Here is a 57671-nt window from a genome sequence, read left to right as displayed (position 1 = left end):
TAGATGACTTAGGATGCCATGCTACAAGGTACTTTCCTTTATGATATTTTGAATAACTCACAACACCTCCAATAGGATAGCGATTGACATGGACATTCAAAGGGTTCATAAATACAGAAATCTGTTTTCGTTGATCTTTAAAATATTCTCCTTCAAAAGTCTCTTCAATCACAACTACTTTCCCGTCAGCAGGGGCATAAACAAGCGCATTGTTTTTTACTTTAATAATCCGTTCAGGGTTTCTGAAGAAATTGACAATAAGTAAAAATAAAATCCCAAATACAATGGCTACCGGCCACAACAAAATACTGGAAAAATAATTGAGGCAAAAGATTAATACAATATAAAAAATGAGTGTGCCAATAATCCAATTAAATCCTTCCTTATGAATGTACATGATATTTATTTTAAATGAGTAAGCAAACCTACAAGAAATATCCCAGTTGGAATGATGAAAAAGAAACTGTCAAAGCGATCCATAAATCCACCATGCCCTGGTAAAATATTGCCGCTGTCTTTTATTCCTACAGCGCGTTTAAGTGAAGACTCGAATAAGTCTCCAAAAGAACCCGTTACGCAAATCAAAACACCCAATAATATGATTTTCCAAAATTCAAAACCTGAATGAAACAGGAAATGATTGCATAAAAATGCAGCCAGTACACAACCAATCAATCCACCGGCAGATCCTTCCCAGGTTTTATTTGGTGAAATGGAAGGCGCTAAAGGTGTTTTGCCAAAAATCTTTCCCGTGAAATAAGCAAAAGTATCATTACTCCAGTTCATAATGATGAATCCAAGAATCCAATATTTAGAATTGTTATAATCCTTACTTAAATACAACATTGCAGCAATTAAGGGTAATACCACATACATAAAACCACTTGAGGGTGTTGTCCAAGATAAGGATGATTCTTTTTTCCAGAAGACCAAATAAAGAATTAGGAAAATATAGAAAATTGAAATTCCGGAAATCCAAAAAGCAAAATATCCTAATTCCGGAATCATGGTTAAAAAAAATGCAATTCCACAAAATATAGACAATGAGAAAATTAGCAAGCTTGTTTTTATAGGATTTGAACTTTTATTAAAGTGGAGGTTCCATTCACGTAAGCTAAAAAAAAGTATTATCAGCAGTAAAATAGCTGCACTCCAAAAGTTATATAGCAAAGAGGAAATAACTAAAACTCCAAATATTAATCCGGTAATACTTCTTTTAAGCATAGGTGTTTTGGTTTTGTGATTGGATCATTCGAGATCCAATAAATGTTGCAAGAATAGCTGAACCAATACCATAGATCCAAATCATAATTCCCGAACCTGAAGGCTTGTCCAATTGGTCTATTGCCTCCGGCCCAAGAAAATAGACCGTCATAACCTGGCTTGAATTAAATATAAAGTGTAGGAGCATTGGGTATAATAAATGACCGGTAATCCGATAAACGAAGCCAAGAATTGCTCCCAATAAGAATCGGGGTAAAAATCCTTCAAATTGTAAGTGAATGGCTGAAAAAATCAATGCGCTGAGTAAAATATGTACCCAGGAACTAGGGAATATTCTTCTAAGCTGGGATTGGATAATTCCTCTGAAGATCCACTCCTCTCCAATTGCCGGAACAACACCAATTACAATGATTGCTACCAGTAGATCAGACATTGAATTCATTGAAAGCATTCTTTTTATCAAATCACTTAATTTGTCTTCTGTCTGGCTCATCCAATCCGGTAATGGAATAAGTTGATTTAGATGCGCTGATAAGGTTACTAATGGAATGCAAGCAAAGAAAAAAAATAAACTCAACCATAGATTTGCAATCGTTGGAGAAGATGGGCTGAGTGAATGGCCTACCTCTCTTTTCCATAAACTTAAGGCAAGTGCTGGTAGTATAAGAGCAAATACATGACTCAGCATTTGGAGAATTAGCAGATCTTTCCCCTGATAACTGTCAATTATAATTTGAGGATTTTCAGTCAAAGTCTCGTAAGATTGCCCTTTTATAAGTTCAAGTACCAGTAATAAGAATTGAAATAACATGAATCCCAGAAAAACAAGGACCAAAAGGCTAAGAAGATTTTTAAATGTATTTTTATGCAAAGAATCCATTTTTTATGATTAGATTGAGCGTAAATATCAACAAAATTGCCCTCATTAGAAATTCAAGAGGGGCGAATTTACCAGATTTATGCCAAGTTACAAAAGACTTGGAACGTTTTGGGGCACAAGGTATTACTGTCCATCCAAGACCTGATGAAAGGCATATCCGGTTTTCTGATTTACCGCTTTTGAGGGAGGTAGTTAAGACAGAATTTAACATTGAAGGCTATCCATCACCTTATTTTATTGATCAGGTATTGGGTTGTTCACCTGACCAGGTTACTTTGGTGCCAGATCCTCCTGATGCTCTTACTTCGAATAGTGGTTGGGATACTAGAAATCAGTTAGAATTCCTGAAACCAATTGTCCGAAAATTTAAGGATAGGGGAATAAGGGTGTCATTGTTTTTAAACCCCGAACCTGAGCTGGTACATTTTGCAGCAAAAACTGGAACTGACAGGATTGAGCTGTACACAGGTTTGTATTCTGCTCATTATTCTAATAATCCCCAAGCAGCCGTTTCCCCTCATGTATTAACCGCTTTTGAAGCGGAGAAATTTAAACTTGGACTCAATGCGGGTCATGACTTGAATCTATCAAATTTAAGCTATTACAAAGATCAAGTTGCCGGACTAATGGAAGTTTCAATAGGACATGCCTTGGTTTGTGATGCATTGTATTTTGGCCTGCAAAATACAGTGCAGATGTACCTTTTGCGTCTATCTAATTAAAATTAATCGTTTTACATATAACTTATAATATATATATATATATTATGTTTAACTTGGCTTAAAATAAAGTTAATAATTTCCTTTTTTAATTGAAAGAAGCATATAAATTTGCGAGTTAATCATTTTTAACCCATTTTATAAATCTACTTAACATGAAGAAACTTTTGTTCATGTCAGTGTTTTTCCTGATGGCTATAGGTATTGTGTCTGCACAACGCTTGGTGAAAGGAACAGTTACTGACAAAGAAGGTGTTGCCGTTATTGGTGCAAATGTGGTGGCCAAGGGCACCAATATTGGAACCATAACAAATGAAAACGGGGCTTATGCCCTAAGTGTCCCAGAAGGCGTTACTACTTTGGTATTTACATACACCGGGTATGTTTCTCAGGAAATTGCCTTAGGGGCAAGCAACATGGTGGATGTTTCCTTAGCCGAAGGTGTTTTACTTAATGAAACAGTTGTAACAGCTTTAGGTATTTCTAGGGAGAAAAAAACCCTGGGTTATGCAGCTTCTGAAGTTGATAATTCTGTTTTAGGTCAGACAAGAAATGCCAACGTATTGGATGCCTTGTCATCAAGAGTACCCGGATTATCAATCCAAACCAATTCTGGTTCTCCTGGGGCATCATCTTCCATCAACATCAGAGGTTTTGCCTCGGTGACAGGGAGGACTGAGCCATTATTTGTGATCGATGGAGTTCCGGTTAATAACAGAACTATTAACGGAATTACAAACCTGAACAATCCAAATGATGATTTTAATCGGTCTGCGGACTATGGAAATCAGTTTTCAGATTTGAATGTGGCTGATGTGGAAACAGCAACTGTGTTAAGAGGAAGTGCTGCTACTGCACTTTATGGTAGTAGAGGAGCTGCTGGGGTCATATTGATCACTACAAAATCCGGAAAGAGATCCAAGGATAAACTTGGTGTGGAATACACCGGTAATATTGGAGTTTCCCAAGTTCTTAGGGTTCCTCATTTACAAAACACTTATGGTCAGGGATGGAGTGGATTGTTTGCTTACGAAGAAAATGGGTCCTGGGGCCCAAGAGCAGATGGTGTTGACAGACTTTGGGGGAATGTTGTGGATAACTCCCAGTTGTTAAAACCATTTAAAGTGTTGGATGATAACCTAAAAGATTTCTTTGAGTTAGGGCGTGAGACTTCGCATTCTGTTGGTATAAGCGGTTCAAATGGAAATTCTCATTTCCGACTTGGTTATACCTATTTGAACAATGATGGAGTTGTTCCATTGGATGGCGATAAATTGGTAAGAAATTCACTTTCGTTTAATGGGGGAACCTCATTCGGTAAGCTCACAGTGAATACAGGTGTAATATTCAGCGTGAAAGATTTAGATGCAGTAGCAACTGGTCAGGGCGATGACGCCGGAGCAGGAAAAGTCATTTGGCAAGAAATTATTCAAGTTCCAAGAGATCATTCAATTGTAGATTACGCGGATTACAAGAACAAATTCTACAATGTTGACAATTTCCATACTCTGTATGCCCAAAATCCATATTTCATCTTGAATGAAACGGGTAATAATTACAATGAAAATAAAACCATTGGAAATATTGGCTTGGAATATGAATTATTGAAAGGTCTTAAGGCCAAATGGAATGTTGGGGGTGATTTTGCCAATGGATCAATCTTCGAATATGGCAACGTTTCTAAAATCACAGCAGGAGCGCCAAACGATCCTGCAAATGATGTAGTAGGAAAAGTTGCGGAGGCGACTATCACGAACAGACAAATCAATTCCGATCTTACCCTTGCTTATAAATTTGACCTTACAGAAGATCTTGATTTAGATCTATTAGTAGGTCAAAATGCGAATGAAACTACTTTTAAAAGTTTCTCTACAGAGATTACCAATCTATCCATTCCTGGATATTACAATCTGTCAAACACAACAACACAGCCAGTTACGGCAACAGCTCGTACCAAAAGAAGGTTGGTTGGAGTCTTTGGAATGGCCACGTTAGGCTTTAGAGATTGGTTGTACTTGGGATTGCAAGGAAGAAACGACTGGTCCAGTACACTTCCAAAGGATAATAACTCTTTCTTTTATCCGGGGGTTACTGTTAGTGCTGTACTTTCTGATGCATTTGAAATGTCCAATTATTTTGACTTCCTTAAGTTAAGAGCAGGGTATGCCTTTACAGGAAATGATGCTCAACCTTACCGTATCAACAGTGTGTATGGTGCCGCTCAAGCAAGAGCAGGCGGATTTGGATTTATCAATTTCCCAATAGGTGGATTTAATTCATTTGAAATTGGAGACAGAATTGGAAATAAAAGTTTGAAGCCAGAGCTCACCTCTGAATTGGAGTTTGGAGTTGAAGCACAAATGTTTAAAAGAAGAATAGGTCTTGATCTTTCTGTTTATGATAAAAGAACTAAAGATCAAATAATTGAAATCGATGTAGATCCAACAAGTGGATATCGTTCACAGGTTATTAATTTGGGAGAAATTAAGAATGCAGGTTTTGAAGCAATGATTGATTTGGTTCCTGTTAGGACTACAAATTTTGAATGGGGTGTTAATTTTAATTACAGCAGAAACAGAAATGAAGTTTTGTCTTTAGGTGATTCAGAAGGTACTTCCATTTTGCTAAATGATGCTTACAATGTTGAGTTGAGAGCAGAAGTTGGCAAACCCGTTGGAACCATTTATACACCGGATGTTCAAAGAACTGCAGATGGAAAGATTGTGGTAAATCCTGCTACAGGTCTTCCGCTTCAATCTGCTGCAAAAGTATTAAGAGGGTCTATAAATCCTGATTTTTCAACTGGTTTCGGAACCTATTTAAAATTCAAAAATTGGACTTTAAATGCCAATGCAGACTATCGTAAAGGTGGATTATTTTATTCTTACACAGCAAGGTTGAATTATTTTGTTGGTAATGCCTGGAATTCTCAATATAATGACAGACAACCTTGGATAGTTCCTAATTCTGTGGTCGATAATGGAGATGGTACTTTTTCCGAAAATACTACTCCAATTTCACGTTCTGATGTTTTTACCTATTATGGTGCAACTCCATCCTATGAGTACAACCACATTTTGGATAAAACCTTTTTTAAGCTAAGAAACGTGTCTTTGACTTACGCCCTTCCAACAGGATGGTTTAAAGGTTCGATAAATAATGTTTCCGTAACTGCATGGGGTAGAAACCTGTTGTTGTGGACTCCATCAGATAATCACTTTGTAGATCCTGAATCAAATACTTTTGGTACTTCTTTGGCTAGCCAGTTGGGTGAATTTTCAACCGGGCCTTCTACAAGTAGCTATGGTATTACTTTAAACATTAAATATTAAAAGAAGAAAACATGAAAAAGTTTTTAATATTATTCGCTTTTGTATTATTGGCCGGATCCTCATGTAATGAGTGGTTGGATGTCAATACAGATCCAAATAACCCAACTGAAGTTCCTGCAGATTTAGTGTTGCCAAATGCGCAAATGCAAATTGCCGGATCTGTTGGAGGAGACTATGCTATTTTAGGTGGGATATGGTCCCAACATTGGACTCAAAGTCATATTGCTTCACAGTATAAGGATATTGATTCATATGATTTGACCGATAAGGATTTTGAAATTGATTGGTCTGAGTTGTACAGCGATGCTTTGGTTGATTTGGCAGAAATTAAAACCAAATCTTCAGCTGCTGGTGAATGGAATTCATATTTGCAGGCGACTTGTTTGGAAGCTTATACCTATCAGATACTTGCTGACTTGTATGATAAGGTGCCATGTAAGGAAGCTGTGCAGGGTTCTGCCAATCTAACTCCAAAGTTTGATGATGGTGAAGCAATTTATGATGAATTGTTTACCAGAATTAATGCCGCTTTGGCCAAGGACTTTAATGCTGCTACGGTAGTGAAAGTTACTTCAGATCTTATTTTTGGCTCTCAGGATAAATCTGGTCAAATTGACAGTTGGAAAAGATTTGCCAATACGCTCAAATTAAAAATGCTGTTAAGACAAACAGAAAGTTCCAGAGCAGCAGATGCTACTCAGAAGATCAATAACATGTTAAGTTCAGGAACTGCATTTCTAACTGGTCATGCTGCAATTTCTATTTTTATTGATGAGGCCAACAGGTCCAATCCTTTGTACGAGAATAACGTACGGCAGCTAAATGTTGCAACCAATATCAGAGCTTCATATACTTTGATGTCCTTACTGCAAGCTAACAATGATCCAAGGTTGGATGCTTATTTTGTTCCAGGAAGTGCAGGGCATTTTGCTCTGGCTCAAGGTGATTTCAATGAATTGACTTCTGTCACTCCAGGGGCAAGACCTTCTTCAGCCAAGTTTTCAGCTACAACTCCATTCTATTTCTTTTCAGCTGATGAAGTTGACTTCATGCTTGCTGAAGCTTCCCTTAGAACAGGAGCAAGTGTTGAAAATCATTATTACAATGGAATAAAAGATGCTTTTGCCAAGTTTGGTTTGACAGCTCCTCAGAATTTGTTGGACAACGCATATAAGTTTCCAACCTCTGGAACAACTGCTGAAAAACTGGAAGCCATTATAACTCAGAAGTGGATGGCTTCAGTTAACCAGGGCTATGAAAGTTACTTCGATCAAAACAGAACAGGTTATCCAAGAATTTCGAATGTACCTGCAAGTGATGCATCTTACGTTCCAGGTAGATATACCTATTCAATTGAAGGAGTAACTAGCGGCAAGTTTCCTAAGAGGTTAATTTTTCCGGATTTATCCAGAAGGGTAAACCCAAATACACCTGCTTTTGTAGCAATCACAGAAAAAGTTTGGTGGGCAAAATAATTCACAATTAAAAAGTTTAAAAAATGAAAAATTATTTAGCAAGCATATTAATGGTTCTGGCACTGTTTGTTGTCTCCCTTTCTTCGTGTGAATTAGAGGACACCACAGCTGATGTGTCAAGAATTACTTATTATCCAACAATTACTCTAAAAGGAGCACAATGGAATACTGTGGATCAAGGCGGATCATTTAAAGATGAGGGAGTAATTGCCAAGGAAGGTGATTCTGAAATTCAAGTTAAGGTTGGAGGGGATGTTGTGGATACTCAAAAACCAGGAGTGTACACTATCACTTATACCGCCTTAAATAAAGACGGATATTCAGCAACTGAATATCGATATGTCGGAGTGATTGCCCCAAATGTTAAAGGAATTGACATGTCTGGTAAATATAAAAGAAATGCAGGAGCACAAGGGGTTAGTACGGTGACCAAAATTTCAGACAACTTTTATAAATCGGATAATGTTGGAGGTGTCGCGAGCCCGGGTCCTGCAACAACAGTTTATTTTTATCATTATGATGGGGATAAATTAGGCGTGCCTGAGCAATTAGTTGCAGGAGCTACGTTCTCTTGTATTAATTCAACAGTTCAACTTAATACAAGTTATAAATGGGTTGTAATCAACTCTGGTTATGGTACTGCATTAAGGACATTTGTTAAACAATAAAAGTAATGACGATGAAAAATATCAAAATAGTTTTATTTAGCCTCCTACTAACCTCTCTTTTTAGTTCGTGTGATTTGACTGATAATCCAGCGATAGAAGGGTCAAATACAGAGGCAATGGCAGGGGAGTGGTACCTTCAGTTAATGGATGCTGTGGATAGTACACTCTATGTGGATTATAGTTTGGCGACCACCTCAAATACTGCAGCAAATATTGGGGATAAAATGTGGATTAATTGGTTGCATATTGATCCTACAATAGATTTTCAATCTATAATTAACACCAATCAAACTTCGCTTACCTTTAGCTCAATTAATGCTAATAATTTGCTTTTCAGTGAAACTCCCCCTGCTGGCAAGCCTGTTGTGGCAATTGGCACAACAGATACTATATCTCCGAAAATTCCTGCTTTGGTGACCATTGAAGGAGGAGCTATTACAAAAAATAGCTATACACCTCCATCTAAAACAAAAACAGATTTTTTACAATGTCGAATAACATGGTTGTATAAATCCTTTAATTATGTCGCAGATTCTTACACAGTTAATGGGGTAGATACTACCGTTGTTTGGAAACTTGCCGGAACTTCAGAAAGTGCGGATGGACCTTATATAATGGCCGGATATAAGCGAACAGGATTTTTGGAAGATGAGCATTAATAAAATTAAAAAGTAAGATTACTTAAAAGGGCTGAAAGTATTTTCGGCCCTTTTTTATTTTAACCCGAATTAATGTCTTCTAATTTTTTGATCTGATTAATTACCAAAAAGTAATAAGTTGACAATTATGAGCTAGGATTATGGTGTTCATCAAGACATTATTATCAAAAAGGTGATAATTTCATATCTGATATATGTAAATAAAATAAAAGCGTTTATCTTTGCACCCTAAATTTAACATAATCTATGTTGGTAATTGACGTAAGAGATTCAGAATCAATTGATAGAGCTTTAAAAAAGTACAAAAAGAAATTTGAGCAAACGGGTACTTTGAAAGAGTTGAGAAGACGCAAGCATTTCACAAAGCCTTCAGTAGAAAGAAGGTCTGAAGTTTTGAAAGCGCAATTTCGAGGGCTGTATATTGCAAAGAACGAATTATAATAATTTATAATATATTTGTTATTATAATTCACTAACTTAGCCTCGAATTAGGCTAAGAATATGGTTAGTGATTATTTGAATTTTTTAAAGTACGAAAAGAGGTTTTCTGACCACACTATTCTTGCATACCAATCTGATTTAAGCCAATTTAGTTATTATCTTTTGAATGACTTCAATTTAGAAGTTATAGAAGAATCCAATCATTTTCACATTCGATCTTGGTTAGTTAGTTTAAATGGCAATGGGCTAGACCCTAGTTCAATTGTTCGAAAAATTTCTTGTCTTAAGAGTTATTTTAAATTTCTCAAACGAGAAGGCGTCTTACTCCAAAATCCTATGAGAAAGATAGTCAGTCCTAAGCTAAAGAGGAGACTGCCTACAGTTTTCAAAGCCACCGATTTAAGCTTTTTATCCAATTCGATGGAGCTTGAAACCGACAACCCCTTCCAATACAGAGATTTGTTAATGATCAGGTTATTATATGAAACCGGTATTCGAAGATCAGAGTTAATTAATTTAAAGCTTGCAGATATAAATTTAGTTAGCCAACATATTAAAGTGTTGGGGAAAGGCCAAAAAGAGAGAATTATTCCTTTTGGAAACGAACTAAAGAAAGATATTCTGCGTTATCTACCTAAAAGGTCAGAATTGGTGGGTGAGAGACATGATTTCCTTTTTAGCACTAATGGTGGGGATAAGGCTTACCCTAAATTGATACATAATGTAATTTCGACCAAACTTTCAATCCAAACCTCCGTAAGCAAGAAAAGTCCCCATGTTCTGCGACATAGTTTCGCAACCCACTTAGCAGAGGCAGGAGCAGATATTTATGCAATTAAAGAACTTTTGGGACACACAAGCCTGAATGCTACTCAAATTTACACACATAATACAGTTACTAAAATTAAGGAAGCTTATGGCCGCTGTCATCCTAAAGCATTAAAAAACAATTAGATAAGTAATTTTTTATTAAATATTAATTAAAAATTTTAATTATGCAAGTAAGAATTCAGTCTATCCATTTTGATGCAGATCAGAAACTTTTACAAATCATTGAATCAAAATTGCAAACTTTTGATCAGTATCTTACAAAGTTGGAAGCAGAAGCCAAAGTCATCCTTAAAATGGAAAAGGTTGGACAAGTGAGCGATAAGATTGTTGAAATAATTGTTAATCTTCCAGGGCATCCTTTGATAGTTAAAGCGAAGGACAAAACCTTTGAAAAGGCCTTCTATATGGTGCTTCACAGCCTTAAAAGGCAATTACTAAGATTTAAAGAAAAGCTCCAACAAAAACACTAAGATTTAAAAAAATATATTGGCAAATTAAAATAAGTTTTATCTTTGCAACTCATTTTAAGAAAGGGTAGAAAAGTGTGCCCTTGTTTTAGTATTTGCCAGTGTAGCTCAGTTGGTAGAGCAGCTGACTTGTAATCAGCTGGTCGGGGGTTCGAGTCCGTCCACTGGCTCTGATCTAATTTTATATTCTGAGGGGGTGCGCCGGAGTTGGAGAGCCGGGCCAGACTGTAAATCTGGTGTCTATGACTGAATGGGTTCGAGTCCAATCACCCCCACACAATTTATTCTGTGGGGAAACCTGTCAGAGAATATAAATTGGGCAGACCATCAGAATCATGCGATGCTGAAAGTATATTTTTATAACTGTTATTTGTTTTACAAGAAAATTTTACATTATACTTGGATTCAAATTTTAGATGAAAGAGAACTTTTAGTTGGTTTGATTTAAAAAAAATAAGGTTATTGATTAACCTTTTTATTGAGGAAAAAGTCAGTTCGAGGGAATTGAGTTAATATATTTTAGGCGGGAGTAGCTCAGTTGGTAGAGCATTAGCCTTCCAAGCTAAGGGTCGCGGGTTCGAGTCTCGTCTCCCGCTCACAAGAATCTCTAAAAGTAGAGATTAAATTAAGAGATCCTCCTTATTAAGGGGTTCTTTACACTTAGCCAATGTAGCTCAGGGGTAGAGCACTTCCATGGTAAGGAAGGGGTCAAGGGTTCAATTCCCTTCATTGGCTCAAACAAGTATTTTTTTTTATTCAATAACTGTAACAATCTTTTAAAATAGTATCCAATGGCAAAGGAAAGTTTTAATCGGTCCAAACCCCATGTTAACATAGGCACAATAGGCCACGTTGACCACGGTAAAACCACATTAACATCTGCAATCACTTCAGTTCTTTCAGAACAGGGGTTAGCACAGAAAAAAGACTATGATTCAATCGATAACGCTCCTGAAGAAAAAGAAAGGGGTATTACGATTAACACTGCTCACGTAGAGTATGAAACAAAAAACAGGCATTACGCCCACGTAGACTGTCCTGGTCACGCTGACTATGTTAAAAACATGGTAACAGGTGCGGCTCAAATGGACGGAGCAATCCTTGTGGTAGCAGCTACTGACGGACCTATGCCTCAAACAAGAGAGCACATTCTCTTGGCACGCCAGGTTGGTGTTCCTGCCATCGTTGTGTTCATGAACAAGGTTGATCTTGTTGATGATCCTGAAATGTTGGAACTTGTAGAAATGGAAGTGCGGGAGTTGCTTGATAAATATCAATTTAATGGTGATACGGCGGCGATTATTAAAGGATCAGCTCTTAAAGCCCTTGAAGGCGACGCAGCCGGTAAACAAGCTATCTATGATCTAATGGAGGCTGTCGATACCCAAATTCCTGAACCTGTTCGTTTGATTGATAAACCATTTCTAATGCCAGTAGAGGATGTATTCTCTATTACAGGTCGTGGTACTGTAGCAACTGGAAGAATTGAAAGGGGTATTATAAAGGTAGGTGAATCTGTAGAGATCGTTGGAATGATGAAACCAGAGGATAAACCTCTGACCTCCACATGTACTGGAGTAGAAATGTTCCGTAAATTGCTTGATCGTGGAGAGGCTGGCGATAATGCAGGTCTACTATTGAGAGGTGTTGAAAAAGATGACATTAAGAGAGGAATGGTTATCTGCGCACCTGGATCGGTTAAGCCTCACTTGAAATTTAAATGCGAGGTATACGTATTGTCAAAGGATGAGGGTGGAAGACATACTCCATTCTTCAAAGGGTACCGTCCTCAATTCTATTTCCGAACAACTGATGTGACAGGAGAATGTCAACTTCCGGAAGGAGTAGAAATGGTAATGCCTGGAGATAATGTTTCTTTGGAAGTTACACTTTTAAGCCCAATTGCAATGGAGAAAGGTCTTCGTTTTGCAATCAGGGAAGGTGGCCGTACGGTTGGAGCCGGACAGGTAACTGAAATTATTGCATAAAAAATCTTGTTTTGTTAATCCCGCAATCGGTTGAAACCGGTTGCGGGATTTACGGGCATAGCTCAACTGGCAGAGCGACGGTCTCCAAAACCGTAGGCTGAGGGTTCAAGTCCTTCTGCCCGTGCAAATGAATATTGATGGATAAGCTTTTATTATATTTAAGGGAAAGTTATAATGAACTGTTAGAAAAGGTTACCTGGCCAACCTGGCCGAATCTTTTAGACAGTGCAAGGGTGGTAATTATTGCCTCCTCAATTATTGCCATAGTCATCCTTATCATGGACTTGGTGTTTAATGGTTTATTAGGGTTCGTTTATAATGCGTAATAATTAATCACTCTATAATGGCTGACGACAAAAGGTGGTACTCGCTTAGAGTGATTAGCGGAAAAGAAAAGAAAATCCGGGAGAGGTTAATAGCTGACATTCTTAGATCAGGTTGGAGCGAAATAGTCACACAGGTGATTGTTCCCTCAGAGAAAGTTTACAAAATAAGAAACAGCAAAAAGGTAATCATGGAGAGGAATATTCTTCCTGGTTATTTGTTGGTTGAAGCAGTTCCTGCTAAATTTAGCGGAGAGATTATACAACACATTGCAAATCTTCCTGATATCATACATTTTCTTGGGAAGAATAATCCTATACCGATGACCTCTGTTGAAGCCAACAGGATGCTTGGTAAAGTTGATGAATCTCAGGAAGCTGGTGAGACGATGATTGAGCCTTTTATAGTAGGAGAAACTGTAAAAATTATAGATGGTCCTTTCAATGATTTCATAGGAGATGTGAAGGACGTAAATGAAGAGAAAAAGAAATTAAAAGTAATTGTAAAAATATTTGGCCGCGGTACTGAAGTTGAATTAAACTTCATGCAGGTTGAAAAAAATAATTAAAGAAAAGTCGTATGGCTAAGGAAATCGAAACTTTTATTAAGCTTCAGGTTAAGGGTGGGCAAGCTAATCCAGCACCTCCTGTTGGTCCTGCTTTAGGATCCAAAGGGGTAAACATTATGGAGTTTTGTAAGCGCTTTAATGCAAAAACGCAGGACACACCGGGTAAATTATTGCCTGTTGTGATTACTGTATTCAAGGATAAATCCTTTGATTTTGTTGTTAAAACTCCTCCTGCTGCAATCCAGTTGCTTGAACTTTCTAAGGTAGCAAAAGGATCACCTGAACCGAACCGTAAAAAAGTAGGTTCTGTTACTTGGAGTCAGGTTGAGGAAATTGCAAAAATAAAGATGCCAGATTTAAATGCTTTTACTTTGGAATCTGCTATGAAAATGGTAGCTGGTTCAGCTAGAAGTATGGGACTTACTGTTTCTGGTAACCCTCCTTGGGAAAACTAAAATATTTAATTAACGAGGGAGTAAGTATTACTTACGCTGACCTCACAAATTTATTATATGGCAAAAGTTTCTAAAAAAAGGCAAAAGTCAAATGCCTTAGTCGATGTTGCCAAATTCTACAACCTTGATGAGGCTTGTGGTTTGGTAAAAGAAGTGAACACTACCAAATTTGATTCTTCTGTTGACCTGCATGTCAGACTCGGAGTAGATCCTAGAAAACCGGATCAAGCAATCAGAGGAACAGTTACATTACCTAATGGAACAGGAAAGACAAAAAGGGTATTGGTGCTCTGTACACCTGATAAAGAAGCAGAAGCAACTGCTGCTGGTGCGGATTATGTCGGTCTTGACGAATACCTTCAAAAGATTGAAGGTGGTTGGACTGACATAGACGTAATTATTGCGATGCCAACTGTGATGGCTAAATTGGGTAAAATTGGACGTATTTTGGGTCCAAGAGGATTAATGCCTAACCCAAAGACAGGTACCGTTACAATGGATATTGCAAATGCAGTTAATGAAGTCAAAGGAGGTAAAATCGCATTTAGAGTTGATAAATTTGGAATCATTCATGCTTCTGTGGGTAGAGTATCCTTCAGCCCGGCCAAGCTTAAAGAAAATGCTGAAGAATTACTTCAGGCAATCAATAAAATGAAGCCGTCTTCCTCTAAGGGTGCATATTTTAAATCAATTTCCATGGCCTCTTCCATGAGCCCTGGATTGAAGATTGATCCAAAAGTAGTTCGTTAATTTTAAAATTACAACAATGACTCGCGAAGAAAAAACATTGGCAATTGAACAATTAAAAGATAAATTCTCTCAAGCTCAATTCTTCTATATTACTGACTCTTCTACATTGACTGTAGAGCAAGTAAATAATTTCCGAAGATTGTGTTTTGATAAGGGAATAGAAATGCAAGTGGTAAAAAACACACTTGCCAAAAAGGCTCTCCAGGGTATTGAGAAAAACGGAGAGTATGCTGAAATATATGCTTCATTGTCAGGTCCTAGCGCAATTTTATTTACAGAAAATGCAAAGGAACCTGCACACTTATTAGAAGCATTCAGAAAGACACACGAAAGACCGTTACTTAAGGCAGCTTATATTGATACTGATGTCTTTACTGGAGACGACCAAATCAAAGTCCTCGTAAAATTGAAGTCTAAGGAAGATTTGGTTGGAGAAGTATTGATGTTGTTACAATCACCTGCTACAAGAGTTATAGGTGCATTAAAGTCCGGAGGTTCCACGATTGCTGGGTTAGTTAAGACCTTGCAGGAAAGATCAGAAGGAAATTCATAAAATTGGCTTCCAAGCTTTGCGCTATTAATATTATTTAACTAACAAAGAAAATTTTTTTTATCATGGTTAATGTAAATGCTTTAGCTGAACAACTGGTAAACCTAACCATTAAAGAGGTTAATGAACTAGCTTCAGTACTTAAAGATCAATATGGAATTGAGCCTGCTGCTGCTGCTGTTGCTGTTGCTGCTGCTCCTGCTGCCGCTGAAGGAGGCGCTGCTGCTGCTGAACAAACTGAATTTGACGTAATACTTAAATCCGGAGGTGCTAACAAACTTAACGTAATTAAAGAAGTTAAAAACATTCTTAATTTAGGTTTGAAAGAAGCTAAGGATTTAGTTGACGGGGCTCCTTCTGTTTTGAAGCAAGGAGTTTCTAAAGAAGAAGCTAATTCCTTGAAAGATACTTTGACAGCTGCAGGGGCTGAAATTGAAGTAAAATAATTTTACCCCAGTCGAAGTATGCCTTTTAGGAAAAAGGAATACAACTGATCTGGCTTAGGTCATATTAATTAATATGACCTAAGCCTTTTAGTGTTTTAGATAATTTTGATTTTTTTAATGGGTTAATGCCCAAATAATTAAGTAAATGGCTGTAAGCGTTGTTAACAAGAACTCAAGATCGAGACACAGTTTTTCCAAAGCTTCACTAAGCACTTTCTACCCTGACTTTTTGGAAATTCAATTGAAATCGTTTAAAGAATTTTTTCAATTGGAAACCACTCCTGATAAGAGAACAAATGAAGGGTTGTTTAAAGTTTTTAAGGAAAACTTTCCAATTTCTGATGCAAGAAGCATTTTTATGCTTGAATTTTTGGATTATTATGTGGATCCACCTCGCTATGATATTGACGAATGTGTCCAGCGTGGTTTGACCTATAGTGTTCCATTAAAGGCAAGGTTAAGACTTTCATGCAATGATGAAGAGCATGTTGACTTCAAAACTATAGAGCAAGATGTGTTTTTGGGTAACATACCTTATATGACTCCAAAAGGTACTTTCGTAATCAATGGAGCGGAAAGGGTAGTAGTTTCTCAGTTACACCGTTCACCTGGTGTGTTTTTTAGCCAGTCCTACCATCCAAATGGAACTAAAATTTTCTCTGCCAGAGTCATTCCTTTTAAAGGAGCCTGGATGGAGTTTGCGACAGACATCAATATGGTGATGTACGCATACATTGACCGCAAAAAAAAGTTTCCGGTAACCACTCTTTTAAGAGCTATCGGATTTGATACAGATAAAGATATTTTGAATTTGTTCAATCTTGCAGAGGAAATTAAGGCCTCAGCAAAAGAACTGAAAAAAGCCATTGGCAGAAAATTAGCTGCACGAGTTCTCAGGAGATGGACAGAAGACTTCGTTGATGAAGATACTGGCGAGTTGGTGACTTTGGAGAGGAATGAAATTATTCTTGAAAGGGATACTATTCTTGATGAAGACAACATTAAGCAGGTACAAGAAGCAAACGTGGATACCATAATCCTCCAAAAGGAAGATATTGAAGAGGATTATTCCATCATTTATAACACTTTGCAAAAGGACCCTTCCAGTTCAGAATTAGAAGCGGTTACACATATTTACAGACAACTCAGAGGTTCCGATCCACCGGACGAAGAAACAGCAAGGGGAATTATTGATAAATTATTCTTCTCTGACAAAAGATACAACTTAGGTGAAGTAGGCCGATATAAAATTAATAATCGTCTAAAATTAAATACCTCTGATGCAGTACTGGTTTTAACGAAAGAAGATATAATTTCAATTGTTAAGTACCTTGTTTCTTTGATTAACCAGAAAGCAGAGCTAGATGATATTGATCACCTTTCAAATAGAAGAGTTCGATCAGTAGGTGAGCAGCTTTTTGCTCAATTTGGAGTAGGATTAGCAAGAATGGCCAGAACTATTCGTGAAAGAATGAATGTTCGGGATAATGAAGTTTTTACTCCGATTGATTTGATCAACGCGCGGACGTTATCTTCTGTAATTAATTCATTTTTTGGTACTAGCCAGCTTTCTCAATTTTTGGATCAGACCAATCCATTGTCAGAGATAACTCATAAGAGAAGAATTTCGGCACTCGGTCCTGGAGGACTTTCAAGAGAGAGAGCAGGGTTTGAAGTGAGGGACGTTCACTATTCGCATTATGGACGTTTGTGTACGATTGAAACTCCTGAAGGACCTAATATTGGACTTATTTCAACACTTTGTGTGCATGCAAGAATTAACCCGATGGGATTCTTGGAGACGCCTTATTGGAAAGTTGAAAATGGTAAGGTTAATCTAAATCATGGCATTAAGTTTCTTTCTGCTGAAGAAGAAGATTACGCAAAAATTGCTCAAGCAAATGTCCCTGTTAATAAAAAAGGAGAATTTCAGATTGACCGAATGAAAGGTCGCGAGCATGGGGAATTTCCAATATTTGAACCTGGGGACCTGAACTTTATGGATGTAGCTCCCAATCAAATTGTTGGCGTTTCAGCATCTTTAATTCCGTTTTTGGAGAATGATGATGCCAACAGAGCTTTGATGGGATCTAACATGCAACGTCAAGCCGTCCCTTTAATCAAACCACAAGCGCCAATAGTAGGTACTGGATTAGAAGGAAAAGTTGCGTTGGATTCACGAATGCTGATTAACGCAGAAGGGGATGGAACCGTTGAATTTGTGGATGCTAATAAAATTGTCATCCGTTATGACCATTCATCAGATGAACAATTGGTTTCTTTTGAAGACAGCGTAAAAGAATATCCGTTAACAAAATTTGCAAGAACAAACCAGGCAACCTGTATTAATCTGAAACCTATTGTAATGAAAGGGGATCGGGTAACTGCCGGAACAATTCTGAGTGAAGGTTACGCCACTGAATCAGGAGAATTAGCCTTAGGGACAAATCTTCAGGTAGCATTTATGCCTTGGAAAGGTTACAACTTTGAAGATGCCATCGTTATTTCTGAGCGGGTTATCCAAGAGGATGTTTTTACCTCTATTCATATTGAAAGTTTTGAACTTGAAGTAAGAGATACAAAATTAGGAGAGGAGGAATTGACCAATGACATTCCAAATGTTAGTGAAGAAGCCACTAAGGATCTTGACGAAAATGGAATTATCCGAATCGGTGCAAATGTGGAGGAAGGAGATATCCTGATAGGAAAAATTACACCTAAGGGAGAAACAGATCCTACGCCTGAAGAAAAATTACTTCGTGCTATTTTTGGTGATAAAGCTGGAGATGTTAAAGATGCATCTTTAAAAGTGCCGCCTTCAATAGAAGGAGTTGTAATAGACAAACAGCTTTATGCCAGAGCTAAGAAGGATAAATTCCAGAAAGTTCAGGAAAAAGATTTGTTACAACGTCTGGAAGATAAACATAATGTAATTCTCAATGAATTGAGGATTATCCTGGTTGACAAATTGCTCAAAATAGTTAAAGATCAGGTTTCTGCAGGAGTTAAAAGTATCTATGGGGAAGAAGTAATATCCAAGGGAACTAAGTATACAAATACTTCACTGAAAAAGGTTGACTTCAATAAAGTTGATTATGCCAACTGGACCAAAGATGAAGATAAGAACAAGATGATTGCTACTTTACTCCATAATTTCAATATTAAGGTAAGTGAGGAGATTGGTAGATTTAAGCGTGAAAAATTTAACATCAGTATTGGTGACGAATTGCCATCAGGAGTTTTAAAATTGGCAAAAGTCTATATTGCCAAGAAAAGGAAATTAAAAGTTGGGGATAAACTAGCTGGTCGACATGGTAATAAAGGGATTGTTTCCAAAATAGTCAGGGTAGAGGATATGCCTTTTCTTGAGGACGGAACACCTGTGGATATAGTTTTGAATCCACTTGGAGTACCTTCAAGGATGAACCTGGGCCAGATTTTTGAAACTGTTTTGGGTTGGGCTGGAAAGAAATTAGGTATGCATTTTGCTACCCCGATTTTTGATGGTGCTACCATCCATGACATTGATGATTACATTAAAAAAGCAGATCTTCCAGCATTCGGTCAATCCTATTTGATCGATGGAGAAACTGGCGATAGATTTCATCAGCAGGCTACTGTGGGAGTAATTTATATGCTTAAACTTTCACACATGGTCGATGATAAAATGCACGCGAGATCAATAGGCCCATACTCACTGATTACACAGCAACCTCTTGGTGGTAAAGCACAGTTTGGAGGTCAAAGATTTGGAGAGATGGAAGTTTGGGCTCTTGAGGCATTTGGCGCATCAAATATTTTGCGTGAATTGCTTACATTAAAGTCAGATGACATCATCGGTAGAGCAAAAACTTATGAAGCAATTGTAAAAGGTGAAAACCTCCCTGAACCTAATATTCCAGAATCATTTAACGTATTGATTCACGAATTAAGAGGTCTTGTACTTGATGTAAAATTTGAATAATAATTTAAAACTGGGATAAGATGTCGTTTAAGAATAAAACTTTCAAACAAGATCAGGATTTTGAAAAAATCACCGTGAGTTTGTCTTCTCCGGATGAAATTCTGGAGAGATCCTATGGGGAGATTTTAAAGCCAGAGACAATTAATTATCGTTCTTATAAACCAGAAAGAGATGGATTATTTTGCGAACGAATTTTTGGTCCTGTTAAGGATTATGAATGCTATTGTGGAAAATATAAAAGGATCCGTTACAAAGGGATTGTTTGTGATCGCTGTGGGGTTGAAGTAACTGAAAAAAAAGTTCGAAGAGAAAGAATGGGACACATAAAGCTTGTTGTCCCTGTAGTTCACATTTGGTTTTTCAAATCCCTACCTAATAAAATTGGTTACTTGCTTGGCTTGTCATCAAAAAAGCTAGAGTCTGTAATCTATTATGAAAGGTTTGTAGTGGTGCAACCAGGTTTAGCTGCCCAACATGGAAGGAATCTATTGGATTTAATAACTGAGGAAGAGTATTTTGAAACCTTGGAAAGTCTTCCTAAGGAGAACCAAATGTTGGATGATAAAGATCCCAACAAGTTTGTTGCGAAAATGGGAGCAGAAGCCATTTTTGATTTGTTGCAAAGGATAAATTTGGATGATCTTTCATTTGAATTGAGACATCAAGCGTCAAATGAATCATCACAACAAAGAAAATCCGAGGCTCTTAAGAGATTGAGAGTTGTTGAAGCCTTCAGAGAAGGGCTCAATAACAAAAATCATCGCCCGGATTATATGATTATTCAATATCTCCCGGTAATCCCACCAGAATTAAGGCCTTTAGTGCCATTGGACGGTGGTCGTTTTGCAAGTTCTGACTTAAATGATTTGTATCGAAGAGTAATCATAAGAAACAACCGATTGAAGAGGTTGTTAGAAATTAAAGCGCCAGAGGTAATTCTCAGGAATGAGAAAAGAATGTTGCAAGAGGCGGTTGATTCTCTTTTTGATAATTCTAGAAAATCAAATGCGGTAAAAGCTGAGGGAGGACGTGCATTAAAATCTTTGAGTGATATTCTAAAAGGAAAGCAGGGCCGTTTCAGACAAAATCTCCTCGGAAAGAGGGTTGATTATAGTGGACGTTCGGTCATTGTTGTTGGACCTACTTTGAAGTTGCATGAATGTGGACTTCCAAAAGGTATGGCTGCGGAATTGTTTAAACCTTTTATCATTAGAAAATTAATTGAAAGAGGCGTTGTAAAAACTGTTAAGTCAGCTAAAAAATTAGTTGATCGAAAAGATCCAGTAATTTGGGATATTCTTGAAAATATATTGAAGGGGCATCCTGTGTTGTTGAACCGAGCCCCAACACTTCACCGACTTTCAATTCAGGCTTTCCAACCAACGCTTGTGGAAGGAAAAGCAATTCAATTACACCCTTTGGTATGTGGTGCATTCAATGCGGACTTTGATGGTGACCAGATGGCTGTTCACGTTCCTCTAAGTAATGCTTCAATTCTTGAAGCTCAGTTACTTATGCTTGCGCCACACAATATGTTAAACCCTCAAGACGGATCACCAGTAACATTACCTTCTCAGGACATGGTGTTAGGATTATATTATCTAACCAAAGAAAGAGTTACTGAAAAGGTAGTTAAAGAATCTGTTTTTTATAGTGCAGAAGAAGTTATAATTTCATTTAACGAAGGAAAAATTTCGCTGCACGACCCAATAAAGGTCAAAGCAAGAGCTGAGGATGAGAATGGCGAAATGGTGCAAAAAATTGTTAAAACCACTGTAGGAAGAGTGATTTTTAACGAAGCTGTACCACAAAGTGTGCCTTATGTAAATGAGTTGATGACTAAAAAACATCTAAAGCAGTACATTGGGGAAATCATTCAAAGAACAAACTTTGCGGTAACTGCAAAGTTCCTAGATGATATAAAGGACATGGGCTTCTATTGGGCCTTTAAAGCAGGTCTTTCATTCAATCTTGGGGACTTAATAACGCCATCAATTAAAGCGAAAACCCTTGTTGATGCTCAGAAAGAAGTTGACGAAGTTTGGGATAGCTATAACATGGGATTGATCACAAACAATGAACGTTACAACCAAATTATTGACCGATGGACATATGCTGACAACAGGATTACCGATAATTTGATGAAGGAATTGGCCTTGCACAAAGGGGGCTTCAATTCAGTATACATGATGCTACATTCAGGTGCTAGAGGATCAAAACAGCAGATCAAGCAGCTTTGTGGATTGAGGGGTCTAATGGCTAAGCCTAGAAAGTCAGGAGACACTGGTGGGGCAATTATTGAGAACCCAATCCTTTCTAATTTTCAGGATGGCTTGTCGGTACTTGAATATTTCATATCAACTCACGGAGCTCGTAAGGGTCTTGCAGATACCGCTTTAAAAACGGCCGATGCGGGTTACCTTACACGAAGGTTGGTTGACGTGGCCCAAGATGTTGTAATTACTGATGAGGATTGTAATACACTTAGAGGTATTGATACTTCTGCTTTGATTGACAATGATAAAGTTATAGAAAATTTATCTTCGAGAATTCAGGGTAGGTTTACTTTAAATAATGTCCATCATCCAATTACTGATGAGGTAATTATCGCAGCAGGTGAGTATATAGATGAGAAGACTGCTAACTATATTGAAAAATCAGGTGTTGAATATGTAATGATTCGATCCGTTCTTACTTGTGAAGCAAGAAAGGGTGTATGCACGAAGTGTTATGGTAAAAATATGGCAACCGGAAGAATTACTGAGACCGGGGATGCTGTTGGGATCATAGCTGCACAAAGTATCGGAGAGCCTGGAACACAGCTTACACTTAGAACTTTTCACGTAGGAGGTGTAGCCGCCGTTTCAAAAGCTGAATCTGAAGTCACAGCTAAATTTGATGGAATTATTGAGTTCGATGGGGTGAAATTTGCAGAATCCCATGAAGGTGGTGTAAAATCTCATGTAGTTCTTTCTCGTTCTGGTGAAATTAAAGTGCTTGACCCTGATAACAGGAAATTGTTGACAAGTGCTCACGTCCCATATGGTGCTACTTTATTGATAAAGGATGGCCAGAAGGTTACAAAAGGTGAGATTTTATGTAATTGGGATCCATTCAATGCATTGATTGTGTCTGAATTTTCCGGGATTGTGAAATTCGATTCCATTGAGGAGGGAGTTACTTTTAGGATGGAAAGAGATGACCAAACGGGATATTCTGAGAAAATTATTATAGAGTCTAAAAACAAGAAAAAAATTCCTGCAATATTCATTGTAAGTCCAAGTGGAGAAGAGCTTAAAAGTTACTCCCTACCAGTGGGTGCATATATTTCCATTGAAGACAATGAAGAAATTTCTGCAGGGCAGAAAATTGGAAAAATTCCGAGAAACGTCAGTAAGGTATCGGATATTACAGGAGGCCTTCCAAGGGTTACTGAATTATTTGAAGCTAGAAATCCTTCTAACCCTGCGGTGGTTTCAGAGATAGATGGCATTGTTATATATGGCAAAATTAAAAGAGGAAATAGAGAAATTTTTGTTGAGGATGAACGAACTGGACAAAGAAGGAAATACCTTATAGGATTGTCTAAGCATATACTCGTTCAGGAGGGAGATTTCATAAGAGCTGGACTTCCGCTCTCAGATGGAACTATAGCCCCACGGGATATTCTCCAAATCAAAGGTCTCTTTGCTGTACAATCTTACTTAGTGAATGGAGTTCAAGAAGTATATCGTTCTCAAGGGATTAATATAAATGATAAACATATTGAAGTAATAGTCCGGCAAATGATGCGTTGGGTTCAAATAGAAGATCCGGGTGATACAACTTTGCTTGAAGGGGAACCGGTAGATAAATGGACATTTATTGCTGAAAATGATAACATTTTTGACAAAAAAGTGATCACAGAAGCAGGAGATTCTGCAAAGTTGAAACGCGGCCAGTTGGTTTCTATAAGACAATTAAGAGAGGAGAATTCATTTCTTAAGCGAAACGATAAGAAAATTTGTGAATTCAGGGATGCGGTATCAGCAACTTCCAGTTCTTTGCTTTTGGGTATTACCAGAGCATCACTCGGAACAAGTAGTTGGATTTCAGCAGCTTCCTTCCAGGAAACAACAAAAGTCTTGAGCTCAGCGGCAATTGCAGCAAAATCTGATGATTTGTCTGGCTTAAAAGAGAATGTAATTATTGGAAAGAAAATTCCGGCAGGTACGGGTCAGAAGATTTACAAAGATCTTTTGGTTAACACTGGTTTTAGACGCAAACATTCTTCTGAATTGTAAAATATTGTATCATATTTTGAAAGGGACAATGAATTCATTGTCCCTTTTTTATTTTATCTAAAATTTCAAGGATTTGTATTATTCGATGAATGAATAGAAAAATTATGGCTTAATATATTGGTTGATTTAATAAAGTTCAATTTATTAAAAATTGTACGCCAAAAACAAGGGTAATAGAATTAAATATTAGATGAATTAATCTTATTACCATTAAGGTTAAGTCTGTTAAGTTGTAACATCAAATTAACAAGCCAAAACGGCACAATATTTTTTGTAATAGGGGGTTAATGATTAATCTAAAAATCCTTGTAACAACCAGTCAGCAAGTACTTGTCGGTTTTTTGGAGAAAGGATTCTTTCCTGGTCTTTAGGGTTGCGAATATTGGCGAGCTCAATGAAAATAGGATCAGGTTGAGAAGCACGAATTACATAGAGCGGTCTGGTGGAAATATCTCCATTATAATCTCTTCCTTGGAATTCTTGATATTTTTCTGTAAACACTTTTTGAAGATCTTTAGCTTTTCTTTTACTTTTCTTACTATCAGCTTGATAGTAAAAGAAAACATCTTGTCTGTTTTCTTCCGGCTGCGAATCAATGTGTATCGAAACCATCCATTGCTTTTTAAATCCTTCTAATTTATGTTCGAGGTATAGTTGATTTACTTTTACCATCCCTTGTCTTAGTCTTTTCTTCTGGCTAATTGGCATTTCTAGCCCGCCCATTACCTTTTCATCTTCATCACAATCCAGATAGCGTTCATCACGTATACCATCATTTTTATCCTGAACAATGATATGAACAGTTGCGCCACGTATAATTAAATTTCGCGCTAACCTGAGACTTACATCGTAGGCATATTCATCTTCACAAATTGTGTGACTGTTGGGCAGTTTTGCTAAAGCGCCTGGATCTGGTCCACCGTGGCCGGGGACAATGTAAAATATTTGATCCTTTAATTCATCAGATTCAATTGGAACTTCACTTTTCTCTTTCCCAAACAGGGATACTTTTACCATTTTATTAGAAACTTTTCTGGTGAATGATTTGTCATTCACAGAGTTGTTTATTGGGCGTCTATTTGAGTTTTCAACTTGGTTAAATTCATTTTCAAAAAGCTCTTCATCTAATTTTGTATCTGCAACCAATATTCGTTTGTCTTGTGATTTTGGAGTCGAATTAAGAGCCTTAATAGGCTCAAGGGATAACGAATTACGCGTTGAAGCAAAATTTTTGTCAATTAGTGTATGCTTAGATTTCTGGCCAATTTCTTGTATTGGACAGCCTTCATAATACAATGGAATCCACAATTCTCTACTTGATTTATAATCTGATTTTTTCAATTTTGCATTAAACAAATCTTGGTTAAATTCTTGAATTGCCCTAGCTGTTTCATAGTTCGCAATGTCGACAGATGTTCTGATACTTTTTCCATCGTATTTAGACTTTAAAATAGGCAACTTGTAAGATTTGCCATTTTTCAATTCAGCCCCTGGTACCAGCTTGTTGATTTCATAAAATGCCTCGAGGTTGCATTTTTTATCTAATAGCTTATATGTTCTGAGAAGACTTAAAACACCTTGTCCTTTAGTTGCTTTGGCAGACAAATATTCTTTCCCCCGTAATTGGGCTGTCATTTCAATATGCAGGGTCAATAGGGTAACGACCAAGAGAAGCCTTTGAATCATATACAGTATTTAACACAAATATATGATATATATATAATATGTAATATCTTATTATATAGTAACATATAGATTAATTATTTTAGTAATGTATTGATTTGAATTTCAGTGCCTTATGTCTTCTTGATTTAATTTTTTCTTATTTTCCATATGCCAAGATTGAGTTACAACTGATAAGATTTAGATTACTTTTGCACTTAAATGAAGTCTTTTATTAGTTTGGTTCGTAAGGAGTTGGTGTATGAGTGGAGATCTCTTTATCAAATTGGGGGCGTACTTGCATTCCTCTTTGGAGTGAGTTATCTGATTTATTTTTTTTCTGGAGGAGCTAACCCTGAATTGTGGAATTTGTTGTATTGGTTAGTTTTTATGTTTTTATGTTTTTTTACTGGTTCCCGAGTGTTTGAAGAAGATACCCAAAGGTTTAAAATTATAAGTTATCAGCTTCTGCACCCCTTTAAGCTTTTTGCTGCAAAATCTGTCTACCTCTTTGTTTTACTAAATGTTCTTGGCGTACTCTTATGGAGTGTTTTAAGTTTACTCATTCCACTTTCGGAAAATGCATTATCAAACTGGTTAATTTTGTTGATATTTTTTAATACCGGAATGTCATTAATACTAACTTTTTCATCCTTTTTGGCCAGCCAGGGGCAAGGAAAAACTTTGTTGTTGACTGTGTTGGTGTTACCCTTAAGCTTTCCATTAATGGGTACAGCTTTTGAAACAGGGTTAAAAATTTTGAATGGATACGGATTTGATATTTATTTTTCGGGTTTGAGAATAATCATAGGTATAAATCTTTTTGTGCTGGCAATGATAATTTTTTTAGTTCCCTTAACATGGAAAAACTGATTTATGATTTTTAAAATTCATTGGTGGAAATACTTGGGGATCTTATTGTTGGTCTATGTCTTGTTTGTTGGTATCTTGAATCCTTTGAAACCAGGTATTTATGACTTAGAACCCAATAGGTTTATAACTAATCAGCAGGTGAATATTAAAGTAAAAGGATACAATACGAATTTTACAAAAGGGAGTGTTATATCTTATTTAAAAACCGGAAATTCATTTTTACTGAAGGCTTCACAAGTTAATATAATTAATGACACTGATTTGGAGACAGTTTTTGATTTGCCTCCACATTTACCAGGTAAGCTAAATTTGGTACAATGTTCTTTTATAATAGATTCGGATTTTGATGGAACCAGTGTGCTTCCATCAAAAATAATTCTTAGCCAAGATTCTATTAATGAAATTGCGGGAAATTTATCCTGGACATTGACAAAAAGTCCTGGTTTCCATATTAAACACACCTCCAGATTTCCTTATAGAAACATCCTTTACGAAACTATCAGAAACACCTTTTTTCATGTTTCGTTGTGGTTTGCAATGTTCTCTATGTTGATGGTCTCTGTATATTATGCGATTAGATACTTGAAGACCCAAAACAGAGATTTTGATCTTCGATCATCGTCTCTGGTAAAAACAGCGATGCTGTTTGGGGTTTTAGGTTTGGCTACCGGTTCATTGTGGGCGAGGAATACTTGGGATACATGGTGGACCAATGACATCAAGTTGAATATGTCGGCTTTATCCATGCTCATCTATTTTGCATACCTCATTTTGCGATCTTCAATCGAAGATCCTGATAGAAGAGCCCGGATTTCCGGAGCGTATAATATTTTTGCATTGGTTGCAGTTGTTCCTTTGATTTTTGTTCTTCCCAGGCTTACTGACAGCTTGCACCCTGGAAATGGAGGAAATCCTGCTTTTGGTTCGGACGACATGGACAATGTACTCAGATTGGTATTTTATCCTGCTGTTATCGGATTCAGTATTCTTGGTTTTTGGATGGCCCAACTACAATACAGACTGGATCGGTTAAGTTCGGTTTTAGATGATCAAGAAGATAAATAATATCCAAATATTTCTTTTTTTAGAATTTTAAACTCAATTTCGCGTTTAGATTATGGAAAAAATTAGAATGCTACTTACGTCAATACTTTTTTGTCTCTTTTTAGTAATCGGACAAGCCCAAGGTCAGGATTTTATGAGAAGCACCGGTAAGATCAATGTAGTATTTGGGGTTATTTTCATAATATTTTGTGGAATTATTGTTTTTTTAATATTATTGGACAGAAAGCTTAGTAAACTTGAAAATAGAATTAACCATGAGTGATATTTCAGCAAATTCATTTTTAGATAGTGTAAATAGAAATTTTGACCGTGCAGCTGGTTTTACTGATATACCAAAGGGAATACTTGCACAAATTCGAGCTTGTAATGCAGTCTATGAGATTCGGTTTCCGGTAAGAATTGGTGATGAAATTCAAGTGATTGAAGCTTATAGAGCACAACACAGTCACCACAGATTACCAACAAAAGGTGGAATTCGGTACAGTCAGCATGTGAATAAAGACGAAGTAGAAGCTCTTGCCGCTTTAATGACTTATAAATGTGCAATTGTGGATGTTCCTTTTGGTGGGGCCAAAGGTGGGGTTAAAATCAACCCATGGCAGTATACAGAAGATCAGCTGGAACGCATAACCAGAAGGTATACAACAGAATTAATCAAAAAGAATTTTATCGGTCCGGGGATTGATGTTCCCGCTCCAGATTACGGAACTGGGCCACGGGAAATGGCTTGGATTCTGGATACATATGTAACTTTCAAAGGAGGAGAAATTGATGCTTCAGGATGTGTTACAGGTAAACCCGTAAATCAAAATGGAATAAGAGGCAGAAACGAAGCAACTGGTCGAGGCGTATTTTATGGGTTAAGAGAACTTTGTGAAACAGAAGGAGCAATGACGAAGCTGGGTCTTACTAAAGGACTTAAGGGAAAGACAGTAGTAATTCAGGGAATGGGTAATGTTGGTTCTTTTTCAGGTATTATCATGCAAGAAGAAGGAGGGGTAAAAGTGATAGGAGTAGCAGAATATGAGGGTTCCATACATGACCCAAATGGAATTGATATTAAAAAACTACTGGAATTTCGTAAAGAAACAGGTTCGATTCTAAACTTTCCTGGAACGAAGACATTGGAAAGAAGAGATTCAGCATTAGAACTTGAGTGTGATATTTTGATACCCGCTGCGTTAGAAAGCCAAATTACTGTTGAAAACGCGTCTAGAATTAAAGCTAAGATTATTGGGGAAGCTGCAAACGGTCCGGTAACCGCGGATGCTGAGGAAGAATTAGTTAAAAGAGGAATTTTGATTGTTCCAGATATGTACTTAAATGCAGGTGGGGTAACAGTATCTTATTTTGAATGGTTAAAAAATTTGTCCCACATGCGATTTGGAAGGATGGAAAAAAGATTTGATTCCAATCTTTATTCCAAACTTGTTGAAACCGTTGAGAATTTATCTGGAAAGACCATAAGTGCCAAAGAAAAGCAATTTCTTACACATGGCGCTGATGAAATAGATTTGGTCAGGTCTGGATTAGAGGAGACCATGGTTACCTCTTTTCAACAAATTTGGGAAGTTTATAGTACGAGACAGGACATTGGTAGTTTAAGAAATGCAGCCTTTGTTGTGGCGCTCGAGAAGATTTCAAACGATTATGCCAATCTTGGTATATTTCCTTAGAGATTTTCATTGTTATAGCTTCCTAATTCACTGCCAACATAATATTTGAAAAAACCATAGTTAATTGTTAATATTTCTTTAATTAAGAGGTTTTTCAAAATAATATTCTACTTTAGCATCGTTAATAAGATGATTTCAGTGAAATATTCTAAAGATTATTACAATGGTTGAAAAACTTGATAAAATAGACGTAAAGATTCTTAATTTACTTCAGGAAAATAGTAAAATTACCAATCTAGAGCTTTCAAAGAAAATTGGATTGTCCCCAGCTCCGACACTCGAGAGGGTGAAAAAGTTGGAGCAGACTGGCGTTATTGAGAGTTATCATGCAAAGATCAATCCCCAGAAAGTTGATTTGTCCATTAGTACATTTGTTTTGGTTAATGTAAAGTGGAGTAAAGAAAATGCTCTAGCAAGCTTTATTGAACGCATAAAGAGTATTAATGAGATTATTGAATGTTTTGTAATAACAGGAGATGCCGACATATTAATGAAGGTAGTTTGTAAGGATATGCAGAGTTATGAAGCCTTGCTTTTTAAGAAATTGTCTCAAATTGAAGAAGTTGAAAGGCTTAAAACCCTTATGAACCTTTCAATAATAAAAGAGAATCATTTACTGCCAATTGAAATTGAGTAATTTTTAAAGGACTTTGCAGAGTCCTCATATTTAAATTATGGTGCGTCAGTGCTCCTTACTTTGGGAGTTTAATAATGGTAATTCAGGTTCAGGTTATTTGTTTGGTTCAATTCACATTAATACTGAATTTGTACATTCTCTTCTTGCCAGTTTAGAGCCATACATAAAAGGTGTAGATATTGTTGCTACTGAAATTCACCTTGATGAGGTTCATCAAAATTTAAATCCAAAATACTTTTCTCTACCTTCAGGTAATTCATATCAAGATTATTGGTCTTTTTCCAAGATAAAGAAGTATGAGTTATTGATACAAAAAAGTCTGGGCTTTTCCTTGCAAGACCACTGTCATTTAAATCCAATAATTCTCTTGAATTTGTTGTCATTAAAGATAACCCAAAGCAATTTGGAGTCTTCCAATTTTGATGAGTTAATATGGGATTATTCTAAGGGGATAGGAAAAGAAATGTCCGGGCTGGAAGATATAAATTATCATTTTGATCATTTACTAAAGATGACCATTCTGGAACAATTCAAAATGTTAGATAAAGCTCTCAGGAATATTAAATTGTGGAGAAGACAATTGACAAAATTATTAGAACTATATAATCTTCAAGAGACTCCAAAAATATACCAATCAACTAAGAGACGCTTGGGTAAGTTGCGAAAACCATTTTTATATGAGAGAAATCAAACAATGGTAAATGCTTTAGATGATTTGTTGAAGAGAGGCAGCGTATTTGCTTCTGTAGGGGCATCGCATTTTGATGGTCAATTTGGGATGCTTAAATTATTGAAAGATAAAAACTACAAGCTAAGACCAGTGATTCTTAAACATTCCGTATAAAATTTGGTTTATTAACCATATTGTCATTTGCATGCGTTTTATAATTTGCCTCACTTTTTTTTTAACTTTAATTTCAGCTTCTCAAGCTCAAAAAAAGTTTACAATAAATGGGTACTTAACGGAGAAGTCAACAGGAGAATCACTAGTCGGAGCAAATGTGTACTTAAAAAAAAATCCTGCAGTTGGAACTGTGTCAAATAATTATGGCTTCTATTCCATTACTTTGAATGAGGGGTTTTATGATCTTGTAATTTCATATACGGGATATAATAATATTGATCTAGCACTTGAATTAAGATCTGATACAACTATCCAAATAAAACTTAGTGAAGGTGTATTGATGGATGAAATTGTAATCACCTCTGATGAACTTAAGAAAAATTTGGAAAGTAATGAGATGGGGACAATTGATCTCAGTGTAGAAAGTATCAAAAGACTCCCTGCATTGTTAGGGGAAATTGATGCGCTTAAGGCACTACAACTTTTGCCTGGGGTCTCCTCTGCCACTGAAGGCACTGCGGGATTATATGTAAGGGGAGGAGGGCCTGATCAAAATCTTGTATTGTTAGATGAAGCTGTGGTTTATAATACTGGTCACTTGCTTGGCTTTTTTAGTGTTTTTAATTCTGATGCAATTAGAAATACTCGGTTAATAAAAGGAAGTATGCCAGCAGAATATGGAAGTCGAATATCCAGTGTTATTGATGTTCAAATGAAAGAAGGAAATGATGAATACTATAGCATTGATGGAGGTGTTGGATTAATATCTTCGAGGATAACAGCCCAAGGACCTGTTCGAAAACACAAAAGCTCATTTATTTTATCGGCCAGAAGAACATATGCACTGGATCTGGCACAACCGTTTATTAATCAAACTAATTTTGCCGGTACAAATTATTATTTCTATGATTTGAATACTAAAATTAATTTTCGTTTTTCTAAAAAAGATCGGTTATATTTAAGTGGATACTTTGGTAGAGATGTGTTTAAATTTAAAAGTGGAGAGAGGGCATTTTCGGTTGAATTGCCATATGGAAATGCGACAAGTACACTTCGCTGGAATCACATTCTCAAAGAGAACCTATTTGCCAATTTTTCAATGATATATAATGATTATAATTTTCAATTAAATGGTGGGCAGGAAGAATTTCAGGTAAGATTAAATTCAGGGGTCAGGGATTTCTCAATAAAATCTGATCTTGATTATTACCCAAGTCCATCTCATCATATAAAAACGGGATTGCGGCATACTTATCACCAGCTTACTCCAAATATAGTTAGTGCAACTAATGGTGAAGTTGAGTTTAAGTCAAACTTGACTAAGAAATTTGCCCATGAATCTGAATTGTATTTATCAGATGATTGGAAATTAAATTCAGGATTGAGTGTAAATTATGGTTTAAGATTGTCCGCTTTCGTTTTTTTGGGCCCGTACAAAAGTTCATTACAAAATATTGATTTCGAAAAGGGCCAAATTGTAAAAACTTATTTTGTTCCGGAGCCTAGATTTGTTTTTAATAAAAAATTAGATAAAAATTCCTCCTTGAAAGGAGGATTTACTTTAGCGAGTCAATATCTTCATTTGGTAAGCAATTCTGGAAGCACACTGCCTACTGATATTTGGGTACCAAGTACTGAATTGGTCAAACCACAAATAGGATTGCAATACGCTCTTGGTTACTTTAGGAATTTATTTAGTGACCAGATAGAATTTTCAATTGAAACCTATTTTAAAGATTTGAGAAATCAGATTGACTACAGAGAAAGCTATGTAGAGATGTTTTCATCTGAAGTAGAAAATGAATTTGTGTACGGTAAAGGACGCGCTTATGGCATTGAGGTTTTTATTCGGAAAAAGAAGGGAAGGTTGAATGGCTGGGTTGGCTATACTTTGTCAAAAACAGAAAGATGGTATGATGGAATTGAAAATGGGCGTGTTTTTCCTGCAGTTTTCGACAGGCCGCATGATCTGGTTGTGGTAGGTAGCTACCAAATTTTTAAAAATTGGCAATTATCTTCCACTTTTATATACGCGACAGGTAGAGCATATACGCCTATTCAAAGTTTATTTATTATAGACGCTCGTCCTAATGTAGAATATGGGCCTCGTAATAGTGCACGTTTAGAAGATTATCATAGACTTGATTTATCGGTTGCTTACGACAATAGAGATAATCACAAAAAGCGCTTTCACAGTAGTTGGGTTTTTTCCATCTATAATTTATACAACAGAAGAAATCCATTTTTTATATACACTGATTTGAATTCAAATATATTAACAGGAGATGCAAAGGCAAGGGCGGTTAAAGTTTCAATCTTTACCTTGATTCCTTCTGTTGTTTGGAATTTCTATTGGGACAGTAATAAATCTACATCGAAATGAGATTATCTTATTATTTGTTATTTATATCAGGGCTTTTGATGATGCTATTGATTTCATGTGAAGAAGAGTATATTCCAATTACTTCCTCAGATCAACAAAAAATTGTAGTAGAATCTTATATTGAGAAGTCTGAGGAAGGAATACCACCCTATGTAATTTTGACTAAGTCTTTACCATTCTATTCAGAATTTGGAATAAATATTTTAGAGCAGCTTTTCATCCATGATGCAAAAGTTTTAATAAGTACTGATCAACAAAAAATCGAGCTAACAGAAATATGCATTGATGATGTACCAGTTGAGGTGCGTGAATCGTTGGCTAAACGATTTGGTTTAAATTTAGACAGTACAGCAGTTAATTTTTGTGTGTACATTGATGTGCTAAATCAATTAAACATTTCAGAGGGGGTTGAATATGAGCTTAACATTTATACCAGTATGGATTCAGTTAAGTCAAAGGCATTTATTCCTGCACTTAATCCAATAGATTCTATTTGGTTTGATGTTGTTCCCGGAAAGCCACTTGATAGTTTTTTACAGTTGTTTTGCAAGATACAAGATAGACCGGTTGATCGTGATTATTATAGGTATTTTACGGCCGGGGAAGGGGAGGCCTTAATCCCAAATTTTAGTTCAGTAACTGATGATTATTTTTTTAATGGGCAAGCTTTCAAATTTACTTTACAAAAAGCAATGCAGCCTGGTGAAGATTTTAATGAAACCTCCGGATATTTTAGAAAGGGGGACAGTATTGAAATTAAGTGGTGCGGAATTGAAAAAGCGCAATTTGAGTTCTGGAATACCCTGGAGGTCAGTCGGACCCGTCAAGGACCTTTCTCTTCATATGTCAGAATTGATGGAAATATTTCCAACGGCTTAGGTATCTTTGGTACACAAAATTGTAAATATTATAAATTGGTTGTTCCTAATTAAATATGGAAAAGAAGTCTGAAATTCTTATTAGGGTTACCCTGGATCAGGAAAATATTCCCTCAGAAATTGAATGGAGTGCGCAGGATGCAGGAGCTGAATCACTTTCTCCTGCAAAAGGAATTTTACTGTCAATTTTCGAAAAAGATAGTTTGGATACGCTCAAGCTTGATTTGTGGACCAAGGAAATGCAAGTAGTTGAAATGGATAGATTTATGTTTCAAACATTAAATGCTCTTAGCGATACTTATTTAAAATCTACAAATAATGTTCAATTAGCAGGAGAATTTAAGCAGTTTGTTCATTATTTTGGAGAGCGGACTGAAATTATATCTCCAGGTAATTAGTTCTTTTTGATGCTTTCGGAAGAAAATCGGCATAATATTCTTTTTAGATTGACTGCATTGTGGGGTTTAGTTGAATCTGGATTGGGTGGATTTTTACACGCTTTCAAAATTCCATTTTCAGGAATTATATTGAATGGATTCTCCGTTAGTATTTTAACTTTTATCTTCTTTTATTCAAAGTCGCCGGTTAAAACAATACTTACTAGTTTATTGCAAGTAGCCATTATAAAGATTTTATTAAGTCCTCACACTCCACCTACCGCTTACTTGGCTATTTGTTTTCAGGCTTTTTTATCTATTCTAGTGTATTCTATTTTTTCCATAAATTGGTTTTCTATTTTTTTTGTTACTTTAATTTCTTTCCTAGAGTCAGCCTTTCAAAAAGTCATCACACTTACAGTTTTTTATGGAATGAATTTATGGGGGGCATTGGATATTTTTGTAAACAAGACCCTTTTAAAAATTTTCAATTTGAAAATATTTAATGGAAGTATTTATTTACTTGGCTTTTATTTTACGATTTATTCAATTTCTGCATTATTAGTTTCGATATTAATCTTTCGATTGTGGAAAAATAATAATAGAGTCACCGATCATGATTTAATTGATTTGAAAGAATTATACGGTGAATTTGATGAGCCAATAAAGTTTTCTTCTAATAATAAGATTTACTACTTTGTTTTTATCCTTTTGTTTATTATCTCAGTTTTTACGTATTTTGTGCCAGAGCACAATAATTTATATTTTGTTCTGGGTTATCTTTTGAGGACATTAGTCATTCTAATATTTTGGTTTGTTGTTCTTATTCCACTTGCAAATCAAATGATCTCACGTTTTTTAAAAAGACAATTGGATAGGCGGCAGACCGAAATCGATAAATTCATAGAGTATTTACCCAAATTAATGAAGCACCTTTATTTTATTTGGTTGGAATCAACTGGTATGCCTACATATAAGAGAATAATTAGGTTGACAAGCCAAACGTTCATTTTAGTTCTTTATTCAAAGTAGTTTTTTTCAGTCTCTGTTCGAATTATAAAACTTAAGGTGATTCTTCAGGTTTTTGCAATTGATAATAAAGATTGGGATTAGCAATTGAGGCTGTTCTGATATTCTAATAAATCTGCTGTGGTATTGATCCCTTTTAGATTTATATTATTATTAATTATGTTTATTTCGCTTTTTAATAAGACATCTAATGCAGATTTGCGACCATTATAGTATTCATTTAAAAGCATACTAAAAATTTTATTCTCATAAACAGTGAAAAGCGGAAAGGGTAAATTGTTTTCGTTATTTAGGTAGCAAGTTGCCATTTTGTTTTTATCTCTTAATGTTGATAATGTTTTGATATTGTCTTCATTCAGATTTACAAGGTCACATGCTACAACTAATATTGATTCTGTAGGGAATTTCTTTATTCCGGTTATAATTCCAGACATGGGGCCTTGATTTAATTCTTCATCCAAAATCGCATTTTTAATTTTATACTTGAGTTTTTGTTCCAATGTACATGAAATATAAACATTTGAACAAATAGGGTTCAGCATATTTTTCCACCACTGAAATAATGGTTTATTTCCTTTTTGGATATTCATTTTGTCGAATCCAAGTCTTGAGCTTAACCCACCACACAATACAATTCCAATCATATTAGGTTAAATCAATTCGATAGGCAGCTGAGTAAATATTCATTTTATTGTTTTTCAAAAATCCCACTAAAGTCAATCCAAGACTTTCAGCTAATTCGATTGCTAAAGAACTTGGAGCACCCACTGAACAGATTATAGGAATTCCTAAACACATTGCTTTTTGAACTAACTCAAAGCTTGCACGGCCAGAGAGTATCAATATATGTTCAGACAATGGTATAGTTTCATTTTTGAGACACCATCCTGCAACTTTATCTAATGCATTGTGACGACCAACATCTTCAGCAAAGAAAATCAAATTATGATCTAAGTCAAAAACACCACAGGCATGAATTCCACCTGTTAGATGAAATAACTTTTGTTCTTTTTTCAATATTTCAGGAAGCTGCCCCAATGTAAATGGGTTTATAGCCCCCGGAAGTTTCTTTGGAATAAAGTGACTATTAGTCATGGCTAGATCAATAGCTGTTTTTCCACAAACTCCGCAACTAGAAGAGGTGTAAAAGTGTCGATTCAAATTTACAATTCTATTGTTCAATTTGGGATTCAGTTCAAAAATTATTGATTGATGAGTAATATCATCACCTGAACAATTCATTCTTTGGTCAATAGAAAGTACGTCAAATTTTGAATCAATGATTCCTTCATTAAAAAGAAAGCCAAGAGCAAGTTGCTCATCCTGACCAGGGGTTCTCATTGTTATTGAAATGGTCTTGAAAACAGTTCTGTTTTCTAATTTTAACCTAACTATAATTTCTAAAGGCTCTTCTGCCGCAACGTTATCATACTTTTGGGTTGAAAGGCCATTCTCCCAATAAATAATTGCTTTTTTATTAATTTCCAAAGCAGACATGTTACAATAGCCTGTTAGCCAATGGATTCGGAAAGTTTAATGTCTCATCTTCAAATTCTCTTGGTTGGAGACATTGGAAATCTTTCTCAACCAGGATGAAAAGTTCACATTCCTGGCTCAAGGAGAATCTTTCACTGAAACCAACTTTTTCGGACAGAATCCAATCATCTGCAAGTTGTTGAGGGATAAACAGTCTTAAATGATTATTTGCATAGCTAAGATCAATTTTGGAGCCTTTAGTCTGAATAATTGAGTAAGAAAAATTATCCCCACTTTTCGGGCCAAATGGAATTGAAACACTGACTAATTTTGAATTATTCAGACAATCTATATCCTCCTTGCTAAGACGGAATCTAATTGAATTTGTGTTAAACCTGAGTTTCATTGATTTTGTAATTATTACAAAAATACCACACTAAAGGTTCATGCCAATGATAAAAAGCTTTTCCAGCTATTTGTTGATTTAATAACAGAGTTTCAAAAGGAGGATGAAATGATTTGAATTTGACACAAATAAGATTGCTTTATTAAATTTATTTTTTGATTAATTTTAATTAATCATTGTATTAAGTTACAGAAATTCAGATGGTTAGAAATTTTACTTGTTTGGTTGTATAGATATTTTTCATATAAAACTTTATTATATATGTGAATTATGAATAATTTTGTACCTTTGAACAACACAATTGAATTTCCCGACCAAGATCCCATTTTTCGGATTTCCATCTTCCCTTTATTTTGAATTTAATAAACATGATTTTATGTTGAATAAATGTTTTTTGTGGGTATTTATGGTAGGTTGGATAGGACTTCAAGCCCAGGATGTTCATTTTTCTCAATACTATTACAATTACCACAACCTTTCGCCGGCTTTAATAGGACATTTTGATGGTGACCACCGTTTGACTGTAAATTATCGCAATCAGTGGCTTTCGGTTCCTGTCCCTTATATGACGGTAAGTTTATTATATGATACTAAGATTAATTTACCTAATAATGGAGGTCAAATCAATCTTGGGTTTGGTTTGGATTATGATAAAGCAGGAGACTCTAAACTAAATATGAGTAAACTCCTTCCTAATATTGGTTATTCCAGGTTATTTGGTAAACGCCACTTTGCGAATGTTGGGATAAGTCCTTCTATAGCTCAGAGAAGATTAGGGACTGAAAAATTAAGGTGGGACGTCCAATGGATAGGAGATAGATTCGATCCAAAAGTTTCTTCTAGAGAGACTTATGCCACCAGTGGAGATTTCTTTTTGGATCTTGGGGCTGGGGGATTATATGAATTTGCTTTAACCAAAAGGTCCAGAATAATGATTAATGGGGCCATATTTCATTTAAACAAACCCAATCAAAGTTTTTATTCAGCAAACGGCACTAAATCTCTATTACCTTATAGATATTCCGGTTCAGGGCAATTGAATATTGGAGTTGGAGGATTTTTGGATTTAATAATCGGCGCAAATTATCAATCGCAAGCAGATTATAAAGAAATGCTGGGTTCCGGAATGGTGAGAATTTATTTGAACCGCACTCCAGGGCAAGTTTTAAATGTACTCTTGGGATGTAATGTTAGAGTAGATGACGCAATTATACCCAATTTAGGTATTGAGTGGAAAAATTGGTTAATCTCAGGAAGTTATGACATGAATACTTCTGCATTTAAATCAGCAACAAATAAAAGAGGGGGGCCTGAATTGGCTGTGCAATACGTTTTTAAAGGTGTAAAGCCTATAGGTATCTATAAAAAGTGCCCTATTTATTAATATTAAATAATTTGACTGTGCCCAACAAAATAATTTTACTTTATATTTTTACGTGCATTTATGGTAGCATTTCCTATGGTCAGAATTATCCTTCATTTCAATCATATTGGGTGCCAATTACCGAAAATATTCAGGAGGACAACCATTATGAAGCTTATTATTTAATTGGCGAGGCATTGAAGTATAAATTAAGTGAAGATACCTTGCATTTTCTAGCAGGGAAATCAGCAATGGCCTTAAACGCATATTCAAAAGCTGAATCCCATTTTAAGGCTCTTTTAAAGTCAGATTTTGAGGAACGACATCCAGAAATTGATTTTTATTTAGCTGAATTACAATACAGCCAGGGTCGATATACGGAAGCTTTGGTTTCCTACCAGGCCTACTTGGCAAAATCAGAAGAAGAAGAAATTAATCACATTCTTTCACAACATCGTCTTGACCAAGTAAGGTGGGCTAAGAGTCATCTGAATACCAAGGATCCATTAATTAAGATGAAAAAAATGGAGGGTGGAGTTAATACCAAAGAAAGTGAATCGGGCCCTATGGCTTCAAGAGGGGATTTGTATTTTTCAGGATTGAGAATGGATCCAAAATTCAAATCATCGTCTAAAGGAAAACCTAAAGGTAAAATATTCAAGTATAATGAAAAAAGTGGGGTAACTGATACTCTTGAGACAGGCCTAATTGAAGCAAATACCTTTGTTGCAAATCCAAGTTTTTCTTCAGATCGGACAAAATTCATTTACAGTCAATGTAATTACAAAGAGGGTACTACTAATATTGAATGTGAGTTGTATTTCAAGGTATTCGAAAATGGAAAATGGAGTAGGCCAATAAAATTTCCTGAAGAAGTAAATCAGAAAAATTATTCATCGACACAGGCAAGTATTGTTAAAGACAACCTTACGGGCTTGGATCGATTGTACTTTGCCAGTAATCGACCAGATGGAAAAGGTGGATATGATGTATACACTGTTTTAATCAGGGATGATGGAAGTTGTTCTGCTGCAGAAAATCTGGAAATAATAAATACTCCTGGTGATGAATATTCACCTTATTATTCAACCAAATCAAAGAGCCTTTACTTCAGTAGCAATTATCATAATGGGTTTGGCGGATTAGATGTTTTTAAGTATAGTTGGAAAGGAAAGGATTCACTCAAAGTTGTTAATCTAGGACCATCAATTAACTCAAGCTATGACGAACTAAGTTACAGTACGATGACAAATGAAAAGTCTGCATACCTTGTGTCAAATAAACCTGGGTCAGCTTATGTCGATGAATTACTTCAGGCTTGTTGTTTTGATATTTATAAAGTAAATATTACACCTGCAACTGTCGAGCTCTTGGTAATAACAAAGGATGCATTTGATTCTCTTGAATTAACAGGCGTAAAATTGCAGTTAATAGATGTAACGGAATCGGATAGCTTGATTACTTCTCTTAACTTAGACGACCGGTCACAATTCAATTTTAAACTTGTTGAAGGTAGAAATTATAAGATAATAGCGTCAAGAGATGGGTATGAAAGTGACTCCATCAAACTTACCACCATTGATTTACCAAATTTCGATCAAATAAAACGAGAGATATTTTTAATAGAAAGGAAACAATTGAATGTGCTAACTTTTGAACGCACAACAAATGCTTGGCTTAAAGGAGTGAAAGTTGAATTATGGGATACTGATAAGAATGAACTTTTAAGGGAGATGACCAATCCTGATAGTAATTTTTTCAATTTTGAATTATTAAAGGGAAGAAATTATAAACTTTTAGCATCCAAAAAGAAGTATGAATCCGATATGATCACTATTTCTGCTAAAGAAACTGCTGCAGAAAAGTTACTGAACAGAAAAATGTTTTTGGAACTCAGTGCAATTGCTGAATTGAGAAAGCTGCTACCAATTAGACTCTTTTTTGATAATGATATGCCCAACCCTCGATCGGATTCAGACACCACCAATGTGTTGTTTTCGAAAATTTATAATGATTATGTAGCAAAGAAAGGTAAATACACTTATGAATTTACTCATATTTTGAAAGGACCGATTAAAGAAAAAACAATATTAGAAATTGATACATTTTTTGAGAAAGGAGTAAAAGCAAACGGAGATAAGCTTGAAATTTTTATGGATAAATTACAGATTATTTTGGAAGAAGGGCACGACATTGATATATTCTTAAAGGGATATGCATCGCCAAGAGCCAAGTCTGATTATAACCAAAAGCTATCTTCTAGAAGGGTCAATTCAATACGAAATGAATTTGACACCTATAATAATTCTTCATTTCATCCTTTTATAAAATCACAAAGTTTAAAAATAAAAGAAATACCTTTTGGAGAATCCATGTCAGGGAATGATGTAAGTGATAGTCTTGAAGATACCCGAAATTCAATATACAGTTTGAAGGCCGCGTATGAGCGAAGAGTTGAAATTCTGGAAATTCTTAAGGGCGTTGATGATCGAGGAAAATTATAATTAAGTTGAAAGAAATCTTATAATATGAAGTTGAATCATAAGAGTTGGTTGTATATAATATCCATGCTATTTTTCTTTTCCGTTTCGGGAGAGATTAAGGCCAGTCATATTGTTGGAGGTGAGATGACTTATAGATGTTTGGGGGGGAATAGGTATGAGGTTAGGTTAACTTTAAGAAGAGACTGTTTTAATGGAAGTCCGGAGGCGGAATTTGATGATCCTGCAAATATTGGTATTTTTGATGGCAATGGGGTTATCCTTAGGGACTTAGGAAAATTTGGGGTAATACAAATGCCATTCAGAAAAGATGACACCTTGAATGAAATTTTAAAGACGGAATGTGAAGTTGTAGGAGGAGATGTGTGTGTACATACTACCACATATATTGGTAATGTAACACTTCCTTACAGAAACGGTGGATACCAACTTGTATATCAAAGATGTTGTCGTAATAAAACAATTACTAATATCGTAGATCCAGAGTTAGTGGGAGCAACGTATACTGTAATTATTACGGAAGATGCTTTGAGGTATTGCAATGTAAGTCCGACATTTGGTGAGTGGCCAGCGGTTTATATTTGCGGAGACAGGCCAATTCTGTTTAACCACTCAGTAAAGGATCAGGAAGGGGATTCTCTTGTTTATTCATTATGTATTCCTTATTCAGGTGCAGATACAGCAAACTCAAAGCCTTCTACTCCTAAAAAACCTCCATACATTCCAGTGACGTATAAAGCACCATACGGACTTTTCAATCTTCTCGGTGGGTTTCCGGAATTAACAATTGATAGAAATACCGGTCTGTTAAAAGGACAGCCCAATCTTATAGGTCAATATCTTGTTGGAATATGTATAAGCGAGTATAGAAATGGACGGCTTCTTTCACAATTGAGAAGAGATTTTCAATATAATGTCAGGATCTGTACAACCAATCCTGTATCTAATTTTGACGCAGATATTAAGGTCTTATGTACTGAGGATAGAAGAGTTAATTTTACCAGTAAAAGTATTAATGCAAAGGATTATACCTGGTTTTTTGATTACCCTTCGCCTTTATATACTTCCAAAGACTCTATTACAAATTTTACTTATTTAGGCCCAGGTAAATATCGGGTTGCCTTAATTGCAAAGCGTGCCAAAGATTGTATCGATACAAGTTATCAAGATATCTTAGTTTATGACTCTACCCAATTAGATGCAAGATTTGATTTGAATTTTGGATCCTGTGATGATTCAATAAATATCAATATTGTAGATCGTTCATTCGATTCTCTTTTAAATATTAAAAATTATTCCTGGGAAGTAAAAATTGGTTCTAAAACATACAGTTCTTCCCAAATGGATCCAAAATTCACTTTTATCGATACTGGTCAAGCACACATAAGACTCTTGATTGAATCCGAAGGTGGGTGTATTGATTCTTTGGCCAAGGATTTTTATTTAAATCGACTGAAGCCCCAGTTTTTAGGAGATGTCATCCCTATTTGCATCGGAGAATCCACGGCATTAATATCCAACCCTGATGCTAGATTTAAGTATTCATGGTCGCCACCAAATGGATTAAGTTGTAATGATTGCCCAAACCCTATTGCCAATCCTGATAGTACAACCACCTATTTTGTGACCGTTACCGACGGTCAATGTGAAGAATCAGATACACTTACAGTAAAAGTATCCCGACTACTTGATATTGATATTCAGGGTGATACAATTATTTGTCAAGACACCATCAAATTAAGGGCAAATGGTGGAGTCGAATCATCTATAGAATGGTCTGATCAAAAGGATTTTTCTAACATTATTCAAAATGGTGATTTTGAATTTTCTTCAGTTGTTAAAGGTAAGGCTACCTTTTTTGTCAGGGCAAAGTCTGCTGCAAATTGTCCGGGGTCCGACAGCATCACCGTGAGAAATGAAAAAATAATCACAGATGTACCTAATCAATTTTATAAATTTTGTGAACAGGATACTTTTGAATTGACTCTAAACAATGCAAGACCAGAACATAAATTAATATACGTGTGGACTCCTAATACTTATGTTGTTTCTGGGCAGGGTACGAACAAAATAAAGGGTTATGTGCCAGCTTGTGAAGATCAAAGGTTTGTAATAAATGTAGAAAATCAATACAGGTGCAGAGCCATGGATACTATTGACGTTGATATCAGATGCAAGCCAAAAGCAAGTTTTAGAGTGGATAAAAATTGTGACAATACACTGGTGAGTTTTATCAATGAAAGTGATCAAGGATTATATACCTGGGAGTTTGGAGATAATAATTCCAGTTCTGATATTAATCCTGTTCATAATTATAAGGATACAGGTAGTTACATTGTTACCCTTAGAGTTAAAGGTGAATGTAATAATGAAATCACAAAATTTATCAATGTTGGCTTTATAAAAGTTAATTTGAATGATACAATTTTAAGTTGCAATGGTGATTCAGTTAATATCAATCCGGACCCTGACTTAAATTATAAATATAAATGGACACCTGCCGATAATCTCAGTGATCCCGACAGTCCAAACCCATTGGTAAAAGTAAATTCTACGACCACTTATACTGTACGGGTAACAGATCCCAATGTGGCAGATTGTTTTATTGAAAGAAATGTAACAGTTTTCGTTCCTCCTTTAATTAATTTAAGGGTAAACAATGACACAGTTTTGTGCTATAGTGATACAATTCTTTTACAAGCATTTACTGATGCAGGTATTTCAGCCAAAGTAGAATGGTTAAATGAGGTAGGGCAGTTTATAGGTGACGGATACAAATTGGTGAGAAGTTTCGCTGACTCACAATACATTCGGGCTTATGCTACGGATCTTTATGGTTGCACAGATGTAGATTCATTCAAAGTAATTCCAATAAAAACCAAATACGAAATTATTGGCAAGAAAAATTTGTGTCCAGGAGCAGATGGTTTTGTTGAATTCATTCCTAAAAGTAATCATACATATAAATATAGTTGGAGTCCTTCTAGATTTATCGTGTCAGGCGAACAAAGTGATCGAATTTTGGTAAAACCTTCAGATACCACCATATTTTATGTTGACTTTGAAAATGAATATGGCTGTAGATATCAAGACAGTTTTCAAGTAAACATCAGCAAATTTGACCCTCCATTGGATGCTTATGCTGATGACGATACGATATATCTCGGGCAATCTACCACCTTGCATGTAAATGGTGATTTTTCAGGTTACAAATGGGTTAATCCGCAAGGATTGAGTTGCATCGAATGTACAGACCCGGTAGCCTCGCCATTAGTTTCTACACTTTATAAGGTGACCGCAATAAATGATGATGGATGTCCAGGGGAAGCTGAAGTTAGGGTATTTGTGATCAGACCAAATTGTGATGAAACTGATGTATTTATTTCCAATATTTTTTCACCTAATGGGGATAACAATAATGATGAATTTAGAATAAGGAGTAACTTTTTGGATCAGGTAGAATTATATGTTTATGATCGATGGGGTGAAAAAATATTTGAAACAAAAGATAAGAACTTCTGGTGGGACGGGACTTATAAAGGAGGGGAACTCCCACCCGATGTTTATGGATATTACTTTAAGGTAGTCTGTGTAGATGGTCAAACTTATTTTAAAAAGGGAAATGTTACTTTAGTAAGATAGGATGTTTGCTAAAAATTTTGACTGTACATACATTTCTTTTGCAACATTGAAATTCAGTCTTGTGTTTTTGAGCAATAAAATTTTACCAGAATAGTATACAGATACAGGTATTTGAAACATATAATTAAAACTTATATAAAATTTTACTTTACCCAATTGGTTGATTATATTTGTGAACCAATTTCATGAAATCAACCAGCTTTCTGTGCAGGTCTAGAAGCCGATATATTTACATTTACTACTGCCAGTAACAGTTGATTGACTGATATTTATGGACTTATGTATTAGGTCTATTCAAATGTATTAGTTAATTAAAGATCGAAGCCTGTGAAAAAGCTCAAAATTCTGGGGGTATTTGTATTGACGGTTAGCCTGCAAATAAAGTTTATCCTAGCACAGGACATTCACCATTCCCAATTTTATACTTCTCCACTTAATATGAATCCTGCATTGACGGGTACCTTTAATGGCGATTGGAGAGCGGCTGGAAACTACAGAAGTCAATGGTTCGTTGACAATCTGGTAAATTATTTGACTTTTACCGGAAGTTATGATATTAGATTTTATCCAAAAAAATGGACAACCAAAGGACTCTGGTCCGCCGGCTTCTTATTTAATTATGATCGGGCAGGAGATTCAAAACTTAGTTTAGGTTATTTGGGCATAAGCGCATCTTATGCATACCCAATTAATAAAAATAATATACTGTCAATTGGAGGCTTGATTGGAGGAGCTCAGAGGAGATTTCAACAAGATCAATTGACATGGGATGAGCAGTGGAATGGTTCAAGTTTTGATCCAAACTTATCTTCTCAAGAGAACTTTGACAGAACTTCAAATGGATTTTTAGATTTAGCAGCGGGAATAAATTACAGGTGGCAAAAATCTGCTCGAACTAAAATTGATTGTGGTATCGGTTTATTTCATCTCAATAAACCTGAGCAACAATTTTTTAATCAGACCGAAAGTGTAAAATTGCCCATGCGATTAAATTTGAATTTAATGCCTAATTTTAAGGTGCTGGACCGTTTGGACATACTCTTACATGCTCAGTTCCAAAGGCAGCAGAATTATCAGGAGATTTTGTTTGGAGGTTATGGAAAGTTTTATTTGTCCTTAAAGCGAGGAAAAGAATTTTCTTTGCTTTTGGGGGTGTCAGCCAGAACTAAGGATGCTGTCATACCTAAATTGGCATTTCAATTTAATAATTGGTATGGAGGTTTGAGTTACGATATTAATACTTCTCCATTTGATTTAGCAACACGAGGCAGAGGAGGACCTGAGTTTTCATTGATATATACCTATGTAAAATCAAGACCACTCAGCCAACTAAAGGCGTGTCCTATTTTCTAAAACTTTTTGACTTTTAATATGAGAAATGTATTTTTATCTATATGCTTGGTACTTGGGAGCGTTTTCTTGGTTTTTGCTCAAAGCCCTAGCAAGAAATCTGTTTTGGAGGCAGGTGAAAAATCCTTTGCCAGCAAAAATTATTATGATGCTTTAGCAAAGTATCAGGAGGCTTTACTGTTTGAAAGTGATAATATTGATTTATTGTACAAAGCTGCTGAAGCATCAAGATTACATGGTGCTTATAAAATTTCAATTTCCTATTATGAATCTGTATTAAATCACCCCAATGGACCGCAATATCCACTTAGTGGATTTTGGTTAGGTATGCTGAAACAAATGCAAGGAGATTACCAATCTGCAAAGACGGCTTATGTTGCCTATAATTCGGAACATTCAGGAGAGGATCCTTATTATACAACCTATGCAGAGAAGGAAATCAAAGCCTGCGAGTGGGCAATGGAGATGACTAATAATCCAGTAAAAGGAACAACAATTGTCTCAATGGGCGAAAAGGTCAATACCAGTTTTTCGGATTTTGCACCAATGCAATTGAAGCAGGAGTTCATTTATTCTAGCAGTCGTTTTGAAAACAAAGTCAACACTGCATTGCCAAAACGTTATTTAAGTGGATTGCTTAGTTTGAAAAATGAAGAATCACCAATTCATTTAACATATCTTAATCTGCAGTTTCCAGGAAAGAATATTGCAAACACTGCGGTAAATCGTGCAGCTGACAGAGTTTATTTTACGGTTTGCGAAGACATTAACGATCATGATAGAAGATGTGATTTGTACCAGGCTAAAATTGATGCAAACCAATTTTGGTCAGAGCTCACAAAGTTGCCTGATTATATAAACCTTACTTCAAGTACTCAGACACAACCGAACATTGGATATAATAAGCTAAATAATAAAGAGGTATTGTATTTTGTTTCTGATAGAGCAGGAGGCAAAGGTGGTTTGGATTTATGGTATTCAATTATAGATGCGAATGGAAATTTTTCTGAACCAATGAATTTAGCAGGCCTTAATACGGTTCAAGATGATGTTACTCCATTTTACCACATTCCAACTAATACTTTGTTCTACAGTTCTAAAGGACATCTTGGATTGGGTGGTTTTGATATTTATCAGGTGCGCGATCAGATTGATGGGTGGGGGACCATAAAGAATTGCGGCCTGCCATTAAATTCAAGCTTTGACGATCTGTATTTTGTTAGAGAATCAACAGGTACTATTGGATATCTCGCAAGTAACAGAACTGGAGCCCAATATATTGACGACATTAATGAGGCCTGTTGTTTGGACATTTTTAAGGCAAACATACAGCCTTGTGAAATTAATTTAAAAACATTGGTATTTGATGCAAGTACTTTATTGGAGTTAAATGGAGCTACTGTTAAATTATTTGATAATAGAGATCCATCCAGGGAAGCAATTATTATTACCAATGATCAGACAAATTTATTTGAATTTCCAATAGAATGTGATAGAGAATATCGAGTAGAAGCATCAAGACCCGGATATACAATGGAGTCTGTTATCTTTATGAGTGGGAAGCCGGGGGAATTCAAGGAAATTACTAAGAAGTTATATCTTAAACAATCAAAAATCACTTTAGATGTTCTGACCTACGATAAACAAACAGGTTTAGATTTGAATGGAACCACTGTAAGTTTATATGATCTTGAGCATCCAGATAATAGTCCAATTGTAATTACAAACTTGCAAACAAATTTGTCTCAATTTGAATTAGACAGATGTCATAAATACAGAATAGTTGCCACTAAGACAGGCTATGGTACTGCGATGAAAGAGTTTCACATTGATTGTAATCAGATCGGCAATGTTTTAGAAAAGATTTATTTGGACAAACTCTTATACAGTTTATTACCTGTTTCTTTATACTTTGATAATGATCGTCCAAATCCGGCTACCATGTCAAATACTACTACTTTATCCTATCAGCAAACATATGATAGTTATTTTGTTCGCAAATCAATATTTGGGTTGAAATTTTCAAAAACATTTCCTGTTGATGAAAGGGATGTGCAACAGAAAGTGATGGAAACTTTTTTCGATCTGGAAGTAAAAGCAGGAAATGAAAAGTTTCAAAAATTCCTTTCAGTTTTAGAATCGGATCTTAAGGATGGAAAGAAGTATGAGATTTTCTTAAAAGGCTATGCAAGTCCTTTGGCGAACAACCATTATAATCTTCATCTGGGACAACGGAGAATTCAAAGTGTAAAAAATGAATTTAATAAGTTCAACAATGGTGCTTTAAAAAAATATATAAAATCAGGTAAACTCATTATTAGTCAAAAGTCATTTGGAGAAGATACAGCACCAAAAGGGATTAGCGATAATTCAAAAGATCCAAAATCAATATACCACATCAATGCTTCTCGTGAGCGAAGAGTTGAGATTGTAGAAATAAAAGAGTAATGAATAAGGTATTACAATTGAAAATTATGTGTAACGATCAAATTAATATCATAGGTAAAGCATGCTTAAGAATTGTCTTGACGTTCTTAATGTTTTGTTCGTTTCAATATGTTTCTTATTCGACTCATCTGGTCGGAGGCCAATTAAGTTATAAGTGCCTCGGAAATGGCTTTTACGAGATTAGGTTAGTAGTAAGACGTGATTGCTTGAATGGAGCAGACACTGTTTTTTTTGACAATCCTGCAGTAATTGGAGCCTTTTATGGAGATGGGCAAAAAGCGTTTAGAGTAGGCATTGATGGTGTGTTTGATATGGACTATGTCAAAAATGATACTTTAAAAGAAAAAGTAGATAATTTTTGTGTTGGAAAGAATCAAGAAGTTTGTGTGCATGAGGCCATTTATACAAAAAGAATTTTCTTGCCTTTTGATGAAAGAGGTTATATTTTAGCTTACCAACGATGCTGTCGCAATACTTCACTTTCTAATGTAGTGGACCCATTGGAAACTGGAACAACTTATGCAATTAAATTTAGTGCAATAGATTTATTAAGTTGTAATTCAAATCCACAATTTGGAAATTTTCCACCAATTTATGTTTGTGTAAATAAACCTTTTGTGTTTGATCACAGTGCAACCGATGTAGATGGTGATTCTTTGGTTTACATGTTGTGCAAGCCAAACTTAGGTAAAACCCGTCTTGTACCTGCTGGAAGACCAAATTCACCTCCATATGACAGTGTGGTGTTTAAATCTCCTTATAATTTAGATGATTTAATGAATGGTGGGTCAGGAGGAGTACCATTAAAAATTGACCCTGTAACTGGTGTGCTTACTGCAAACCCCAATACTCTTGGTCAATTTCTTGTTGGCGTTTGTGTGCTTGAATATAGGAATGGCAAATTATTATCCTATGCAACCAGGGATTTTGAATTAAATATCGTTCCATGTGGAATAACCCCTGTCGCTTCATTTGTTAAAAACAGTTCGCTTTGTGATGGATTTGATCAGAAATTTACCAGCACAAGTAAAGATGCTAATAATTATCAATGGTTTTTTGATTTTATTAACGATCGCAATTTAAAGTCTAATGATCAAAATCCAAGTTTTCGTTATTCCAAATCTGGTAATTATGAAGTTGTACTGGTCGTTCAAAATGGTGAATGCACAGATACATTTCGACAAACGATTTCTATAATTGATCCTGGATTAATACCTGATTTTAATTACAAGATTGATTGTTCAGCTGATTTGACAATATCTTTAAAAGATTCTTCGCAATCGAATTTTAGTATTGTTAAATATGATTGGAGTCTGTCCGGGAATGGAAATAATTTAACTTCAGTGTTAAAGGATCCTGTTTTTAAACTTTCGAATGGTGGACGAATTACAATTACCCTGACTATTACAGATTTAAATGGATGCACATCGATGCTTTCCAAGACTATTGATATAAGTACAATTGACATTGAGCTTATTGGGAATGAAACGGATATTTGTATTGGAGATTCAGTCAGATTAGTTAAAAATCCTAATCCAAGATTTACTTACACCTGGAGTCCAACTACAGGACTTGATTTATCCAATCCTTCCAACCCATTGGCTAAGCCAAATGTAACAACTAAATACCGAGTTACCATTACTGATGGAAATTGTGTCGTGGAAAAGGAAATTTTGGTTAAAGTTCGAGGGCTTGTGAACCTTAGAATTGAAGGTGATACGCTGACCTGTGATGGTAATATTTCATTGACTGCAAATTCCGATTCTACTAATATTTTTGAATGGTCATTTAATAGAAATTTTATTCCATTAGAATTTACGGGTGTAAATTTTAAAACTAAAATTAGCGGAAATAGAATCGTTTATGTTAGAGCAGGATCAAAGGATCAATGTCAAGTAGTTTTAGCAATCCAATTGTTAGATAAAAGTATTTTGCTAAATTATCCTAAGCAAGTCGTGATTTGTTCAGATGACACTACAAGTTTTAAAATTGAAATTGTTAATCCAGGAGATCAAATAACTATTGAGTGGTCCCCAAGTCCGTTGATTGTGAGTTCGGCAAATAGCTTAATGCCAGTAATTTTTGTTCCAGAACCCGGAATTTATGTTTTGAAATTTAAAGCAACTAATCAGTTTAATTGTACGTTGACAGATTCAATATTGGTGAATGCTGTCTCACCACCGGATGCTGATTTCAAAATTGATTATGAGTGCGGTTCTTTAAAGGTTGTTGTGACCACTTCTGGAAACAGAAATGTGAGTTGGGATTTTGGAGACGGCAAAGGAAAGGCTTTTACACCTATGGCAATGTATACCTATAATGCATCAGGCAATTATAAAATCACATTGAAGGTAGACAGCGTTTGTGAAAGAAGTATTACAAAGGAAATTACTATTGTTGACATAGATATAACCTTAAAAGATTCAATATTGTCATGTTTTGGCTCTACAGTTGAATTGAATCCTGGTGGCACAAATGAATTTGTCTATAAATGGTCACCCATTGAGGGGTTGAATGACCCTAATTCGCCAAATCCAAGTGCAAAAGTTACAAAAACCACTACCTATTATGTCGATATTTTTGATCCAAATTTTCCAGGATGTTCAAAAAAAGATACAATAACAGTTTTTGTGCCGGATAGAATTGAATTAGAAGTTAGCGGTGATACTTTGTTGTGTGAATCTGTAAAACTTAAATTATTTGCAAATTCAAGCAATCCGTTAGTAAAAATTATATGGTGTGATCAGACAGGCAAAGAAATTGGAAGTGGCAACAGTATTCTAGTTGAGCCAAAAGAAACGCAGTTGTACCAAGTAAAAGCTGAAGATGAGTACGGTTGTGTGGAAAAGGATACGATTCTTGTTAGAATTTCATTTTTAAAGGCAGAACTCAAAGGGCCGTCAGTTATTTGTCTAAGCGATACTGCAATGATTACGATAATGGGTGAAGGAAACTCTAAATACACCTATGATTGGAGTCCAAAGGAATCAATTATAGGTAGTTCCACCGGGTCAAAAATTATCGTAAATCCAACTGTTAATACTACCTATAGCGTAGAAATTAGAGATACTTTAGGGTGCAGTTGGACATTAACGCATAACATTACTGTTAATGACCCATCCAAAAATATTTTTGCACTGGCTGATCCTGTAATGATTGTGCCTGGTTATAAATCCCAGTTGACAACTGTTGATATGTTTGGTTACAAATATAAGTGGGGGCCTGATGATGGATCATTAAGTGATGATGACATTTTTAATCCAGTTGCAATGCCGTCCAAAACTACCACTTATGTAGTCACGGTTACCGATGAAGCAGGGTGTACTGCAACCGCTTCAGTTGTAATCATGGTTAAATTGTGTGAGGATGCTGTTTTTATACCCAATGCCTTCAGTCCAAATGGAGATTCTAAAAATGATTTCTTTCTTCCTCGATCCCAATTTATAACCAAAATGAATATGGTTATCTATAATCGATGGGGGCAAAAGTTATTTGAAACGTCTGAGCAATTGCCTGGTTGGGATGGCACTTTTAAAGGGGAGCGATTGGGGCCCGATGTATTTGGATATTTGATAAAATTTAAGTGTTTTGAAAATTCAGAATATACTAAAAAGGGAAATGTTTCAATTATTAAATAGAATCAAATTAGCAACCTGCTCAATTTTAGTTATTTGAACTGTATCGTTCGAATTTGTGTTAAATCTAAAGAACAAATAGAGTTATAGTTAGTAGCTTGTGTTTTGAATTTTATTATTATGATACTTATTGTAATTGGCATTTTGGGGCTGGGAGTTCAATTTTTTCTAAATCAGGAAAACCAGCATCCTTCTATAAGGAAATTATCTAAAATATTTCGTGTCGCAGCTTTTGTTTTAATCCTTGTTGGAGTTTTTAGCTCTTGCTTTATTCAAATAAATGCTGGTCAAATCGGTGTAAAATCTCTGTTCGGTAAGGTTCAACAAGATATTTTATATCCGGGATTGCACGTGGTGAATCCTCTGTTGGTAATTCATGAAATGGACGTGCGCACACAAAACTACACGATGTCAGGAGTAACAGATGAAGGTAATGTGAAGGGAGATGATGCAATTAGGGCATTGACTAAAGATGGATTAGAGATTGTAATTGATGTAACAGTGCTTTATAAAGTATTGCCAACGTCTGCTCCAAAGATTTATAATGAAATTGGAAAAGATTATCAGGATAAAGTTATACGGCCACTTGCAAGATCTAGAATCAGAGATTTTTCGGTTGGTTATGAAGCAATTGAACTTTATTCAAGTAAAAGAGACGAGTTTCAAATGAAAATATTTAAAACAGTCGAGGAGGATTTTTTAGCCAGGGGGTTGATACTTGAACAATTGCTAATTAGGAATATTAGTTTGCCAACCAGTATTAAAGCTTCCATAGAAGAAAAAATTAGAGCAGAACAGGAATCTCAGAAAATGCAATTTGTGCTTATGAAAGAAAAACAAGAAGCAGAGCGAAAAAGGGTGGAAGCTCAAGGCATTGCTGATTATCAAAGAATTATCAATACTGGTTTAACTGATAAGCAATTGGAATATGAATTAATTAAAGCTTATAAAGAGTTGAGTCTGTCTCAGAACGCAAAAGTAATAGTGCTTAATGGAAAGAATACTCCGTTAATGCTTAATGGTAATTAAATTATTGATAAAATGATGTCAGAAAATATGCCCAAAGTATTGCAGGGAGGTGAATTTCTAATAAAGGAGACAAATTATAAGACCAATTTTATACCTGAAGACATAAACAATGATCAACGTTTAATTCGAGATACAGTTAGAGATTTTGTAGAGAATGAAATTTGGAAAAGAGGATTCAAATTAGAAGAGCAACAATCATTATTGGAAAATGCTGCCTCATTGGGTCTACTTGGTGCACACATACCTGCTGTTTATGGAGGAGTGGAATTGGATACACATTCAAACACAATTATTTCAGAAGAGCTTGGAGCTGGTGATGCATCATTTAATACTACAATTGCCGCCCATACCGGAATTGGCATGCTTCCTATATTGTATTTTGGGACGGAGGAGCAGAAGTTAAAATACTTACCTGGTCTATCAAGCGGTCAATTGAAAGCCTCATACTGCCTTACCGAGCCAGGTTCTGGAAGTGATGCCTTAAGTGCTAAAACTAAAGCGATTCTTGACAATTCAGGCAAATTTTATTTGCTTAATGGGCAGAAAATGTGGATTACCAACGCTGGTTTTGCAGATATATTTATTGTCTTTGCTCAGATTGATGGAGACAAATTCACAGGCTTTATTTTAGAAAAAGGTACAGAAGGATTGATTTTGGGGTCTGAAGAGCATAAATTGGGTATTAAAGGTTCTTCTACCAGACAGGTGTTTTTTGAAAACGTTAAAGTGCCCGCAGAAAATGTATTGGGAGAAATTGGAAAGGGGCACCTCATTGCTTTCAATGTTTTAAATATTGGAAGATATAAGTTGGGGGCGATGGCCATGGGGGGATGTAAACGATGCATTAGCCTAGGAGTTTCCTATGCAAATGAAAGGCAACAATTTCAAAAAGTCATATCAAATTATGGAGCAATTCAATTTAAAATTGCGGAATCTGCAATAAGAGTTTTCGCATTAGAGTCTACAATTTATAGAGTTAGTGACTTAATGGAAGACAAGAAGAATGAAGAATTGGCAAAAGGGATAGATTTTGGAAAAGCAATGCTGGAAGCTGCAGAGGAATATGCGGTTGAATGTGCTATTATTAAAATAAATGGTTCTGAGGTTTTGGATTATGTGGTTGATGAATTGCTTCAAATTCATGGTGGTTATGGATACTCTGAGGAGTACCTTCCTGCAAGATTGTATCGTGATGCAAGAATCAATAGGATTTATGAAGGCACAAATGAAATAAACAGGATGTTGTGCATTAATATGATTCTCAAACGTGCATTGAAAGGTGAGTTAGATTTAGTAGGACCTGCCTGGGCCGTTCAAAAAGAATTAACCGGTCTTCCATCCATGGATATTCCAACTGGACCTTTTGGTATTGAAAAAAGAGCCGTACAAGAATTTAAAAAAGTTCTTTTAATGGTAGCAGGAGCCGCCGTTAAATATCAGATGGATGGAAAGCATGATTTAAAAGAACAACAGGAAGTGCTGATGAATATAGCTGATATTGCAATTGATTTATACAATTCGGAATCTCTACTCTTAAGAGTTCAAAAGTTGTATGAAATTAAAAATGAGGCTGAGATTTTACCATTTGTTGCAATGTTGAAAGTCTTTTTAAACGATGCACAATCTAGGATCGTCAAGAATGCACAAGATGCTTTGACTTCCTTTGCTACAGGCGATGAGTTAAAGATTATGTTGATGGGGATAAAACGGTTTTCAAGATATGAAAATGTTAATGTAAAGGAGAATCGGAGGATTGTCGCACATCATATCATTCAGGCCAATCATTATTGTTATTAATTTGTCAAATTGAATTTGCCTTCCAATACATTTAAATCCATAATTGAATGGTAAAACGGCTTGATTTGATGCTAGTTAAAGGCTTTATTGGGCCTTTTGCAGTTTCCTTTTTTATAGCTCTTTTTGTTTTAGTCATGCAGACTTTATGGTTGTATATTGATGACATTATTGGTAAAGGGGCGGGTATTTTTGTAATTATTGAATTTTTAAGTTATTTGTCATTGTCGCTTGTGCCTATGGCATTGCCGATAGGAGTTTTACTGGCAGGAGTATTTTTATTTGGAAATTTGGGTGAAAGATATGAGTTGTCTAGTATCAAATCAGCTGGGGTTTCATTGGTGAGAATAATGCTGCCAATAATGTTGTTGTGTACTTCAATTGGTTTGGTTTCCTGGTTTTTCTCTGATTATGTAATTCCTAAATCTAATTTAAAATTTTTAAGCCGATTACACGATCTGAAAAGACAAAAACCTACATTAAGTCTGGAAGAAGGAGTTTTTAATGAAGATTTCTATGGATATGTAATTCGAATTGAGAAAAAATTAAGTAATGGAAAAACCATACAAAATATTCTGATTGACGACCACAGTAATACCAGTACGAAGGCGACGATTTTGGCAAGAAGTGGAGAGATGTATGTAACTCCGGGAGGAAAATTTCTTGTAATGCAATTAGAAAATGGTGAGATTTATCAAGTTCCAGATCGGGCTACTGTAAGCAATTCACTTTATCCATTTGTAAGAACAAAATTTAAAGAACTTACTAAAGTTTTTCCCTTAGAAGAGTTTGAGCTAGAAAGATCAGATGAAGATTTATTCAAGAGTAATCAGAGGATGAAGAATTCTAAACAACTGCGCTCTGAACTTGATAGTTTGTCTAAGCAAAGAGCAAATCTTTATCATCCTATATTTTCCAGATTTATTGAACAGACAAAAGAAGATAGAGGTAAGGCGATTAATGATGTCAAATTAAAGGGAATTCAACGATCCCCGGAGAGTAAATTATTGAAGGATTTTAAAGCAGATTATAACAAATTATATACAGCAAATTTTAAAATTGATTCTCTTTTATTAAAATACCATAATTCTGATAGAGAATCAAGTTTTACGGCTTATCAAAGAGCAAAGCAAAATTTGGATCGTGAATTGAACAATAAAAGGAGCTTTGAAGAGAGTGAGAAAAATTTACGAAAAAAGAAATCAAAGTTTGCTTATGAACTTTATATTAAATATTCATTTGCCTTGGTTTGTTTGTTATTTGTTTTTGTTGGTGCTCCTTTGGGAGCAATTGTTAGAAAAGGCGGGTATGGGTATCCATTAATAATTTGTATTTTAGTGTTCATAGTTTATATTTTACTCAATACATTCTGTAAAAGACTTTCAGAGGGGCTTACATTAGGTGCATTGACTGCCGCATGGATTCCTTGTGCTGTAATACTAATCCCTGGCATTCTGCTTACTTGGTCTGCTCAGAATGATGCTAACCCGGTTATTCTGATCAAAAATATTTTTAAAAAATAATGTCATTATGGATTTTTTTTATTCAAATGATATTGTTTAGTTTTCAATTTCATCATTTATTTTTCTAAGTGCCTCCTGGCAAAATTTAAGTAATTCTTTTGCCCTGTTTATATTGATTAAAATATCATCTACCTGAATCTCTTCTGACTGAAGTTTTTGAAGTATGCTTTCTAATTCCTGGTAAGCTTCTGAATATTTAATTTTTTGTTTAGCCATCTTGTTGCGTTTTTGAAACTATCTGACCATCAATAAACTTTATGGTAATTTCTTTTTTTTGGTCTAGTTCATTTGATTTTTTAATCCATCGATTGTCCTGTAAGGTAATCGTGTAACCTTTAGCCAGAATAGCCAAAGGATCATTAATTTGCAAAATCGATTCAATGTTTTTTAAATTGAACAATTCTCCTTGTAACTTTTCATTTCCATTTTTTTTAATTCTGGAAAAAATATCATTCAGATTGGTAATGTTTTGCCAAGCCTTTTGTTGGAAAGTATTGTAGATTTTGGCTTTTATGTTTTCTTGCCGTAGTTTTTCTATAGAAATTTTACGTATTCCCCAATTTTTTATTCCATTGAATGTTTCAATTAATTGAGTTTCAAATAAAGAGTTGTGATTTAAAATATATTCTGCAACTGCTGTGGGAGTTTTAAATGAGTAGTGAGCATTAAGGTCTGCAATTGATTCATCTGTTTGATGCCCGATGCCTGTAAGTACAGGGAATTTGCACTCACAAATATTTTTGGATATCTGGAAATTGTCAAAATCTATCAAATCTAATTTGGCTCCTCCGCCTCTTATGATGGTTACAACATCAAATGTATTTGGTGCGCATTTATTAATTTCATGAAAGGCGTTGTTGATTTCCTCCTCTGTTTTTTCACCCTGCATGCTGGTTTGAAAATGTGAAATGTTAAAAGCATACTTGAATGGATTAGTTTTTAGGTGATCGGTAAAATCTAGATACCCAGCAGCAGTTTTACTGCTAATTAATGCAATCCGTTGGATTACTTTAGGAAGCATTAAATTCTTGTTAAGTTGCCAAAGGTGCTCGTCTT

Annotated in this window: 44 protein-coding genes and 5 tRNA genes (2 of these 49 running past the window's edge); 40 read left to right on the top strand and 9 right to left on the bottom strand. The window is 35.5% G+C overall.

Translation table 11 applies throughout. The features are described 5' to 3' along the window. The 3 genes in view from IPJ53_11560 to IPJ53_11550 are tightly spaced (at most 5 nt apart) and all read right to left on the bottom strand, a layout consistent with a single transcriptional unit that may run on beyond the window. Positions 1 to 397, bottom strand: partial view of a phosphatidylserine decarboxylase family protein gene (locus IPJ53_11560; GenBank protein MBK7799740.1) — the 5' portion only. Its footprint begins 260 nt before the window's first position; 397 of the gene's 657 nt are visible here — the first part of the coding sequence; its start codon is at positions 395 to 397; its stop codon lies beyond the left edge, outside the window. A 5-nt stretch (positions 398 to 402) separates the two neighbouring features. After that, a complete protein-coding gene (locus IPJ53_11555) occupies positions 403 to 1224 on the bottom strand; it encodes a phosphatidate cytidylyltransferase (GenBank protein MBK7799739.1) in 822 nt (273 codons plus the stop codon). Further along, a complete protein-coding gene (locus tag IPJ53_11550; GenBank protein MBK7799738.1) occupies positions 1217 to 2104 on the bottom strand; it encodes a CPBP family intramembrane metalloprotease in 888 nt (295 codons plus the stop codon). Before IPJ53_11550 ends, IPJ53_11555 begins: the two co-directional genes overlap by 8 nt. A 5-nt stretch (positions 2105 to 2109) precedes the next feature. Between IPJ53_11550 and IPJ53_11545 the strand changes: the two genes are divergently transcribed. From IPJ53_11545 to rpoC, 22 genes are all read left to right on the top strand, one after another. Then, positions 2110 to 2826, top strand: coding sequence for a pyridoxine 5'-phosphate synthase (locus IPJ53_11545; protein ID MBK7799737.1), 717 nt, complete (start codon positions 2110 to 2112; stop codon positions 2824 to 2826). Positions 2827 to 3014: 188 nt separating this feature from the next. After that, complete coding sequence (locus tag IPJ53_11540; GenBank protein MBK7799736.1) at positions 3015 to 6155, top strand: SusC/RagA family TonB-linked outer membrane protein; 3141 nt, start codon at positions 3015 to 3017, stop codon at positions 6153 to 6155. Positions 6156 to 6166: 11 nt separating this feature from the next. Continuing rightward, the gene (locus IPJ53_11535) at positions 6167 to 7630 is read left to right on the top strand and encodes a SusD/RagB family nutrient-binding outer membrane lipoprotein (GenBank protein ID MBK7799735.1); all 1464 of its coding nucleotides are present in this window, start codon (positions 6167 to 6169) and stop codon (positions 7628 to 7630) included. Positions 7631 to 7653: 23 nt separating this feature from the next. Further along, positions 7654 to 8298: a DUF5011 domain-containing protein gene (locus IPJ53_11530; protein ID MBK7799734.1), complete on the top strand. Its 645-nt coding sequence runs from the start codon at positions 7654 to 7656 to the stop codon at positions 8296 to 8298. An 11-nt stretch (positions 8299 to 8309) separates the two neighbouring features. Continuing rightward, positions 8310 to 8957: a hypothetical protein gene (locus IPJ53_11525; GenBank protein ID MBK7799733.1), complete on the top strand. Its 648-nt coding sequence runs from the start codon at positions 8310 to 8312 to the stop codon at positions 8955 to 8957. Between the two features lie 246 nt (positions 8958 to 9203). Beyond that, complete coding sequence (locus tag IPJ53_11520) at positions 9204 to 9398, top strand: 30S ribosomal protein S21 (GenBank protein ID MBK7799732.1); 195 nt, start codon at positions 9204 to 9206, stop codon at positions 9396 to 9398. Positions 9399 to 9458: 60 nt separating this feature from the next. Then, on the top strand, positions 9459 to 10352 hold the full coding sequence (locus IPJ53_11515; GenBank protein MBK7799731.1) for a tyrosine-type recombinase/integrase: 894 nt from the start codon (positions 9459 to 9461) through the stop codon (positions 10350 to 10352). A 41-nt stretch (positions 10353 to 10393) separates the two neighbouring features. Beyond that, positions 10394 to 10699 carry an HPF/RaiA family ribosome-associated protein gene (locus tag IPJ53_11510; GenBank protein MBK7799730.1) on the top strand — a complete coding sequence of 102 codons (306 nt, stop codon included), beginning with the start codon at positions 10394 to 10396 and terminating at the stop codon, positions 10697 to 10699. A gap of 94 nt (positions 10700 to 10793) precedes the next feature. Continuing rightward, positions 10794 to 10866 (top strand) — tRNA-Thr (locus tag IPJ53_11505). A 22-nt stretch (positions 10867 to 10888) separates the two neighbouring features. Further along, positions 10889 to 10971, top strand: a tRNA-Tyr gene (locus IPJ53_11500). Between the two features lie 248 nt (positions 10972 to 11219). After that, a tRNA-Gly gene (locus IPJ53_11495) sits at positions 11220 to 11292 on the top strand. Positions 11293 to 11359: 67 nt separating this feature from the next. Further along, positions 11360 to 11431, top strand: a tRNA-Thr gene (locus tag IPJ53_11490). Positions 11432 to 11487: 56 nt separating this feature from the next. Further along, on the top strand, positions 11488 to 12684 hold the full coding sequence (gene tuf, locus IPJ53_11485) for an elongation factor Tu (protein MBK7799729.1): 1197 nt from the start codon (positions 11488 to 11490) through the stop codon (positions 12682 to 12684). Between the two features lie 51 nt (positions 12685 to 12735). After that, positions 12736 to 12808 (top strand) — tRNA-Trp (locus IPJ53_11480). A gap of 13 nt (positions 12809 to 12821) precedes the next feature. Next, positions 12822 to 13010 (top strand): preprotein translocase subunit SecE, encoded by a 189-nt coding sequence (secE, locus tag IPJ53_11475; GenBank protein MBK7799728.1) that lies wholly within the window; start codon positions 12822 to 12824, stop codon positions 13008 to 13010. Positions 13011 to 13027: 17 nt separating this feature from the next. Beyond that, a complete protein-coding gene (gene nusG, locus IPJ53_11470) occupies positions 13028 to 13576 on the top strand; it encodes a transcription termination/antitermination factor NusG (protein MBK7799727.1) in 549 nt (182 codons plus the stop codon). Positions 13577 to 13587: 11 nt separating this feature from the next. Then, positions 13588 to 14031, top strand: coding sequence for a 50S ribosomal protein L11 (gene rplK, locus IPJ53_11465; protein ID MBK7799726.1), 444 nt, complete (start codon positions 13588 to 13590; stop codon positions 14029 to 14031). Positions 14032 to 14088: 57 nt separating this feature from the next. Next, the gene (locus IPJ53_11460; protein MBK7799725.1) at positions 14089 to 14781 is read left to right on the top strand and encodes a 50S ribosomal protein L1; all 693 of its coding nucleotides are present in this window, start codon (positions 14089 to 14091) and stop codon (positions 14779 to 14781) included. Positions 14782 to 14797: 16 nt separating this feature from the next. Further along, positions 14798 to 15334 (top strand): 50S ribosomal protein L10, encoded by a 537-nt coding sequence (locus IPJ53_11455; protein MBK7799724.1) that lies wholly within the window; start codon positions 14798 to 14800, stop codon positions 15332 to 15334. A 62-nt stretch (positions 15335 to 15396) separates the two neighbouring features. Continuing rightward, positions 15397 to 15777, top strand: coding sequence for a 50S ribosomal protein L7/L12 (rplL, locus tag IPJ53_11450; protein MBK7799723.1), 381 nt, complete (start codon positions 15397 to 15399; stop codon positions 15775 to 15777). A gap of 145 nt (positions 15778 to 15922) precedes the next feature. Further along, complete coding sequence (rpoB, locus tag IPJ53_11445) at positions 15923 to 19741, top strand: DNA-directed RNA polymerase subunit beta (protein MBK7799722.1); 3819 nt, start codon at positions 15923 to 15925, stop codon at positions 19739 to 19741. A gap of 20 nt (positions 19742 to 19761) precedes the next feature. Further along, a complete protein-coding gene (gene rpoC, locus IPJ53_11440; GenBank protein MBK7799721.1) occupies positions 19762 to 24024 on the top strand; it encodes a DNA-directed RNA polymerase subunit beta' in 4263 nt (1420 codons plus the stop codon). 291 nt (positions 24025 to 24315) lie between these two features. Here the strand turns inward: rpoC and IPJ53_11435 are convergent, their stop codons facing one another. Then, positions 24316 to 25710: an N-acetylmuramoyl-L-alanine amidase gene (locus IPJ53_11435; protein MBK7799720.1), complete on the bottom strand. Its 1395-nt coding sequence runs from the start codon at positions 25708 to 25710 to the stop codon at positions 24316 to 24318. A gap of 198 nt (positions 25711 to 25908) precedes the next feature. On the opposite strand from IPJ53_11435, the gene IPJ53_11430 reads away from it, so the two are divergent. The 9 genes from IPJ53_11430 (at position 25909) to IPJ53_11390 (ending at position 35451) form a co-directional block, all read left to right on the top strand. Beyond that, positions 25909 to 26559 (top strand): heme exporter protein CcmB, encoded by a 651-nt coding sequence (locus tag IPJ53_11430; protein ID MBK7799719.1) that lies wholly within the window; start codon positions 25909 to 25911, stop codon positions 26557 to 26559. A 3-nt stretch (positions 26560 to 26562) separates the two neighbouring features. Beyond that, on the top strand, positions 26563 to 27624 hold the full coding sequence (gene ccsA / locus IPJ53_11425; GenBank protein ID MBK7799718.1) for a cytochrome c biogenesis protein CcsA: 1062 nt from the start codon (positions 26563 to 26565) through the stop codon (positions 27622 to 27624). 254 nt (positions 27625 to 27878) lie between these two features. Then, a complete protein-coding gene (locus IPJ53_11420) occupies positions 27879 to 29300 on the top strand; it encodes a Glu/Leu/Phe/Val dehydrogenase (GenBank protein MBK7799717.1) in 1422 nt (473 codons plus the stop codon). Positions 29301 to 29463: 163 nt separating this feature from the next. After that, positions 29464 to 29937, top strand: coding sequence for an Lrp/AsnC family transcriptional regulator (locus IPJ53_11415; protein MBK7799716.1), 474 nt, complete (start codon positions 29464 to 29466; stop codon positions 29935 to 29937). 37 nt (positions 29938 to 29974) lie between these two features. Continuing rightward, on the top strand, positions 29975 to 30781 hold the full coding sequence (locus IPJ53_11410; protein ID MBK7799715.1) for a TraB/GumN family protein: 807 nt from the start codon (positions 29975 to 29977) through the stop codon (positions 30779 to 30781). A gap of 31 nt (positions 30782 to 30812) precedes the next feature. Then, a complete protein-coding gene (locus tag IPJ53_11405) occupies positions 30813 to 33164 on the top strand; it encodes a TonB-dependent receptor (GenBank protein ID MBK7799714.1) in 2352 nt (783 codons plus the stop codon). Next, on the top strand, positions 33161 to 34096 hold the full coding sequence (locus tag IPJ53_11400; protein ID MBK7799713.1) for a DUF4249 family protein: 936 nt from the start codon (positions 33161 to 33163) through the stop codon (positions 34094 to 34096). Before IPJ53_11405 ends, IPJ53_11400 begins: the two co-directional genes overlap by 4 nt. 2 nt (positions 34097 to 34098) lie before the next feature. Then, on the top strand, positions 34099 to 34440 hold the full coding sequence (gene gldC, locus IPJ53_11395; protein MBK7799712.1) for a gliding motility protein GldC: 342 nt from the start codon (positions 34099 to 34101) through the stop codon (positions 34438 to 34440). A gap of 81 nt (positions 34441 to 34521) precedes the next feature. Further along, positions 34522 to 35451, top strand: coding sequence for a hypothetical protein (locus IPJ53_11390; GenBank protein MBK7799711.1), 930 nt, complete (start codon positions 34522 to 34524; stop codon positions 35449 to 35451). A gap of 77 nt (positions 35452 to 35528) precedes the next feature. Here the strand turns inward: IPJ53_11390 and IPJ53_11385 are convergent, their stop codons facing one another. From IPJ53_11385 to IPJ53_11375, 3 genes are read right to left on the bottom strand one after another with little or no spacing between them, the layout of a single operon-like run. Next, entirely contained in the window at positions 35529 to 36092 is a 564-nt protein-coding gene (locus tag IPJ53_11385; protein ID MBK7799710.1) for a molybdenum cofactor guanylyltransferase, read from the bottom strand. A 1-nt stretch (position 36093) separates the two neighbouring features. After that, positions 36094 to 36945, bottom strand: a complete 852-nt coding sequence (fdhD, locus tag IPJ53_11380; GenBank protein MBK7799709.1) for a formate dehydrogenase accessory sulfurtransferase FdhD — start codon at positions 36943 to 36945, stop codon at positions 36094 to 36096. Between the two features lies 1 nt (position 36946). Continuing rightward, the gene (locus IPJ53_11375) at positions 36947 to 37330 is read right to left on the bottom strand and encodes a hypothetical protein (protein ID MBK7799708.1); all 384 of its coding nucleotides are present in this window, start codon (positions 37328 to 37330) and stop codon (positions 36947 to 36949) included. A gap of 376 nt (positions 37331 to 37706) precedes the next feature. Here IPJ53_11375 and IPJ53_11370 point away from each other — a divergent pair, with 376 nt between their 5' ends. From IPJ53_11370 to IPJ53_11330, 9 genes are all read left to right on the top strand, one after another. Further along, positions 37707 to 38714, top strand: a complete 1008-nt coding sequence (locus tag IPJ53_11370) for a PorP/SprF family type IX secretion system membrane protein (protein ID MBK7799707.1) — start codon at positions 37707 to 37709, stop codon at positions 38712 to 38714. Positions 38715 to 38731: 17 nt separating this feature from the next. Continuing rightward, entirely contained in the window at positions 38732 to 41197 is a 2466-nt protein-coding gene (locus tag IPJ53_11365; protein ID MBK7799706.1) for a PD40 domain-containing protein, read from the top strand. A 24-nt stretch (positions 41198 to 41221) separates the two neighbouring features. Continuing rightward, positions 41222 to 44836, top strand: a complete 3615-nt coding sequence (locus tag IPJ53_11360) for a gliding motility-associated C-terminal domain-containing protein (GenBank protein ID MBK7799705.1) — start codon at positions 41222 to 41224, stop codon at positions 44834 to 44836. 327 nt (positions 44837 to 45163) lie between these two features. Next, a complete protein-coding gene (locus tag IPJ53_11355; GenBank protein ID MBK7799704.1) occupies positions 45164 to 46189 on the top strand; it encodes a PorP/SprF family type IX secretion system membrane protein in 1026 nt (341 codons plus the stop codon). Between the two features lie 18 nt (positions 46190 to 46207). Then, entirely contained in the window at positions 46208 to 48634 is a 2427-nt protein-coding gene (locus IPJ53_11350) for a hypothetical protein (protein MBK7799703.1), read from the top strand. After that, on the top strand, positions 48634 to 52272 hold the full coding sequence (locus IPJ53_11345; GenBank protein MBK7799702.1) for a gliding motility-associated C-terminal domain-containing protein: 3639 nt from the start codon (positions 48634 to 48636) through the stop codon (positions 52270 to 52272). The genes IPJ53_11350 and IPJ53_11345 overlap by 1 nt, the downstream gene beginning before the upstream one ends. A gap of 117 nt (positions 52273 to 52389) precedes the next feature. Next, positions 52390 to 53298 (top strand): prohibitin family protein, encoded by a 909-nt coding sequence (locus tag IPJ53_11340; protein MBK7799701.1) that lies wholly within the window; start codon positions 52390 to 52392, stop codon positions 53296 to 53298. Between the two features lie 15 nt (positions 53299 to 53313). Beyond that, positions 53314 to 55095, top strand: coding sequence for an acyl-CoA dehydrogenase family protein (locus tag IPJ53_11335; protein ID MBK7799700.1), 1782 nt, complete (start codon positions 53314 to 53316; stop codon positions 55093 to 55095). Positions 55096 to 55142: 47 nt separating this feature from the next. Continuing rightward, a complete protein-coding gene (locus IPJ53_11330) occupies positions 55143 to 56615 on the top strand; it encodes an LptF/LptG family permease (protein MBK7799699.1) in 1473 nt (490 codons plus the stop codon). 36 nt (positions 56616 to 56651) lie between these two features. Here the strand turns inward: IPJ53_11330 and xseB are convergent, their stop codons facing one another. Together xseB and xseA are read right to left on the bottom strand one after the other, a co-directional pair. Further along, on the bottom strand, positions 56652 to 56831 hold the full coding sequence (gene xseB, locus IPJ53_11325) for an exodeoxyribonuclease VII small subunit (GenBank protein MBK7799698.1): 180 nt from the start codon (positions 56829 to 56831) through the stop codon (positions 56652 to 56654). Further along, a protein-coding gene (gene xseA / locus IPJ53_11320) for an exodeoxyribonuclease VII large subunit (GenBank protein MBK7799697.1) crosses the window boundary here: on the bottom strand, positions 56824 to 57671 show its 3' portion. The gene runs 391 nt beyond the window's last position; the window shows 848 of its 1239 coding nt (coding positions 392-1239); its start codon lies off the right edge, out of view — the gene reads right to left on this strand; it ends in the stop codon at positions 56824 to 56826. The genes xseB and xseA overlap by 8 nt, the downstream gene beginning before the upstream one ends.

The organism is Candidatus Vicinibacter affinis, assembly GCA_016714365.1.
GTDB classification, from domain to species: Bacteria; Bacteroidota; Bacteroidia; order Chitinophagales; family Saprospiraceae; genus Vicinibacter; species Vicinibacter affinis.
Note: the sequence above shows the minus strand (reverse complement) of the source record. Positions and strands in the feature narration are given on the sequence as shown.

Excerpts from the sequence above, each read along its gene's own strand:
- IPJ53_11555 (MBK7799739.1), bottom strand. The coding sequence starts at position 1,224 with ATGCTTAAAAGAAGTATTACCGGATTAATATTTGGAGTTTTAGTTATT.
- IPJ53_11550 (MBK7799738.1), bottom strand. The coding sequence starts at position 2,104 with ATGGATTCTTTGCATAAAAATACATTTAAAAATCTTCTTAGCCTTTTG.
- IPJ53_11545 (MBK7799737.1), top strand. The coding sequence starts at position 2,110 with ATGATTAGATTGAGCGTAAATATCAACAAAATTGCCCTCATTAGAAAT.
- IPJ53_11540 (MBK7799736.1), top strand. The coding sequence starts at position 3,015 with ATGGCTATAGGTATTGTGTCTGCACAACGCTTGGTGAAAGGAACAGTT.
- IPJ53_11535 (MBK7799735.1), top strand. The coding sequence starts at position 6,167 with ATGAAAAAGTTTTTAATATTATTCGCTTTTGTATTATTGGCCGGATCC.
- IPJ53_11530 (MBK7799734.1), top strand. The coding sequence starts at position 7,654 with ATGAAAAATTATTTAGCAAGCATATTAATGGTTCTGGCACTGTTTGTT.
- IPJ53_11525 (MBK7799733.1), top strand. The coding sequence starts at position 8,310 with ATGAAAAATATCAAAATAGTTTTATTTAGCCTCCTACTAACCTCTCTT.
- IPJ53_11520 (MBK7799732.1), top strand. The coding sequence starts at position 9,204 with ATGTTGGTAATTGACGTAAGAGATTCAGAATCAATTGATAGAGCTTTA.
- IPJ53_11515 (MBK7799731.1), top strand. The coding sequence starts at position 9,459 with ATGGTTAGTGATTATTTGAATTTTTTAAAGTACGAAAAGAGGTTTTCT.
- IPJ53_11510 (MBK7799730.1), top strand. The coding sequence starts at position 10,394 with ATGCAAGTAAGAATTCAGTCTATCCATTTTGATGCAGATCAGAAACTT.
- tuf (MBK7799729.1), top strand. The coding sequence starts at position 11,488 with ATGGCAAAGGAAAGTTTTAATCGGTCCAAACCCCATGTTAACATAGGC.
- secE (MBK7799728.1), top strand. The coding sequence starts at position 12,822 with ATGGATAAGCTTTTATTATATTTAAGGGAAAGTTATAATGAACTGTTA.
- nusG (MBK7799727.1), top strand. The coding sequence starts at position 13,028 with ATGGCTGACGACAAAAGGTGGTACTCGCTTAGAGTGATTAGCGGAAAA.
- rplK (MBK7799726.1), top strand. The coding sequence starts at position 13,588 with ATGGCTAAGGAAATCGAAACTTTTATTAAGCTTCAGGTTAAGGGTGGG.
- IPJ53_11460 (MBK7799725.1), top strand. The coding sequence starts at position 14,089 with ATGGCAAAAGTTTCTAAAAAAAGGCAAAAGTCAAATGCCTTAGTCGAT.
- IPJ53_11455 (MBK7799724.1), top strand. The coding sequence starts at position 14,798 with ATGACTCGCGAAGAAAAAACATTGGCAATTGAACAATTAAAAGATAAA.
- rplL (MBK7799723.1), top strand. The coding sequence starts at position 15,397 with ATGGTTAATGTAAATGCTTTAGCTGAACAACTGGTAAACCTAACCATT.
- rpoB (MBK7799722.1), top strand. The coding sequence starts at position 15,923 with ATGGCTGTAAGCGTTGTTAACAAGAACTCAAGATCGAGACACAGTTTT.
- rpoC (MBK7799721.1), top strand. The coding sequence starts at position 19,762 with ATGTCGTTTAAGAATAAAACTTTCAAACAAGATCAGGATTTTGAAAAA.
- IPJ53_11435 (MBK7799720.1), bottom strand. The coding sequence starts at position 25,710 with ATGATTCAAAGGCTTCTCTTGGTCGTTACCCTATTGACCCTGCATATT.
- IPJ53_11430 (MBK7799719.1), top strand. The coding sequence starts at position 25,909 with ATGAAGTCTTTTATTAGTTTGGTTCGTAAGGAGTTGGTGTATGAGTGG.
- ccsA (MBK7799718.1), top strand. The coding sequence starts at position 26,563 with ATGATTTTTAAAATTCATTGGTGGAAATACTTGGGGATCTTATTGTTG.
- IPJ53_11420 (MBK7799717.1), top strand. The coding sequence starts at position 27,879 with ATGAGTGATATTTCAGCAAATTCATTTTTAGATAGTGTAAATAGAAAT.
- IPJ53_11415 (MBK7799716.1), top strand. The coding sequence starts at position 29,464 with ATGGTTGAAAAACTTGATAAAATAGACGTAAAGATTCTTAATTTACTT.
- IPJ53_11410 (MBK7799715.1), top strand. The coding sequence starts at position 29,975 with ATGGTGCGTCAGTGCTCCTTACTTTGGGAGTTTAATAATGGTAATTCA.
- IPJ53_11405 (MBK7799714.1), top strand. The coding sequence starts at position 30,813 with ATGCGTTTTATAATTTGCCTCACTTTTTTTTTAACTTTAATTTCAGCT.
- IPJ53_11400 (MBK7799713.1), top strand. The coding sequence starts at position 33,161 with ATGAGATTATCTTATTATTTGTTATTTATATCAGGGCTTTTGATGATG.
- gldC (MBK7799712.1), top strand. The coding sequence starts at position 34,099 with ATGGAAAAGAAGTCTGAAATTCTTATTAGGGTTACCCTGGATCAGGAA.
- IPJ53_11385 (MBK7799710.1), bottom strand. The coding sequence starts at position 36,092 with ATGATTGGAATTGTATTGTGTGGTGGGTTAAGCTCAAGACTTGGATTC.
- fdhD (MBK7799709.1), bottom strand. The coding sequence starts at position 36,945 with ATGTCTGCTTTGGAAATTAATAAAAAAGCAATTATTTATTGGGAGAAT.
- IPJ53_11375 (MBK7799708.1), bottom strand. The coding sequence starts at position 37,330 with ATGAAACTCAGGTTTAACACAAATTCAATTAGATTCCGTCTTAGCAAG.
- IPJ53_11370 (MBK7799707.1), top strand. The coding sequence starts at position 37,707 with ATGTTGAATAAATGTTTTTTGTGGGTATTTATGGTAGGTTGGATAGGA.
- IPJ53_11360 (MBK7799705.1), top strand. The coding sequence starts at position 41,222 with ATGAAGTTGAATCATAAGAGTTGGTTGTATATAATATCCATGCTATTT.
- IPJ53_11350 (MBK7799703.1), top strand. The coding sequence starts at position 46,208 with ATGAGAAATGTATTTTTATCTATATGCTTGGTACTTGGGAGCGTTTTC.
- IPJ53_11345 (MBK7799702.1), top strand. The coding sequence starts at position 48,634 with ATGAATAAGGTATTACAATTGAAAATTATGTGTAACGATCAAATTAAT.
- IPJ53_11340 (MBK7799701.1), top strand. The coding sequence starts at position 52,390 with ATGATACTTATTGTAATTGGCATTTTGGGGCTGGGAGTTCAATTTTTT.
- IPJ53_11335 (MBK7799700.1), top strand. The coding sequence starts at position 53,314 with ATGTCAGAAAATATGCCCAAAGTATTGCAGGGAGGTGAATTTCTAATA.
- IPJ53_11330 (MBK7799699.1), top strand. The coding sequence starts at position 55,143 with ATGGTAAAACGGCTTGATTTGATGCTAGTTAAAGGCTTTATTGGGCCT.
- xseB (MBK7799698.1), bottom strand. The coding sequence starts at position 56,831 with ATGGCTAAACAAAAAATTAAATATTCAGAAGCTTACCAGGAATTAGAA.